Below are 51,233 nucleotides of genomic sequence, written 5' to 3' on the forward strand. Positions count from 1 at the left end.
ATGACCATATGCACGTAGGCGTCGTACTGATTAGTTGCTAAACTTTCATTTACTAAGTGAGAGCAACTTCATGGACAAGTCCGCCGCCATCCTCATCGTCGACGATTACCTCCTGATCCGCACCCACGTGCGCCAGGTGCTGGCCGAACTCGGCTTCCTGAACGTGTTCCAGGCAGATAACGGCAAGACCGCCCAGGACCTGATGCGCAGGCAGCAGATCGACGTCGTCGTGGGGGACTGGGGCATGCCGGTGATGAGCGGCATCGACCTGCTCAAGTGGATGCGCAGCGACCACCGCTACGCGGGCACGCCGTTCATGATGCTGACCGCCGAGGCCAACCCGGCTTCGGTGCGCACCGCGCTGCAGGCCGGCGTGAACGCCTACATGATCAAGCCGTTCACGGTGCACAGCTTCGCCTGCAAGTTCATGAGCATGCTCGGGGTCCGGCCCGACACCGCCGCCGGCCGGCCGCTCGCGCGCGCGGCCGCGCCGGCGCCCACGCTTGCGCCTGCGGCGCTGCCGGAATCGAACGTCATCGGCCTCACGCCACCGATCGGCGAACGGGTGAAGAAATCCACGGTGCTCATCGTGGACGACATCCCGACCAATATCGATGTACTGGCGGGGGTGCTGAAGGACGATTACGCGATCAAGGTCGCGATCAGCGGCAGGAAGGCGCTGGAGATCGCGGATGCCTTCCATGTCGACCTCATCCTGCTCGACATCATGATGCCGGCCATGGACGGCTTCGAGACCTGCCGCCAGCTCAAGGCCAACCCGAAGACCGCCCACATCCCGATCATCTTCCTGTCGGCGCGCGACGGCACCGAAGACGTGGTGGCCGGCCTGCGGCTGGGCGCGGTGGACTACGTGTCCAAGCCGGCCGACCCGACCATCCTCAAGGCGCGCCTGTCGGCGCACCTGCTGCTGGCCACCGCGATGCAGGACATCAAGCACCAGAACGAACTGCTGATCGACAATGCGCGCCTGCGCGAGGACGTCGAGCGCATCACCCGCCACGACCTGAAAAGCCCGATCACGGTGGCGCTGCACGGCAGCCAGGCGCTGCTCGCCAGCCCGCTCACCCAGGCCCAGCGCGAGCACGCGCACATGATCGAGACCGCGGCCGGTAACGCGCTCGAGATGGTCAACCGCACCCTCGACGTCTACAAGATGGAGCAGGGCACCTACCAGCCGGCGCTGCAGGCCCTCGACCTGGACGAGATGCTGGCCCGGATCTGCCGGCAGGCCGAATTCGCTTTCGACCGCAATGACGTCGCGGTGAAGTTCGACCGGCCGGAGGACGTGATGTGCCTGGGCGAGCCGCTGCTGTGCTACTCGATGTTCGGCAACGTGCTGAAGAACGCGGTCGAGGCCTCGCCACCCGGCAGCCACGTGAGCGTGGGCATCGCGCCGGGCGACGGCAAGCTGCACGTCACGATCGACAACGCCGGCGACGTGCCGCTGCAGGCGCGCGCGCACTTCTTCCAGAAGTACGCGCCGTCGAGCAAGCTCGGCGGCCACGGACTCGGCACCTATTCGATCCGCCTGATGGCCGAGGTGCAGGGCGGCAGCGCAGACATGGACACGGGCCACGGCCGCACGCGGTTGACGATCACCCTGCCCTGCGCGTAACCCGTGCAGCGGCGCCACCCATCCTCATTCCGGAATCGAGGCCCAGCTCGACCCGGCGCGTTTTGTCCGCCTCCGCCGCTCGGCGCTGGTCAACCTGATTTCGTGGAGTCGATGCGCGCCGACGAGCAGTCGCAGCTGCAGATCCACATGCGCGACGGGACGGTGCTGGGGGCGAACCGGGATGCGTCGCGCATCCTGCGCGAGATGGCGTTCTGACCGGGGGTTGATGCATGTCCTCGATGCGCTTTTGGGTCTTCGTCTGCGTCTCGCTGATCGTCTTCGTCGGCATCCTGCGCCATGTGTGCGTGCTCGCGCGACCGCGCCCTCATCCGGCATCATTGCCGCCCTCGCGTTCGTTGTCGTCGTGATCCGAAGCGCCGTCCTGAATGACGGCGTCCCGCAGGATATGCGCATCAAATCCGGATCCAGGTCGTCTTCAGTTCCGTGTACTTGTCGAACGCATGCAGCGACTTGTCGCGCCCATTGCCCGACTGTTTATAACCGCCGAAGGGCACCGTGATGTCGTCGTTGTCGTACTGGTTGACATGCACCGTACCGGCGCGCAGGGCGCGGGCGGTGCGGATTGCCTTGCTCATGTCCGCCGTCCACACGGCCGCGGCCAACCCGTAAGGGGTGGCGTTCGCCTGGCGTACCGCTTCGTCCAGGTCGGTAAAGGACAGCACCGACAGCACCGGCCCGAAGATTTCCTCGCGCGCGATGCGCATCCCGGGATCGACGCCGTCGAACAGCGTCGGCTCGACGTACAGGCCGCCGCTGTCGCGGCGCGCCGCGTTGCCGCCGGCGAGCAGGCGCGCACCCTCGCGCTTGCCGTCTTCGATATAGCCGAGCACCGTCTTCATCTGGACCGGGTCGACGATGGCGCCCATGATCGTTTCTTCGTCGAGCGGGTCGCCGGGCGCATAACGTGCTACCTGTGCCATCGCTTTTTCCAGAAACGCATCCTTGATCGAAGCTTCGACGAACAGGCGCGAGGGCGCGTTGCAGCTTTCGCCCTGGTTGAAATAGATCGAACCGATCGCACTGTCCACCGCCGCGTCCAGGTCCGGGCAGTCGGCGCAGACGATGTTGGCCGATTTGCCGCCCAGTTCCGTCCAGGCGCGCTTCAGGTTCGACTGGCCGGCCATCTGCAGGATCTGCTTGCCGACCCGGGTCGAGCCGGTGAAGGCGATGCAATCGACATCCATGTGCAGGCCCAGCGCGCTGCCGGCCTCGTTGCCGTAACCGGGCAGCACGTTGAACACGCCGGGCGGCACGCCCGCCTCCAGTGCCAGCTCGGCCAGGCGCAGCGAGCTCAAGGGCGCCTTCTCGGACGGCTTGAGGATGAGGCTGTTGCCGCTTGCTAAGGCCGGGCCGATCTTCCAGGCCGCCATCAGCATCGGGTAGTTCCACGGGATGACGGCCGCGACCACGCCGACCGGCTCGCGCGTAACCAGGGCCAGGCTGTCCTCGCCGGTCGGCGCCACCTGGTCGTAGATCTTGTCGATCGCCTCGCCGTACCAGCGGATGCAATTTTGCGCCAGCTGCACGTCCACGCTCTGGCTGTAGCGGATCGGCTTGCCCATGTCGAGCGTTTCCAGCAGCGCCAGCTCGTCGCGGTGCGCCAGCATCAGGTCGGCGAAGCGGATCAGGATGCGCTTGCGCTCGGCCGGCGCCATCCCGGCCCAGCGCCGGTCCTCGAAGGCGGCGCGGGCGGCAACGACGGCCGCGTCGGCGTCGGCCGCGTCGCAGCGCGCGACCTCGGCCAGCTTGCGGCCGTCGACCGGGGAAATGCAGTCGAACCGGGCGCCGGACCGCGCCTCGACGCGCAATCCGCCAATGAAAGCACGGCCGTCGATGGCGAGTCTCGACGCCCGTTCGTGCCAAGATGTGGTGGTGCCGGTAGCGGACATGTCGGTTTCCTTCCCTGTTGAGCAACACTCGATGCCAAATACTAGCAAAGTTGATCCAACGGCCGAATTCTGCCTTTATAATCGCGGATTTTCCGCCCGTTAATTTCGCCTTCTAACTTTCTGCTGCCCGGAGCACTACCGCATGAACTCCACGTTGATCATTTTTGTCGTGCTCTACCTGCTCGGCACGCTCGCGCTCGGGATGTGGGCGGGCACGCGGATCAAGAATACCAGCGACTTCGCCGTGGCCGGCCGCAGCCTGCCCTTGATCATGGTGATCACGACGACGTTTGCGACCTGGTTCGGCGCCGAGACCGTGATGGGCGTGCCGGCCAAGTTCGTGCAGGGCGGCCTGAACGCCATCATCGAGGACCCGTTCGGCGCCGGCATGTGCCTGATCCTGGTCGGCCTGTTCTTCGCCTCGAAGCTGTATAAGCTCAACCTGCTCACCATCGGCGACTATTACCGCCAGCGCTACGGCAAGGGCATCGAGATCTTCTGCTCGGTGGCGATCATCCTGAGCTACCTGGGCTGGGTGGCGGCGCAGATCACGGCGCTGGGCCTGGTGTTCACGGTGCTGACCGGCGGCGCGATCACGCCGGCCACGGGCATGATCATCGGCACGCTCACCGTGCTGATCTACGTGGTGGTGGGCGGCTTCCTGGCCGTGGCCATTACCGACTTCGTCCAGATGATCGTGCTGGTGGTCGGCATGGCCATCATTGCCGTCTTCGCCGCCGACCTGGCCGGCGGCGCCGACAAGGTGCTGGCGATGGCGCAGCAGGCCGACCTGTGGCGCGTGCTGCCGGAGCCGAGCTTTACCGACATCGCCTTCTTCATCGGCGCGGCCGTCACCATGATGTTCGGCTCCATCCCGCAGCAGGACGTGTTCCAGCGCGTGATGTCGGCCAAGGACGCCCCGACCGCGCGCACCGGCGCGGTGATCGGCGGCGCCAGCTACATCTTGTTCGCCTTCGTGCCGATGTTCATCGTCGCCGCGGCCGTCGTCGTGATGGGCAATTCCGCCATGGAACTCGCCCAGAACGACTACCAGCGCCTGCTGCCGACCTTCATCATGACCAAGATGCCCCTGGTCATGCAGATCCTGTTCTTCGGCGCCCTGCTGTCGGCGATCAAGAGCACCTCGTCGGCGACCCTGCTGGCGCCGTCGACCAGCTTCGTGGAGAACATCCTGCAGAACCTGAAACCCGGCATGGGCGACCGGCAGAAGCTGGCCGCGATGCGCCTGACCATCGTGATCTTCGCGGCCCTGGTGCTGACGTATGCGATCCTGATGGAAGGCACCTCGATCTACGAACTGGTGTCGGGTGCCTACCAGGTGACCCTGGTCGGCGCCTTCGTGCCGCTGCTGATGGGCCTGTACTGGAAGCGCGCCACGACGCAGGGCGCGATCGTGTCGATCGCAATGGGCGTCGCCACCTGGGTGCTGTTCTTCGAAGGCGTGACGACCTGGGGCGAGCACTTCCCGGGCCAGCTCGCCGGGCTGCTGGCGGCCTTCGCGGGCATGTTCGTGGGCTCGCTGGCGCCGCAGCTTATCAAGGATGGCGGCGAGCCGGTGAAGCATATCGTGGCAAGCGCCTGAGCTGACACTGAGCTACTAAATTGGGGGAACAATGCCAGTGGCATCGTTCCCCCCAATTTTGCCGGCGCATCACCAGCGCTTACGCCATCCACCCCTTCCCCACCACCTCTTCCAGCGTCAAATCCAGGCAGTACTGAATACGCTCCACCATCTCGTCGATCTGCGTGGTCGTGATCGACAGCGGCGGGGCCACGATCATGCGGTCGCCCACGGCGCGCATGATGACGCCGTTGTCGAACATGTGCTTCCGGCACAGCATCCCCACCGCATGCGCCGAGTCGAACGGCTCGCAGTCATGCACGGTCGCGCCCTTGCGCCGCACCAGGTTCAGCCCGGCCGCCAGGCCGCAGGTTTCGGCATGCCCGACCAGCGGATGCGCCACCAGCGAGGCGAAGCGCGCCTTCAGGTGCGGCCCGGTCTCCAGCGCCACCCGTTCCACCAGGCGTTCTGCTTGCAGGATGCGGATGTTCTCCAGCGCCGCCGCACAGGCCGACGGGTGGCCGGAGTACGTGAAACCGTGGTTGAAGTCGCCGCCCTTCTCGATGAGCTGGTGCGCCACGCGTCCGCCCACCAGCACCCCGCCCAGCGGCACGTAGCCGGAGGTGACGCCTTTTGCGAAAGCGATCAGGTCGGGGGTAAAACCCATCAGCTCGCAGCCGAACCAAGTGCCCAGCCGCCCGAAGCCGCAGATGACTTCGTCCGACACGAGCAGGATGTCGTACTTGTCGCAGATGCGCTGGACCTCGGGCCAGTAGGTCGAGGGCGGGATGATGACGCCGCCCGCGCCCTGTACCGGTTCGCCGATGAAGGCCGCCACGTTTTCCGGCCCCAGTTCCAGGATTTTCGCTTCCAGCCAGCCGGCAGCAAGCAGCCCGAATTGCGCTTCGCTCATGCCGCGGCCGCCTTCGGCGTAGTTCGGCTGGCCGATGTGATCGATGCCGGGAATCGGCAGCCCGCCCTGCGCATGCATGCCGGGCATGCCGCCCAGCGAGGCTCCGGCGAGGGTAGAGCCGTGGTAGGCGTTGCGGCGGCTGATGATCACCTGGCGCTCCGGCTGCCCGGCCAGTTGCCAGTAGCGCCGCACCATGCGCACGATGGTGTCGTTCGCCTCCGAGCCGCTGCCGGTAAAGAACACGTGCTGGAACGCGTTCGGCCCGTTCTGCGGGGCGAGGCCCGCCAGCAGCGCGGCCAGCTTCACCGCCGGCACATTGGTGGTATTGAAGAAGCTGTTATAGAACGGCAGTTGCAGCATCTGGGCGTGCACTGCGTCGGCGATGCTGGCGCGGCCGTAGCCGGCGTTCACGCACCACAGGCCGGCCATGCCGTCGATGATTTTTTTGCCTTCCGAATCCCACAGGTAGATGCCGTCGCCGCGCACGATCACCCGCGCGCCGCGCTCCCTCAGCGCGGCGTGGTCGGTGAACGGGTGCAGGAAGTGTGCCGAATCCAGCTGCTGCAGGGCCTGGGTATCAAAGCTTTCCGGCGCCTCGGGCGCGCTGATGCGCAGCGAAGCGATCTTCGTATTGGTGGTCATGGCTGGCTCCCATTGTGTGTGGACCCAACCGATCAGACGTGCAGGAGCAGGTGCTCGCGCTCCCACGGGCTGATGACGCGCATGAATTCCTGATGCTCGAGGTCCTTCACCGCAGAGTACACGTCGATGAAGCGCTCGCCCAGGATGTCGCGCAAGCGCTCTTCGCGCCGCAACAGCGTGATGGCCTCGGACAGGCCCTGCGGCAGCTCGACCGGCATGTCGTAGGCGCTGCCTTCGACCATCGCGCTCGGCTCGATCGCATCGAGCATGCCCAGGTAGCCGCAGGCCAGCGTGACGGCCAGCGCCAGGTAGGGGTTGGCGTCGGCGCCGATCACGCGGTTCTCGACGCGCCGGTCCTGCGAGCCCGACACCGGCACCCGGAAGCCCACCGTGCGGTTGTCCTGGCCCCACTGCAGGTTGATCGGCGCCGCCGTGTGGCGCACGATGCGGCGGTAGGAGTTCACGTAGGGTGCGACGATGGCCATCGCCGACGGCATGTAGCGCTGCAGGCCGCCGATGTAGTGGCGGAAGATCGGCGCCGGGGTGCCGTCCGGGTTGCTGAAGATGTTGCGGCCGGTCTCGGCGTCCACCACGCTCTGGTGCACGTGCATGGCCGAACCCGGCTCGTCCGCCATCGGCTTGGCCATGAAGGTGGCATACATCTCGTGCTTGAGCGCGGCCTCGCGCAGGGTGCGCTTGAAGTAGAAGACCTTGTCGGCCAGCCCGAGCGGGTCGCCGTGCTGGAAGTTGATCTCCATCTGGCCGGCGCCGATCTCGTGGATGAGCGTATCCACGTCGAGGTTCATCAGCTCGCAGTAGTCGTAGATGTCCTCGAACAGCGGGTCGAATTCGTTCACCGCGTCGATGCTGTACACCTGGCGGCTGGTCTCGGCGCGGCCGCTGCGCCCGACCGGCGAGGACAGCGGCAGGTTGGGGTCGATGTTCTTGGCGGTGAGGTAGAACTCCAGTTCGGGCGCCACCAGCGGCTTCCAGCCCTGCTTCGCATACAGCTTGAGCACGCGGCGCAGCACGCTGCGCGGCGCATAGTCGACCAGGGCGCCGTCGGCGAAGTAGCAGTCGTGGATCACCTGCGCGGTCGGGTCCACCGCCCACGGCACCATGGTGATGGTGGTCGGGTCGGCCCTCAGGATCATGTCGCGGTCGGTGACCGCGATGGCGCGGTTGTACGATTCGTCGCGCTCGGGGGTGTTGCCGGTGACGGTCATGCCCAGCACCACTTCGGGAATGCGCATGCCGCGGTCGTCGGCGAATTTTACGCGCGGGAGGATCTTTCCACGGGCGACGCCGGTCAGGTCGGGGACCAGGCACTCGATCTCGGTGACCCGTTTCGCGTCGAGCCACTCCTCCATGTCGGTGTAAGAAAAATTTTCGCGGATTGCCATGTTTGCCTCACTGTCTGGATTCGGAAATGCACTGCGTACGCGCACGGCACGGCCGGCGCGCTGGATGCATCAGGCAGGGAAGCTATGGGACAGCGCCGGTTGCCCACCGACGGGACGCCCATTCGGTGGATGCGCTCATGCGGTGCTCCGTCGTTTCTGGGCTTGGTAGTCGCGGCAGGCCTGGCCGAAGGCGCCGAACATCTTCATCGAATACGGATTGTGCTGGATGCGCCACTCCGGGTGCCACTGCACCGCCAGCGTGAAGCCGGGCGCGGTGGAGACCGAGAAGGCTTCGACCAGGCCATCTTCCGCTACCGCTTCGACCGTCAGGCCCGGGGCAAGTTCGTTGACACCCTGGCCGTGCAGCGAGTTCACCGGGATGGTCGGCACGCCCAGCATGCGCTCGAGGCAGCCGCCCGGCGTGAGCGTGACGTTGTGGGCGTCGCCGTACTGCTCGTCCAGGCCGAGCTCGGGATTCTCGCGGTGGTCGAACTTGCCGGCCACGGCCTGCACCGCCTGGTGCAGGCTGCCGCCGAGCGCCACATTCATCTCCTGGAAGCCGCGGCAGATCGCGATGATCGGGATGCCGCGCTTGACCGCCTCGCGGATCAGGGGCAGCGTGGTCTGGTCGCGCGCCGGGTCCTGCGGCAGCGACGGGTCGAGCACTTCCTCGGAATAGTAGCTGGGGTGGACGTTCGAGGCCGAGCCGGTCAGCATGATGCCGTCGCACAGGGCGAGCATGGTTTCAAGATCGAGCGCTTCGCCGAGCGAAGGCAGGATCATGGGCGCGCAGTCGGCCCCGAGGACGACGGCGTCGACATATTTGTGCTGCGCTGCGTGATATGGGTGTTCGCCGAAATCACGCGTGCATGCGGGGACGATGACGATGGGGCGCATGGTCTCTACCTTGTCGTGAAGCGCACGAAACCATGATACGAGCATTCTGGTCCGGGCGCGAGTGGCCAATGATTCAGATCAAACGTGGCGCGGGAAGAGCGCGCCGCTTGCCGCCAATGCGGCTGATCTGCCAAGGAACGAGGGTTCCATAGCAAAAGCTTAACGGTAACTCGAGCACCATGCCAACACGGTAAGCCCGCGCGCAAGCGAAATATTCTTTCAAGAAAGCAACATTGATGAAATATTATTTCACCATAGAAATTTATTCTCCCTGCGTCCCCGGGTGAGGCACGGCATGCCGCCGCGCCTTCCGCATTATTTGCGTGCTTGCTTGCCCGATGCCGGTTTCAAGGCAGGCTTCAGTTCGGCCAGCGCCGCTTCCAGCACCGTATCGCGGCCGCGCCGCACATCGAGCACGGTCGGCACGACCTTCACGGTCGGCTGGATGCCATGGCCGACCCAGGCGCGTCCGTCCGGATAGGTGTCGGCCTTGGTGCAGATGCGTGCCATGCCGCCGCCTGGCAGCTGCACGAACAGCGGCTGGCCGGTACTGCCGCCGGTGGCTTCGCCGATGATGGGGCCTCGCTTCATCCCCTCATAGGCCACCATGAAATCTTCCGCGGCCGAATAGGTGCCGCCGGACGTCAGGACCGCGACCGGACCGCCGAAATGGCGCTTGCCATCGGGCTGCCAGTTCTCGGGCTTTCCTTCGAAATCCGGCATCGGGCGCTTCCATGCGCGGTAGGACGGCAAGTACTGGCGCGTCGACCAGGTGCTGGTCGCGAAGGGTGCGTCGGTGAGCGTGGCCAGCACGCGGTAGCCTTCGTGCGAATTGCCGCCGCCGTTGTTGCGCACGTCGATGATGAGCGCCGCGCTGGAGGCGATCTGGTCGAAGGCGGCGAGGAAGGCGTCGGCAGCCTTGCTGTCGCCGAAACCGTTCAGCGCCACATACGTCACGTTCCCCGGCAGCTTGCGCAATTCGAACGGCGGCTTGTTACCCGCCGCCTTGCCGAAGGACTCCCAGTCGACGCGGCGCGCAGGCAGCGTGAAGGTCTTGCCGCCGGCATTGCGGAACGTGACCCGCGGCGCCTTGTCGCCCGGGCCCATCAGGAACTGGTAGCCGTACACGCGGCGCTCCAGGTCCTGCGGCGTGGACGCGCTCACGTAAGGCGCGATCTCGCGCTGCGCATAGGCCGCGACCGGCTCGCCGTCGACCTCGACGATCTCGGCGCCGGCAACGACGCCGCCGGCTTTCAACGCGGGATCGAACACCTCACGCACCAGCACCCTGCCCTCGACCAGGTGCGTGGTCAGGAGGGGACGTGTCATGGCATTGCCCAGCTCGGGGCCCGGATAGACGTTGGTATGCCCGTCCTGAAGCTTTGCGCACAGCTCCATCAGCACGAGGTAGTACTCGGCGGTGGAGGTGGTGGCGCGCACCTTCGGGATGTATTCGAGATAAAGCCTGTCCCAGTCGAGTTCCTTGAGCTTGTCGACATACACGAAGTTGTACTTCACCTCGGACCAGAACTTCGACAGCCCTGCCACCTTCTCATCCTCGCTGATGTTTTCGCGGTAGGGCGTGGCGAGCGCGGGCGAGTCGAACAGCCGGGCCTCGAAGGCTGCCTTGTCCGGGGTGGCGTCCTGCGCGAAACCTGCGCCGGACAGGGCCGCAAAGGCTGCGGCGGCGATGATGCGAAGTACCATGGAATCTCCTTGTTGTGCTTGATGGCCGGGATTCTACGGACGAGGTCTTGCCACCGGGAGCGACGTGCGACAGCCGGCAGGAAATGCGGAACAGGCTGCACGATCGGGTGTCCGCCGGCTGCCGGCGAGCTGCTCGGCAGCGTGTGGCGCGTGGCGGAGCAGATCGAGACCGGCATGGTGGGCGTAATACCGGCCTGATCCCGAACGAGATCGCGCCGTTCGGCGGCGTGAAGCAGTCGGGAATGGGGAGAGAGGGGTCGAAGTACGGGATGGACGATTATCTCGTCATGAAGTACATCTGCCTGGGTGGGATGTGAACCAAACCGGGGTGGTTCGATGCTTACTTCTTGTACTCGTAGTACTTGCGCGCATCCCCGCGCACCTGCTCCGCCGGATATTTTTCCCGGTTGAGCACCATCTTTTCCTGCACTGCCGCGAACAGGTCGACATCGAGCTTGTCGGCTAGCCGCACCAGGTAGACCAGCACGTCGGCCATTTCGTGGCGCACCTGCACCAGTTTATCCGGGCCCAGTTCCTCCGGCCGGCCGTGCTGCAGCCACTGGAAGTGTTCCAATAGCTCGGCCGCCTCGACGCTCAAGGCCGAGGCAAGGTTTTTAGGCGTGTGGAACTGGTCCCAGTCGCGCTCGTCCACGAAGGCGCGGACGATGTCGCGCAACTGCGCCAGATCACTGTCCGCGGCGCTCGTCACGTACCTGTTCCCCGTCCATGTAGCCCTGCAGCACACGCTCCAGCTTGGGCGCGATCTCTTCAAAACTGCTGACGGTGATGCCGAGGTCGCGCAGCAGGCCGTCGTGCACGCCGTACACCCAGCTGTGGATGGTCAGCGGCTGGCCGCGTTCCCAGGCGTCGCGCACGATGGTCGTCTGCGCCACGTTGATCACCTGCTCGGCCACGTTCAGTTCCACCAGGCGGTTGACCGCCGCACGGCCGGCCACGTTGCCGAGGTACTTGCCGTGCTTGTCGCGCACGTCGCGCACGTGGCCCAGCCAGTTGTCGGCCAGGCCCACGCGCGCGCCGGTCAGGGCCGCGCCCACACCGGAGCAGCCGTAGTGGCCGCAGAGGATGATGTGCTTCACCTTGAGCACGTCGATCGCGAACTGCAGCACGCTCAGGCAGTTCAGGTCGGAGTGGGCGACCACGTTGGCGATGTTCCGGTGCACGAACAGCTCGCCCGGCAGCATGCCCAGCAGTTCGTTGGCGGGCACGCGGCTGTCGGAGCAGCCGATCCACAGGTACTCCGGCGCCTGCTGGTCGGACAGCGCCTTGAAGAAGTTCGGGTCTTCGGCCACCATCGATGCGGCCCATTTGCGGTTGCGTGCGAAGAGGTCTTCGGCGGTGACGCCCGTCGTCTTGTTATCCATTGTTCTCCCTGGTTTGATGCGTGCTGAATGGGCGAAAGTATAACGTAGGGTGGTCGGCTCCGCCGACCACCCTACGCAGGGCGAAAAAAAACCGCCAACGGTTCGCACCGTCAGCGGTTTCTCGAGTGGCCTTCGTTATTCGAAGAAGTCCTTGACCTTGTCCATCCAGCCCTTGCTCTGCGGGCTGTGCTTGGAACCACCCTCGTTGGTCGAGCGTTCGAACTCGCGCAGCAGGTCTTTCTGCTTCTCGGTCAGCTTGACCGGGGTCTCGACGACCACGTGGCAGAACAGGTCGCCGGTGTAGCCCGAGCGCACGCCCTTGATGCCCTTGCCCTTGAGACGGAAGGTCTTGCCGGTCTGGGTGCCTTCCGGCACCGTGAACGACACCTTGCCGGTCAGCGTCGGCACCTCGATCTCGCCACCCAGCGCGGCCTTGGCGAACGAGATCGGCATTTCGCAATGCAGGTCGTCACCTTCGCGCTGGAACACCGGATGCGGCTTGATATGGATCTCCACATACAGGTCGCCCGCCGGTCCGCCGTTGGTGCCCGGCTCGCCGTTGCCGGTCGAGCGGATGCGCATACCGTTGTCGATGCCGGCCGGGATCTTGACTTCCAGCGTCTTGTTGCGCTTGATACGTCCGGCGCCGCCGCAGGCCGCGCACGGTTCCGGGATGACCTTGCCGCTGCCGTGGCACTTCGGGCAGGTCTGCTGGATGCTGAAGAAGCCCTGCTGCATGCGCACCTGGCCATGGCCGGCACAGGTGGTGCAGGTGACCGGCTGGGTGCCCGGCTTGGCGCCGCTGCCGTGGCAGGTGTCGCACTTGTCCCAGCTCGGCACGCGGATCGTGGTCTCGTAGCCGTGGGCCGCCTGCTCCAGCGTGATTTCGAGGTTGTAGCGCAAATCGGCGCCACGGTAGACCTGCGGGCCCGAGCTGCGGCCGCGGCCGCCGCCGCCGAAGATATCGCCGAAGATGTCGCCAAACGCGTCGCCGAAACCGCCGGCACCGAAGCCGCCCGCGCCGCCGCCCATGTTCGGGTCCACGCCGGCATGACCGTAGCGGTCGTAGGCCTCGCGCTTCTCCGGATTGGTCAGCATCTCGTAGGCTTCCTTGACCTCCTTGAACTTCTCCTCCGCTTCCTTGTTGTCGGGGTTGCGGTCCGGGTGGTATTTCATCGCAAGCTTGCGATAGGCCTTCTTGATGTCGTCTTCCGACGCATTCTTCGCGACCCCGAGGATCTCGTAAAAATCACGCTTTGCCATTGGCGGCACCTTGCTTGTTATGTCTGGTAAAACGGGTTATGCAGAAAAAGCGGCAAAAAAACCGAGCCGGGGAACCAATCGGTCGCAGCGGCTCGGCGGGTTCCGTGCTGGGGAACGGACGAGTGTAACCCAGCTCGCCCGTCCCCGGTGGGGATTACTTCGCGTCCTTCACTTCCTTGAAGTCCGCATCCACGACGTCGTCCTGCTGTGCCGAGGATTCGCCGCCGGCAGCCTGGCCGCCGGCCGCGCCGCCTGCCGCACCTGCCTGCTGTGCCTGCATGTCGGCGTACATCTTCTCGCCCAGCTTCTGTGCCGCGCTCGACAGGGCCGCAGACTTGGCGTCGATGTCCGACTTGTCGCCCGACTTCAGCGCGCCTTCCAGGTCGGTGATTGCCGCTTCGATCTTCTCCTTCTCGCCGGCGTCCAGCTTGTCGCCGTATTCGGTCAGGGACTTGCGGGTCGAGTGCACCAGCGCGTCGCCCTGGTTGCGGGCTTCGGCCAGTTCCTTGACCTTCTTGTCCTCTTCCGCGTTCAGCTCGGCATCCTTCACCATCTTCTGGATTTCTTCTTCCGACAGGCCCGAGTTGGCCTTGATGGTGATCTTGTTTTCCTTGCCGGTGGCCTTGTCCTTCGCGCCCACGTGCAGGATGCCGTTGGCGTCGATGTCGAAGGTCACTTCGATCTGCGGGGTGCCGCGCGGTGCCGGCGGGATGCCTTCGAGGTTGAACTCGCCCAGGCTCTTGTTGCCCGCTGCGATTTCACGCTCGCCCTGGTAGACCTTGATGGTCACGGCCGGCTGGTTGTCGTCGGCGGTCGAGAACACCTGCGAGAACTTGGTCGGGATCGTGGTGTTCTTGTGGATCATCTTGGTCATCACGCCGCCCAGGGTTTCGATACCCAGCGACAGCGGGGTCACGTCCAGCAGCAGCAGGTCCTTGCGGTCGCCCGACAGCACCGAACCCTGGATCGCGGCGCCGACAGCGACGGCCTCGTCCGGGTTGACGTCCTTGCGCGGATCCTTGCCGAAGAACTCCCTCACCTTTTCCTGCACCTTCGGCATGCGGGTCATGCCGCCGACCAGGATGATGTCGTCGATGTCCGACACCTTCACGCCGGCGTCCTTGATCGCCACACGGCACGGCTCGATGGTGCGGTCGACCAGTTCCTCGACCAGCGCTTCCAGCTTGGCGCGGGTGATCTTCAGGTTCAGGTGGACCGGCGCGCCGTTCGCCATCGCGATGTACGGCTCGTTGATCTCGGTCTGCTGTGCCGACGACAGTTCGATCTTCGCGCGCTCGGCCGATGCCTTGATGCGCTGCAGGGCGATCGGGTCCTTCGACAGGTCGAGGCCGTTGATCTTCTTGAACTCGTCGATGATGTAGTCGATCACGCGCTGGTCGAAGTCTTCGCCGCCCAGGAAGGTGTCGCCGTTGGTCGACAGCACTTCGAACTGCTTCTCGCCATCCACGTCGGCAATCTCGATGATCGACACGTCGAAGGTGCCGCCGCCGAGGTCATACACGGCGATCTTGCGGTCGCCCTTGTCGGTCTTGTCCAGGCCGAATGCCAGCGCAGCCGCGGTCGGCTCGTTGATGATGCGCTTGACGTCCAGGCCCGCGATGCGGCCGGCGTCCTTGGTCGCCTGGCGCTGCGAGTCGTTGAAGTAGGCCGGCACGGTGATGACCGCTTCGGTCACTTCTTCGCCGAGGTAGTCTTCGGCGGTCTTCTTCATCTTGCGCAGCACTTCCGCCGAGATCTGCGGCGGCGCCAGCTTCTTGTCGCGCACGCCGACCCATGCGTCGCCGTTGTCGGCCTGCATGATCTGGTACGGCATCAACGAGATGTCTTTCTGGACTTCCTTCTCCGCGAATTTGCGGCCGATCAGGCGCTTCACGGCGAACAGCGTGTTCTTCGGGTTGGTCACGGCCTGGCGCTTGGCCGGCGCGCCGACGAGGATCTCGCCGTCTTCCTGGTAAGCGATGATCGACGGCGTGGTGCGCGCGCCTTCAGCGTTTTCGATGACCTTCGGCTGGCCATTTTCCATGATCGCGACGCAGGAGTTGGTGGTCCCCAGGTCGATACCGATGATCTTGCCCATGTTGTTTTCCTTTGAAATAAATACTGTAGTTTCGGATGGATTCGAATATTGGGAAAAACTGCGTGCTTTCAAGGGGATACTGATCCACGCGCCGCAGCGTCCTGCTTTTTTGCTTATTTCGGCGCTGCTGCCGTCACGATGGCCGGACGCAGCAGGCGGTCGGCGATCATGTAGCCCTTTTGCAGCACGGTGACCACGGTATTGGCCTCCTGCTCCGACGGCACCACGGCCACGGCCTGGTGCTTGTTCGGGTCCAGCTTCTCGCCCGGCTGAGGCATCACCTCGACCAGTCGGTTCTTCTCGAATGCGGCGGTCAGCTGCTTGAGCGTCATCTCGACGCCTTCGCGGATCGCTTCGACCGTCTGCGTTTCCACTTTCAAGGCCATTTCCAGGCTGTCGCGCACCGGCACCATGGCCTCGGCGAAGCTTTCGATGGCGAACTTGTGGGCCTTGGTGACGTCTTCCTGGGCACGCCGGCGGATGTTTTCCGCGTCGGCCTTGGCGCGCATGAAAGCGTCATGCATTTCGGCCAGCTTGGCCTCGGTCGCGCTCAGTTGCGCTTCCAGGTCCGACTCGGCGGCCGGTGCTCCGTTTGGCGGCACGCCAGCTTGGCCAGCACTTGCCTGCGCAGCCTCGGCTGCGGCGGTGGCGTCGGCTTGCGCCTGCTGGGACACCTCTTGGTTTTCTTGGTCTTGCATCGAAAAAACTCCTAGAATCAAGGACTTGGCTGAATTGGCAACGTGTCCTGCCTGACACACAGCCCCCCAGATGGGGCGATCTCCTACATTTTCAAGGGGAATTAGTGAAGTGCCATCGAGAAAATTGGTAGGAAATCATTTGTTACAAGTCTTACTGTTTCCCTGAATCATTTCCCGCCGAAAAGTTTTAACCTTCTCGACAAGATTGCGGTAAATACCGCGCCACACGGGAACAGACATCATGAGACTACAACTGATCAGCGGCGCAGTCGTGCTCTACACCCTCGCGGTGATGGCGTGGCTGTGCTACGCGGGAATCGGCGCAACGCCCTGACGAACCGTTCATTTTAACAGGTCGGCAAGACGCCGGCCGCAGCCGGGCCTTGCGGGCGCTCAGCACGCTCGGTGTGCTCAGTGTGCTCAGTGCGCTTCGGCCCCTAGCTGCGCCGCATGCTGGGCGCCGACCTGGATGTCGCGCCGCTGCGCGGCCTTCTGGGCCGGCGTGAGGATGGTCGGCCAGCCGATCAGGTGCTGCTCGGCGATCTCGGCCAGGCCCGTGATCCAGGCCGGCGACTCGTTCAGGCAGGGGATGTAATGGTATTCCTTGCCGCCGGCCGCCTCGAAGTCATGCCGCACTTCCATGTTGATCTCTTCCAGGGTTTCCAGGCAGTCGCTGGTGAAACCGGGGCAGATCACGTCGATGCGCTGCAATCCTTCGCGTGCCAGGGCCTGCACGGTCGGGGCGGTGTAGGGCTGCAGCCACTCGGCCTTGCCGAAGCGCGACTGGAAGGTGACGATGTACTCGTCGGCGCCCATGCCCAGCGCGGCCGCCAGCAGGCGCGCCGTCTTGTGGCATTCGCAGAAATACGGGTCGCCCAGCAGCAGGGTACGCTTGGGCACGCCGTGGAAGCTCATCACCAGCTTCTGGCCGCGGCCATGGGCTTCCCAGTAGCTTTCGACCTGCTCGCGCAGCGCATTGATGTAGCCTTCATGGTCGTGATAATGCTTCACTAGGCGCAGCTCGGGGACGTTGCGCACGCGCGCGAAATGCTGGTAGACGGCGTCCCAGACCGAGGCCGTGGTGGTGCCCGAGTATTGCGGATAGGCCGGCAGCACCACGATGCGTTCGACGTGCGCTTCCTTGAGGCGGTCGAGCACCTCGGGCAGCGAGGGCGAGCCGTAGCGCATCGCCATCACCACCTTCACGCCTTCGTGGCCGCGCTCGAGCAAGGTCTTGTCGAGCAGCGCGGCCTGCTTTGCGGTATGCACCTTCAGCGGCGAGCCCTCCTTCGTCCAGATGGTGCGGTACTTCGCGGCCGACTGGCCGGAACGGAACGGCAGGATGAACAGGTGCAGGATGAACCACCAGACCCTGGCCGGGATCTCCACCACGCGCGGATCGGAAAGGAACTGCTTCAGGTAGCGGCGGACGGCCTTGCGGGTCGGCTCGTCGGGCGTGCCGAGGTTGACCAGGACGATGGCGCTGCCGGGCACGGTGCCGTGGGTGAAAGGCGGTTCTTTTCTGAATGGCATGGGCAAGGAAGGTGGAAGGGACGCCCGTATTATAGATTGGCGTCCCGGCGCCGCGCACCTGCGCGGCGTACGACAGCGGGTCAGGCGACGGGTCAGGCCGCCCCAGGTGGCCGCTCAGGTCGTCGTGTTGAGGCGCACGTCGATGTTGTTGCGGGTGGCGTTCGAGTAGGGGCAGACGATGTGGGCCTTGTCCACCAGCTCCTTCAGCTGGGCCGGGTCCATGCCGGGACCGTGGATGGTGAGGTCGACTTCGATGCCGAAGCCGGTCGGAATCGGGCCGATGCCGACGTCGCCGCTGACGGTGAGATCTTGCGGCAGCGTCACGTTCTCCTTGCTGGCCACGAACTTGAGGGCGCCGAGGAAGCAGGCCGAGTAGCCTGCTGCGAACAGCTGCTCGGGATTGGTACCGGGACCGCCGCCGCCGCCGAGTTCCTTCGGGGTGCTCAGCTGGACATTCAGCACGCCGTCGGAGCTTTTCGAGCTCCCTTCGCGGCCGCCCTGCGATGTGGCCTGGGCGCGGTACAGTACTTTGTCGATGCTCATGCGATCCTCCGTGTGATGGTTGGGCAGAGATTGTGGCAGATAGGTGGCCCTTTCAGCGCCCGGTAGGAGCGTCCAGGCACCTGGCGCCGGCCTGCCACGCAGTCTGCGTCAATCCTTCTGGAAAACCGAAGTAAGTCATCGAAAAAGTCTGGATTTACCTAAAGGAATCTCCCGGTAGAATCTTGTTCACTATCACTTTGTCAACGAGAGAAGGACATGAACGACTTCCTGGCGTCTGCCATGACACAGCTTGCAACCCTGTTCGGCGGAAACATGGGCTGGACCATCCTGGCCCTGGCCCTCATGGTACGCCTGGCCCTGTTCCCGCTCACCCTGCACCTGGCGCGCCGGATGCTGTCGAACCAGAAAAAGATCAAAGCCCTGCAGCCGCAGGTCGACGCGATCAGGGCGCGTCATGCGGCGGACCCGAAGGCGATGTTTGCGGCGATCTCGGCACTGTACAAGGAAAACGGTGCGCGCATGTTCGACCGCTCCAGCCTGCTGGGCGCGCTGGTCCAGTTACCGGTATTCGGCCTGCTGTACCGGGCCATCACGACCGCCAGCACGGGCGCCTTCCTGTGGATGAGGAACCTGGCCTCGCCCGACGTCGTGCTGACCGGCATCGTGCTGCTGCTGACCGCCATTGCGACCTATTACTCGCCGTCGATGGCGGCCGACATGGCGATGGTCATGATGATCGTGCAGGTCGCGGTGACCGCCTTCATCCTGTGGAAGGTGGCGGCAGGCGTCGGCCTGTATTGGGCGGTGTCGGCGTGTGCAAGTATCGTGCAGAACGTCGTGCTGCATGTCGAGGAACGTCGCCTCGCACGCATCACGCCCGCCTGAACCGCAGCATGGGCCGGCGGGGGCGGAACCATGGGCCGGTATCGCCGGCGTCGCTGCCGGCCGCGAACCAGGCTACTCGAGCGTCCACCTGTACGTCAGTTCAGCCCAGCCGCGAACCGGGCTACCGTTCTGCGTTGCAGCCTTGAACCGGCATTTGGCAAGTCCAACGCGGGCGGCTTCGTCCAGGTCGGGGTGTCCGCTGCTGCGCTTGACCTTCGCCTCCAGCACGCTGCTGTCGGCATCGACCTCGAAAGCGAGAACTACCGCACCCTGGCGCTTTTCCTGCAGGGCCGCTTCGGGCCAGGCCGGTTTCTGGGGGCAGCTGCCGAACACGATGGCCGCTGGCGTGGCGGCGTTGTCGGCGAGCGCCACGGATGGGGCCATGCAACCGGCAAAGGTTGCCAGGATCGTCGGCATCAGGGACAAGCTTGAAAGACGGCGCATCATCGCATTTCCTGTTTTAAAAGTGGAAATGCATTATCGAGACTATTAGACAAAATTGTCTAACCGCACGGCATGATGTGGGCCGGTTCGTAAGGGCCGAAAGGCGACATGACTGGCATTGCGCCGCGGCCTGCCCTTACGACGCCAGCAACTCCCGTGCATGCTTGCGCGTCGTCTCGGTAATCTCGATCCCGCCCAGCATGCGCGCCACCTCTTCCACGCGCGCCCGGTTGTCGAGCACGTCGATGCGCGAGACCGTGCGGCCCTCGCCGGTCGTGCCCTTGGCCACCTGGAAGTGCTGGTTGGCCTGGCTCGCCACCTGCGGCAGGTGGGTCACGCACAGCACCTGGCGCTGCTGCCCGAGGCGCCTCAGGAGGCGCCCCACCACCTCGGCCACGCCGCCGCCGATGCCGGTGTCGACTTCGTCGAAGATCAGGGTCGGCGTGGTGGTGGCGTGGGCGGTGATGACGGCGATCGCCAGCGAGATGCGCGCCAGTTCGCCGCCCGAGGCCACCTTGGCCAGCGGCCGCGGCGCCACGCCAGCGTGGCCGGCCACCAGGAACTCGACCTGCTCCAGCCCGTGCGCGCCCGGCTCGCCTTCGTTCAGGGCCACGGCGAAGCTGCCGCCGCTCATGCTCAGTTCCTGCATCGCGCTCGTGACGCCCTTGCCCAGCTCGACGGCTGCCGCGGCGCGCCGCCTCGAGAGCTTCCTGGCCACGTCCAGGTAGGCCGCCTTCGCCTTTTCTTCCTGCTTGCGCAGGCCTTCGATGTCGCTGGCATCGCTCAGCTGCTTCAGCCGGGCCGCCAGCGTGGCGTGCTCCTCGTGCAGCTCCTCGGGCGTGACGTGGTACTTGCGCGCGGCGCTGTGCAGCGCTTCCATGCGCGCGTCGACTTCGCGCAGGCGGGCCGGGTCGAGCTCGACCTTGTCGATGTAGTTGTTCAGGGCGTACACCGCTTCCTGCAGCTGGATGCGGGCCGGCTCCATGCAGTCGAGCACCGCCTGCAGTTCCGCGTCCACGCTCACCAGCTTGCCCAGCTTCGTGTTCAGCGAAGACAGCTGCGACAGGATCGGCTGGTCGGCCTCGGAAATGGCCTGCAGCGCTTCCTGGGCGCCTTCGAGCAGGCTGGCCGCGTGCGACAGGCGGCTGTGCTCGTTGCTGATCTCGGTCCATTCGCCGGCCTTCGGCGCCAGCTTGTCGAGCTCGCTCACCTGCCACTCCAGGCGTTCGCGCTCGAGCAGCACGTTGCGCGCGTCGTTCTCGAATTCCTCGCGCTGGCGCACCAGTGCCTTCCAGGCCTTGTAGGCAAGCGCCACGGCCTGCACTTCCTCGAGGGCGGCAGGATCGCGCACGGCGATCTGGTTGTCGAGCAGCGCGCGCTGGGCGTCGAGCTTGAGCAGCGACTGGTGCGCGTGCTGGCCGTGGATGTCCACCAGCATGTCGCCCAGCTCGCGCAGCTGGGCGGCGGTGGCGCTGATGCCGTTGATGTAGGCTTTCGAACGGCCGGCATTGTCGATCACGCGGCGCAGCAGCGCGCCGCCTTCGTCGCTGCTGAACTCGTTCTGCGCGAGCCAGGCGCCGGCTGCCTCGGTCACCGCGAAATCGGCGGTGATGTCGGCCTTGGCCGCGCCTTCGCGCACCATGCTCGCGTCGCCGCGCCCGCCCAGCGCCAGTTGCAGCGCATCGATCAGGATCGACTTGCCGGCGCCGGTCTCGCCGGTGAACACCGTGAAGCCGTTCGAGAACTCGAGCTCGATGGCGTCGACAATGACGAAATCACGGATGGTAAGTGTGCGCAGCATGAAAAATCGGGTCTCCTGTCGTGGCTGTTGTTTGCTTGCCTTGGCTGACGTTGCCTAGGTAAGCTTGCCTTCGTTGGTCGGGTATTCGTTCCAGTGCAGCTTTTCGCGCAGCGTATGGTAATAGCTCCAGCCGCGCGGATGCAGGAAGGTGATCGTGTGCGGCGAACGCGAGATGACGATGCAGTCGCCCAGCTGCAGGCTGGTGAAGGTCTGCATGTCGAAATTGACGCTGATGTCGCGCCCGGCCACCAGTTCGACGACGATCTCGCTCGATTCCGGCACCACGATCGGCCGGTTCGACAGCGCGTGCGGCGCGATCGGCACCAGCACGATGCCCTGCAGGCGCGGGTGCAGCAGCGGGCCGCCGGCCGACAGCGCATAGGCGGTCGAGCCGGTGGGCGTCGAGACGATCAGGCCGTCGGCGCGCTGGTTGTACATGAATTCGCCGTCCACGTTAAGCTTGAGCTCGACCATGCCGGCGCCGGTGCCGCGCGCCACCACCACGTCGTTGAAGGCGACGCTGCAGAAGATCTCGACGCCGTCGCGCATCACGCGCGCCGCCAGCAGCGTGCGCTCCTCGGCTTGCGCCTTGCCCTGCAGGATTTCGTCCAGCGCCGGAACCATGCTGTCGAGCGGAATGTCGGTAATGAAACCGAGGCGGCCCGAGTTGATGCCGATGAGCGGAATATCGTATTTGGCGAGCTGGCGCGCGATGCCGAGCATGGTGCCGTCGCCGCCCATGACGACGGCGTAGCTGGCGCGTTCGCCGATCTCGGCCACGCTCAATGCCTCGATGCCGCCGACGCCCACCTCGCCCAGGTAAGCGGCGGTGTCGGCTTCGAACACGACGCGGTAGCCGGCCCCGGACAGGAAATCGACGAGGCGCCGGACGGGCTCCTCGATGCCGGCGGTGTTCTGCCGCACCACGAGCGCGATGATGGGTTGCGTTTGGGGCGTCACAGGCATGGTATCGGACGTATGGGTGAGGAGGATGGAGATTAACCGATTATCCCTGCGGTTGCTACAGATGGGCCCTGCGCGCGCTCAGCAATTACTGTACAAATAAACAGTATAACGGCGAGGCGCACCGGGCCGCAAGGTTCAGCTCACCCGCACCAGGCTGCTTGCCATGATCTGCCGCGTTCAGGCGCATCGGGTGCGGTGCTCACTGAGGTTCCAATAGTTAACCCAACCGCAATGTTAATAGTTTAATTGCAAAAAAGCATTAACTATGACGGGGGAGCCAATTGCGCGACTGCTTCGGCGAGGCACGGTTAGGATTCCATCAACAGCTTCATGCGAGGAGAACGAGATGGTTACCGAAACCAAAGACCGCTTCGTGAACACGAAGGCACCGATCGAAGAAGGCGACAACGTCAAGCGCCAGCCGCACGAGCGCGACGAGAGCCCGGATGCGCAGGACCAGGAACCGCGTGGCGTCATCGCGCAAGCCGCCGAAGACCTGGCCCAGGGCCTGGTCAACACCGACATGTACGGCACCAATGGCGAAGGCGACATCGACCGGGCGGTCGAGCCGGCGCCGGACGCGACCGGGCAAGCCAATCCCCAGCCCGACGCCCACCGTTCCATGCGCCGGCACGACACGACCAATGACGAGTCGGACAAAAACAACCTGTAAGGAAAGACCATGACCATCAAACGCAACGGCAGCGCCGTCTGGAGCGGCGGCCTGAAGGACGGCAAGGGTGCGGTCTCGACCGCCAGCGGCGTGCTCAAGGAAGCGCAGTACGGTTTCAATACCCGCTTCGAGGACGGCCCCGGCACCAACCCGGAAGAGCTGATCGGCGCGGCCCATGCCGGCTGCTTCACGATGGCCCTGTCCGGCCAGCTGGGCCAGGCCGGCCTGACGGCACAGGAGCTGCGCACCACGGCAACCGTCTCGATGGAAAAGGTCGAGGGCGGCTTCTCGATCACCGCCGTGCACCTCGACCTGGTGGCGAAGATCCCGGGCGCCAGCCAGGAAGCCTTCGACAAGGCGGCCAACACCGCCAAGGAAAACTGCCCGGTCTCGAAGCTGCTCAACGCCGACATCACGATGAGCTCGCGCCTGGAGAACTGAGGCGCTTTTCGTAGGGTGGGCGGCTCCAACGCCGCCCACCAGTTCACTATGCGGATGCACAGCCGCTTCGCGTTGGGTACTGCCCTGCAAGATCAGGCGCCAGCGCATAGAATGACCGCTTTCCGTTTCACCAGAAGGACACTCAATGCGCATCCTGCACACCATGCTCCGGGTCGGCGACCTGCAGCGCTCCATCGATTTCTACACCAACGTGCTCGGCATGAAACTGCTGCGCACCAGCGACAACCCCGAATACAAGTACAAGCTGGCCTTCCTCGGCTATGGCAGCAACCCGGACCACGCCGAACTCGAGCTGACCTACAACTACGGCGTCGACAGCTACGACATGGGCACGGCCTACGGCCACATCGCCCTCTCCACCGAAGACATCTACGCGACCTGCGACCAGGTGCGCACCCTTGGGGGCAACATCACCCGCGAGCCGGGCCCGGTCAAGGGCGGCAGCACCGTGATCGCCTTCATCACCGACCCGGACGGCTACAAGGTCGAGCTCATCGAGCGCAAGGACGATGCGGCCGGCGCCGGGCTGAGCAGCTGATCCCCTCCCCTCCGGCAGACTTCGCCAGGCGCTGCTAGAATCGATGCGCCTGGATTGCCAGGCAACAATCAATACGTCTTCGGGGCGGGGTGCAATTCCCCACCGGCGGTATGACCCTGCAAGGGGTCGAGCCCGCGAGCGCCTGCGTGAGCAGGGTCAGCAGACCTGGTGAGAAGCCAGGGCCGACGGTATAGTCCGGATGAAAGAAGATGTGCGCTGCCACGCGCTTTTCCTGCCATTGCTCCCGCAATAGCAGGGAGGGCGTGCGTATCCGCTTTGCCCTGATGCGTTTTTCGCCAACTTTTGCGAGGAGCGTCTCACATGTTCGTCACCACACCTTATTCCCTCCACAGCACCGACCTGGAAGGCCGCATCGCCGCCGCCCTGGATGCCATGCGTCTTGGCCTTCCCGTCATCCTGCTCGACGATTTCGACCGCGAGAACGAGGCCGACCTGATCGTCGCTGCCGAAAAACTCAGCGTCGAGACGATGGCCCTGTTGATTCGCGAGTGCAGCGGCATCGTGTGCCTGTGCCTATCCGCCGACAAGGTGCGCGCGCTCGAGCTGCCGCCGATGGCGGCCGACAACGGCAGCCGCTACGGCACGCCGTTCACGGTCTCGATCGAGGCGCGCCATGGCGTCACCACCGGCGTCTCGGCGGCCGACCGCGTCACCACGATCCGCGCGGCGATCGCGCCGGATGCCAAACCGGAAGACCTGGTGCGGCCGGGCCACGTGTTCCCGCTGCGCGCCACGCCGGGCGGCGTGCTGGCGCGCGCCGGTCATACCGAAGGTTCGGTCGACCTGGCGATCATGGCCGGGCTGCAGCCGGCTGCGGTGTTGTGCGAGCTGATGAACCCCGACGGGACGATGATGCGCGGGGAGCAGATCGAGCAGTTCGCCGCCTTGCACGGCTTCCCGATCCTGACGATTGCGGAGATGATTGCGTGGCGTCGCCGCTAACGCAGGAGAGTGGGGTGCGCAGGGTGGCCGGCGGAGCCCGCCACCCTGCGAAAAACATGGCGACCAGCCGCCAGCGGCAGTGTTTGCTTACGCCATCGGGTCGATCACGAACGCCGGCATGCGCTCGTTGCCCTTGGCACATTCGAGGAATTTATCCGCGGTCATCAAGGCTTCGTTGATGGTCACGTCCATGTCGAGGTAGCGGTAGGTGCCGAGACGGCCGACAAAGGTCACGTTCGGCTCCTCGCGCGCCACGTTCACGTAGCGCTCGAGCTGCTGCTTGTCGCGCGCCTGGCGGATCGGGTAGTACGGGATGTCCTTCTCTTCGCACTGGCGGCTGTATTCCTTGTACATCAGGGTCTTCTCGTGCTTTTCCCACGGCGAGAAATGCTTGTGCTCGGTGATGCGGGTGTAGGGCTGGCTGTCGTCGCAGTAATTGATGACGGCATTGCCCTGGTAGTCGCCGGTGTCGCGGAAGACTTCGAAATCGAGCGTGCGGTACGGCAGGCGGCCTTCGGCATGGTTGAACCAGGCGTCGATCGGGCCGCTGTAGAACACGTGGGCATAGTCGCCCTTCTGGGCCGGGTCGAACCGGGTGTTCAGGTGCACGGTGATGCCCGGCACGTCGATGATCTTCTCGACCAGCGCCGTGTAGCCGTCTTCCGGCATGCCCTGGTACTTGTGGGCGAAATAATTGTCGTCGTAGTTGAAGCGCACCGGCAGGCGCTTGAGGATGCTCGCCGGCAGCTCGGTCGGCTGCATGCCCCACTGCTTGACGGTGTAGGTCTTGAAGAAGGCTTCGTACAGCTCGCGGCCGACGAAACGCAGCGCCTGGTCCTCGAACGTCACCGGGTTCTCGATCGACTTGTCGCCCAGCGAAGCCAGGAACGCCTGGGCTTCGGCCGGACGGAAGGTCTTGCCGAAGAACTGGTTGATGGTGAGCAGGTTGATCGGCAGCGTGTAGACGCTGTTGTTGGTGATGGCCTTGACCCGGTTCACGTAGGGCATGAAGCGGCTGTAGCGGTTCACGTATTCCCAGACGCGCTCGATGTCGGTGTGGAAGATGTGCGGACCATAGATGTGCACCATGACGCCGGTCTCGGCATCGCGCTCCGAGTGGCAATTGCCCGCAATGTGCGGGCGCGATTCGAAGATCTCGACGGTGTAGCCCGCCTTTGCAAGCTGATTGGCAATGACGGCTCCGGAGAAGCCGGCACCGACAATCGCGATATTCTTTTGCATGTTGTTTATCCTTGGATAAGAAAACCTGACTTCGGGGCGCCAGCGGCAGGCGGACTCTTCCGCCCTACCTGTATTGGGAGCGCAAACGTTATCAGTTTATCAGTTTTGCAAAAAAATCCGCCCTGGCGCGACTTGTCGTGCGTCAACTATTCGGTCCAAGAATCAACGACTTAGCAATGTTCTCAAAAACAAAAAGCCCGAACCAACTAGTTCGGGCTTTTCACATTCTTTAGCGCAGTGTCCTGCGCTTTCCGGTTACGGCTGCAGCAGGTTGTTCACCGCCGCCAGGTCCGACTCGCGCAGCGAGCCCGAGGCCGCCTTCAGGCGCAGGCCGTTCAGGATGGTGTCGTAACGGGCCCGCGACAGGTCCGTGCGGGTCTGGTACAGCTGGCGCTGCGCGTTCAGCACGTCGATGTTGATGCGCACGCCGACCTGGTAGCCCAGCTTGTTCGATTCCAGCGCTGACTGGCTCGAGATTTCCGCCGCCTCCAGCGCCTTGACCTGGGCCATGCCGCTGTTCACGCCAAGATAGGCCTGGCGCGCCTGCAGGGCGGCCTGGCGGCGGGTCGCCTCCAGGTCGTTCCTGGCCTTGTCTTCCAGGGCGATCGTTTCGCGCACGCGGCTGGTGATGGCAAAGCCGTTGAAGATCGGCACGGCGAACTGTACGCCGATGCCGTTGTTCTTCTGCACGCCCGAATTGGTCAGCTGGCCGCCGATGTCGCGGCGGGTGTGGTTCGCCACCAGGTCGAGCGTCGGATAATGGCCGGCGCGGTTGCGCGAGATCTCGCGCTTGGCGATCTCTACCTGCAACTGCGAGACGGTCACGCCGTAGTTCTGGTTCTCGGCCGACGAGACCCACGGGTCCACGTTCGCCGGCGAAGGTGCGGCCAGCGTGATGCCCGACTTGAGCGGCGCCAGCGTGGCCGGGGCAGTGCCGATGATGGCCTGCAGCGCATTGCGCTTGTTGTCCAGGTCGTTCACCGCCGCGAATTCCTGGGCCAGCACCAGGTCGTACGCCGCCTGCGCTTCATGGGTGTCGGTGATGGTCTGGGTGCCGACCTCGAAGTTGCGCTTGGCCGATGCCAGCTGTTCGGTCACCGCGCTCTTCTGCGCGCGGGTCGATTCCAGCTTGTCCTGGGCTGCCAGCACATCGAAGTAGGCCTGCGCCACGCGGGTGATCAGGTCCTGCTGGGCCTGGGCGAACTGCGCTTCGGCGATGGCCTGCTGCAGCTTGCTCTGCTGATAGGTTTCCCAACGGTCCCAACGGAACAACGGTTGCGTCAGCCCGATCGTGTATTCGGTAGTGCGCACGTTCGAGCCGCCGCCGGCAACCGTCCTCGTGAGGCCGGTGGTCGGATCGGTCACGCTCACGCCTTCGTTCCACGGCGAATTCTCGCTGTCGTTCTTGATACTGCTGCCGGTGATGCCCACCGTCGGAAGCAGCCCTGCACGCCCCTGCGTGATCCGCTCGCGGCCAGCCGCTGCCGACGCGCGCGCGCTCGCATAGGCCGCGTCGTTGGCCAGGGCCTGCTGGTACACCTGGATCAAGTCGGCCGCGCTTGCATTGAGCGAAAAGAGCGCGCTGGCAACCAGCACGGCAAGAAGGGGTTTCTGCATTGCATTCTCCACAGGAGTCATCAAAAGTTAGGATTCAGGTCAATACTTCGGCATCGATGGCTCGACCTGTACGGCCCAGGCGTGTACCCCGCCCGTCAAATTCGTTACGTTGCTAAAACCGTTCCGCTCCAGGAAGGCAGCAACACTCATGCTGCGCGCCCCGTGGTGGCAAATGCAGACGATGTCGCGGTCATCGTCCAGCTCGCCGACCCGGATCGGGATCAGGTGCATCGGTATCTGGGTCGAACCTGCGATGTGGCAGGTCTCGAATTCCCAGTTTTCGCGCACGTCCAGCAGCAGCGGCTGCGGACGTGCCGGGTCGGCCAGCCAGGCGGCCAACTCAGGGGCGGTCACGTGTTGCATCGCATCCTCAGAACTGGAAGCGCGACGGCGCCTTGGCGCCCGTCAGCGGCTTGGCGATGGTCTCGAAGAGCCTCACCGTGTCATACGCCGTTTCCGACACGCGGGTAACGATGTTGAAGCTCATCGCCGGCGCTTCGCCCAGGATCACTGCCAGGCGGCCGCCCACTTTCACCTGCTGCACCAGCGCTTCCGGCAGCACCGGCAGCCCACCCGACACCACGATCACGTCGTAGGGCGCGCCCTTCGGCCAGCCCTCGGCGCCATTGCCCTGCTCGACGGTCACGTTGGTGATGCCGGCCTTGGCCAGGTTTTCCCTGGCCATTGCTGCGGATTCCGGCAGGATTTCAACGGTGGTCACGTGGCGCGCCTTGTGCGCCAGCAGTGCCGCCATGTAGCCCGAACCGGTACCGATCTCAAGGACGTTCTCGTGCTTCTTTACCGCGATTTCCTGCACGATGCGTGCTTCGACCTTCGGGTTGAACATCGCTTCGCCGCCCGGCAGCGGGATTTCGACGTCCGCAAACGCCAGGTTCTGGTATGCCGCCGGCACGAATTGTTCGCGCTTGACGACGTGCAGCAGGGCGAGCACATCCTCGTCAAGCACGTTCCACGGGCGGATCTGCTGTTCAATCATGTTGAAGCGGGCTTGTTCGATATTCATCTGAGTTCTCGGTGGAAAAATAAATAATCCGATATTTTATCGTTGAACGGCCTCAGGACGCACATCTTAGCGATGGGGCCCTGAATACCAGTGGAAATTGCGACAGTCTGCAGTTTGGAGGGGTTGAACGCCAAAAAACGCGATGTTGGCGCATCCGGCAATTTATTTGGCCGGCGGGAGCAGGCCTTGCAGGGCCAGGTCGAGGAAGGCGTCGAAGAATGCCTGGGGTTCCAGTGCGCAGGGCGCAACCGAATGCTTCCAGGTATTGAGCATCACCATCGGCGCCATCAACACCGGCGTCATTTGTTGGCAATTGATATTGCGGAACTCGCCACGGGCCACGCCACGCTCGAGCACGCTGGAAATCATGCGGAAGGCCCGGCTGGTGACCTCTTCCTGGTAAAACTTGGCCAGCTCGGGAAAATTGCTTGCCTCTGCAGTGATCAGCTTGCTGATACCGGACACCTTGCTCTGCCCGATGCGCTCCCACCAGTTCAGGATCATGTTACGCAACAGGTCGGCACTGTGGCCATCGAATCCGGCGACCGACAGTTCGGCGTCGCCAATGACCGGCACGATGCTCTCGCGCACTACCGCCTTGAACAGTTCTTCCTTGTTGGCGTAGTACAGGTAGAGCGTACCCTTGGATACCCCGGCGCGGCGCGCCACGTCTTCCAGGCGGGTAGCGGCAAAACCACGCTCGACGAACAGGTCAATGGCAGCGGCAAGAAGCTCCTGCGGACGTGCTTCCTTGCGGCGTTCCCAGCGTGGCTTGCTGTCAAGTGAGCATTGCATGTTTCTGCCTAGAAACTAACTGAACAGCCATCGAATATAGACCGGACTTGTAAGGCAGTCAAGCATTCCGGGCGAAAAGCCCAATACAAACAAGTATTTACACTACTCGCTCAGCTTTTGCCGGGGCCGTAGATACGTCCGCTCGCCCGCGAGGCATACAATGCCCCGTCCGGGTTACGCGGCGGGATGTCCTGCTGCTGGCGCGGCACCTGGAGCACCGACAGGCGGTCCACCAGGCGCGGCGCGATTTTTTCCATCAGGATGTCGAGTTCGGCAATGACACCGACGCGCACGGTGCGCATCGGCACCACGGCGGCATGCAGGATGGCGGCAGCCACTTCGTGCGGGTCGACCTGCGGCGAGGGCAGCTTCGGTTCGCGGTCCATGTAGTTGCGCGCATGCTGGGGCAAGGGCGTGTCGACGGCAGTCGGTTCGATCAGGGTGATCGACACGGGCGATTCGTCCATTTGCTCGACTTCGATGCGCAGTGCATCGGTGAAGCCCTTGACGGCGTGCTTGCTGGCCGAATACATGCCCTGCATCGGGATCGCCACTTCGGAGGCCTCGCTGCCCAGGTTGACGAGGGCGCCGCCCTGCTTGCGCAGGTGCGGCAGCGCCACCAGCGAGCCGTGCACCATGCCCCAGAAATTGATGTCGAACAGGCGCCTGCCGTCTTCCTCGGACACCTGGTCGATCCGGCCATAGATGGTTCCGCCCGCGTTGTTGACCCAGGTGTCGATGCGGCCGAAACGGTCGATGGCGGCCTCGGCGATGCGCTGCACCTGGGCGCGCTCGGCGACGTCGGCCACGACCCCGACGGCCTCGAAACCGTTCTCGACGAGCCCATCGACGACGGCTTCGAGCACATCGGCTCCGCGCGCGGCCAGCACCAGTTTCGCCCCCTGCCTGGCCGCCTCCTGCGCGGTTGCCAGGCCGATGCCGCTGGTGGCGCCGGTGATCACCATCACCTGGCGGTTCAGGGGTTTGAGGGGACTGGACATGCGGATCTCCTGCCGGCGTGGACGATGGACACAACGTAGCAGGAAAATGCCAGATGCCGCGCCCGCATCGCGCGGCGCGACGGGTATATACTGCGCTCCTCGTCGACACCGCTCTTCCCGCTTCCCTCACCATGCAATGCCGCGACCACTGCGGCGCCTGCTGCACGGCGCCATCCATCACCAGTCCCATCCCTGGCATGCCTGACGGCAAGCCTGCCGGCGTACGCTGCGTGCAACTGGGCGACGACAACCGCTGCCGCATCTTTGGGCGGCCGGAACGGCCTGCGTTCTGCGGCGGGCTGCAGCCCTCGCTGGAAATGTGCGGGACCAGCCGTGAGCAGGCGATCCGCTGGCTGGACGAGCTGGAGCGCGCGACCGCACCCTGCGCCTGATGGCGGCGCCTACGCGTCCTCCTTGCCATCATCCCGGGGCATGAGCAAGCCCAGGCGTTTTTTCTTCTTCTTGATGACGACGGCATGCTCGACCGCCGGCTTGGTGGCCGGCGGGGGTGCGACGGGGAGGGGAAAGCCGAGGAAGGCCATCACGAAGAAGATCGGCAGCAACAAATAGAACAGGGGCCGCTTCCAGTTCAGTTTCTGTTTTAGCATGACCAGCAGGTAGTGCCGAGCTGGTCGAATGCAAGCACCGCCGGTTACCCATCGAGGGTAACTTTCCGTTCTCCCTGCCTGCGCTCAGCGCGCGACCGGTTTGCCGCGCGCCTGTTGCACCCGCTGGAACAGCGCGCCCAGCGTCAAGCCCTCGTGCCAGACCTCGTCGAGCTTCACGCCGTATTTGTCGCGCAGCGCCTTCGCCAGCATGTCGAGTTCCCTGGCACTGGGCTCGGACCGGGTCGGATTGACCGCGCGGTAGATGCCGAGCACTTCGTCGTCCGGACGGATATGCAGTTTTTCGCTTTCGCGCAAGGCAAAGGCGGACACGAGGACGGAGAGAAAGTCGCGGATGTCCTTCCGCGAAGCGGTAGGGAATGTGCTGCGCCAGGCCCGGCCCTGGCAGGGACGGTAACGCAAGGTGTTGGGCAGTTGCCAACCATGAAATGCTGCCCATGCAAGCGCAGTAAGGATGAGGACCACGAAAATACTCATGCGGACGAGTGTAGCACGAGCCCGGGGGGACGGCGCACGACATAATTTCTTGCTGTGATACATGACGTAACCCTTAGGAAACGTGTGCACGGTACAATCTGTCTCTTGCATCCGGTACGGCCGGCGCAACGACCTCAGGCGTGCTCATGTTAAGCTTCGCCCCCGCGCTGCCCTCCCGGCCATTCGACACCCATCCCGAAACTACTGTTACGCATTCATGGACATTCTTCTCGCCATCAAGGCGATCATCATGGGCCTGGTCGAGGGCTTTACCGAATTTCTTCCGATCTCCTCGACCGGCCACTTGATCCTTGCGGGCAGCCTGCTCGACTTCACTGACGAAAAATCCGTTGTCTTCAAGATCGTGATCCAGGCCGGCGCCATGCTGGCGGTGGTCTGGGAATACCGCGAGCGCATTGCCCGCGTGTTCAAGGGACTGGGGGCGGACCCGGTCCAGCAGCGTTTCGCGCGCAATGTCGTGATCGCCTTCATGCCGGCCGCCTTCGCCGGCGTACTGTTCAGCTCGACGATCACCGCGCTGCTGTTCCATCCGGTGCCGGTGGCGATCGCCCTGGTCGTCGGCGGCATGCTGATCCTGTGGGTGGAGCGCCGCAACCGCCTGCGCGCAGCGCCGGCGCGGGTGGAGACGGTCGACGACATGACCGCGCTCGACGCGCTGAAGGTGGGCCTGGCCCAGTCGTTTGCCCTGATTCCCGGCACCAGCCGTTCCGGCTCGACCATTATCGGCGGCATGCTGTTCGGCCTGTCGCGCAAGGCGGCCACCGAATTCTCGTTCTTCCTTGCAATGCCGACCATGCTCGGCGCCACGGTGTACTCTGTGGTCAAGGAGCGCGAACTGCTGTCGGCGGCGGACCTGCCCCTGTTCGGCCTGGGCTTCTTCGCCGCCTTCCTCTCGGCCTTCCTGTGCGTACGCTGGCTGCTGCGTTACATCAGCACGCACGACTTCACGATCTTCGCCTGGTACCGTATCGTGTTCGGCATTCTGGTACTCGTGACCGCACACTTCGGCCTCGTGACTTGGGCTGAATAAACAGACTAAAAGCATGACTTCGGAAATTGGCGCACGCGCCCTTCACGTCCTCGAGACGGTCTTCGGCTATCCCGCCTTCCGCGGGCACCAGGGCGAGATCGTCGAGCACGTGGCCGGCGGCGGCGACGCACTGGTCCTGATGCCCACCGGCGGCGGCAAGTCGCTGTGCTACCAGATCCCGGCGCTGCTGCGCGAGGGGGTGGGCGTGGTGGTCTCGCCGCTCATCGCGCTGATGCAGGACCAGGTCGACGCGCTGGAAGAAGTCGGCGTGCGCGCCGCCTTCCTGAATTCCACCCAGAACTTCGAGGAAACCCTGCGCATCGAACGGCTGGTGCGCAGCGGCGAGATCGACCTCGTCTACGTCGCCCCCGAGCGCCTGCTGACGCAACGCTGCCTCGAGCTGTTCGACGTCTCGCCTATCTCCCTGTTCGCCATCGACGAGGCGCACTGCGTGTCGCAATGGGGGCACGACTTCCGGCCGGAATACATCCGCCTGTCGGTCCTGCACGAGCGTTATCCGAACGTACCGCGCATCGCCCTCACCGCCACTGCCGACCAGCAGACCCGCGCCGAGATCGCGCACCGCCTGCAGCTCGAAGACGCGCGCCAGTTCGTGTCGTCTTTCGATCGCCCGAACATCCGCTATTCCATCGTCGAGAAGACCAACGGCCGCAAGCAGCTGATCGATTTCATCGGTAGCGAGCATCCGCAGGATTCCGGCATCGTGTATTGCCTGTCGCGCAAAAAAGTCGAGGAGACCGCCGACTTCCTGTGCGAGCACGGCATTCGCGCCCTGCCCTACCACGCCGGCATGGAGCACACGGTACGCGCGGCGAACCAGGCGCGTTTCCTGCGCGAAGACAACATCGTGATGGTGGCGACCATCGCCTTCGGCATGGGCATCGACAAGCCCGACGTGCGCTACGTGTGCCACCTGGATCTGCCCAAGAGCATCGAGGGCTATTACCAGGAGACCGGCCGCGCCGGCCGCGACGGCGCGCCCGCCAGCGCCTGGATGGCCTACGGCCTGCAGGACGTGGTGCTGCAGCGCCGGATGATCGACGAATCCGAAGCCGACGAGACCTTCAAGCGCGTGCTGTCGATGAAGCTCGACGCCATGCTCGGCCTGTGCGAGACGCTGTCCTGCCGGCGCATGCGCCTGCTCGACTACTTCGGCGAGCGCTCCGGCCCCTGCGGGAACTGCGACACCTGCCTGATTCCGCCGGTGAGCTTCGACGGCACGGTGCCGATGCAAAAGCTGCTGTCGGCCATCTACCGGGTCGACCAGCGGTTTGCGGCCGGCCACGTGATCGACGTGCTGCGCGGCGCGCAGACGGAGCGCATCACCCAGTGGCACCACGACAAGCTCACCGTCTATGGCGTGGGCGCCGACCGCTCCGAGCAGGAGTGGCGCGCCATCCTGCGCCAGGCGATCGCGCTCGGTTTCGTCACCGTGGACCACGACGCCTTCAGTTCCCTGAAACTGCTTGATGCCGCGCGCCCGGTGCTCAAGGGCGAGCAGAAGGTGCAGCTGCGCCAGTACCAGAAACCGGTCAAGGCCAAGCGGCCGTCGTCGCGCGCCGCAGGCAGTTACGAGGAACTGGAACTGTCGCGCTCCGAGCAGCAGATCTTCGAGCGTTTGCGCTCCTGGCGCATGGGCACCGCGCGCGAGCACGGCGTGCCGGCCTACGTCGTGTTCCAGGACGCCACCCTGCGCGAGATCGCCAAGGTCAAGCCGGCCTCGCTCGACGAGCTGCGCGGCGTGTCCGGCGTCGGCGAGAAGAAACTGGTGTCTTACGGCGACGAAATCGTCGCCATCATCAACGAGATGATGTAGTGTCCTGGCTGGAGCGCCTGAAGAAACCTCTCACCGGAGGTTTGCCAGGCGCTCAAGTTCATTCAACCCTGAGACACCCCATGGCAATCCCCACCCCTACCAGCACCACCGCCTCACCGGGCAAGGATGGCGCCGACGCGCACGTCCCTGCCAACGCAGCCAGCCTGCAGACCTTCGTCTTCGCCCTGTTCTTCGTCTTCGGCGGCATCACCAGCCTGAACGACATCATCATTCCCAAGCTGAAGGACCTGTTCACGCTCGGCTACGCGCAGGCGATGCTGGTGCAGTCGGCCTTCTTCGCCGCCTACTTCTTCATCTCGATCCCGGCAGCAAGCATCGTGCAGCGCATCGGCTACATGCGCACCGCCGTCACCGGCCTGGTCACGATGGCGCTTGGCTGCCTGCTGTTCATCCCGGCCTCGTACTCGGGCATGTTCGGCACCTTCCTGCTGGCGCTGTTCGTGCTGGCTTCGGGCATCACCATCGTGCAGGTGGTGGCCAATCCGCTCATCTCGATGCTGGGCAAGCCGTCCACGGCGCACAGCCGCCTGACCTTCGCCCAGGCCTTCAATTCGCTGGGCACCACGGTGTTTCCCTACGTGGGCGCGATCCTGATCCTCGGTTCGCTGGCCACCGTCGACCCGGGCACCCTGAGCGGCGCCGCGCTCACCGCCTTCCGCCAGGAAGAGACCCGCGTCGTGGTGCACACCTACATCGGCCTGGCGATCGCGCTGGCGGTGCTGGCCGGCGCGGTCTGGCTCAACCGCGGCAAGCTGGTGGAAACGGCGGCGCCGTCGGAAAACATCCTGCAGGCCTTCGACCTGCTCAAGCAGCCGCGCTTCGCGCTCGGCGCCCTGTGCATCTTCCTGTACGTGGGTGCAGAGGTGGCGATCGGCTCGATCGTCGTCGACTACCTGATGGAAGCGGATGTGCTCGGCCTGGGTGCGGAAGCGGCCGGCAAGCACGTGCCGCTGTACTGGGGCGGCGCCATGGTCGGCCGCTTCATCGGCGCGGCGCTGCTGCGCATGTTCTCGCCGGGGAAAGTGCTGGCCTGCGCGGCGACCGTCGCCATCGTCCTGCTGCTGGTGTCGGCGAATACCACCGGCGAAGTCTCCGGCTGGTCGCTGCTGGCCGTCGGCCTGTTCAACTCGATCATGTTCCCGACCATCTTCTCGCTGGCCTGCGAAGGGCTGGGCAAGCGCGCGGCGGAAGGCTCGGGGCTGATCTGCATGGCGATCGTGGGCGGCGCCATCGTGCCGCTGATCCTGGGTGTCGCGGCCGACGCGGCCGGGCTGAAGATGGCGCTGGCGGTGCCGGCGCTGTGCTATGCGGTGATCCTGTACTTCGGCTTGTACGCGCGGCGCCCGCACGCGGCGGTTTGATGCTTGGCAGGGTGGACGGCAAAGCCGCTCACCCTACCAAACCCGGCGGCGAGCCGGGTTATTTTTTGGTGAACACCAGGTCCCACACCCCGTGCCCGAGTTTCAGGCCGCGGTTCTCGAACTTGGTCAGCGGACGGTATGCCGGCTGCGGCGCGTAGCCTTCGGCCGTGTTCTGCAGCGCCGGCTCGTTGCCCAGCACTTCCAGCATCTGCACCGCGTAGTCTTCCCAGTCGGTGGCGAGGTGGAGGTAGCCGCCCGGCGCCAGCTTGTCGCACAGGACCTTCACGAACGGCGGCTGGATCAGGCGGCGCTTGTTGTGGCGCGCCTTGTGCCACGGGTCCGGGAAGAACACGTGCACGCCGGCCAGCGAGCCGTCGGCGATCATGTGGGCCAGCACCTCGACCACGTCGTGCTGGATCAGGCGCAGGTTCTCGATGCCCTGCTCGCCGATCTGCTTGAGCAGGCTGCCCACGCCCGGCGTGTGCACCTCGACCCCGATGAAATCCTTCTCGGGCATCAGGCGCGCGATGTGCGCGGTGGTGTCGCCCATGCCGAAGCCGATTTCCAGGACCACCGGCGCCTTGCGGCCGAAGGCCGCTTCCAGGTCCAGCGTTTCCTTCTTGTACTCGATCAGGAACCTGGGGCCGAGATCCTCCAGCGCGCGCGCCTGCGCGGTCGACAGCCGCCCTGCCCGCGTGACGAAGCTGCGGATGCGGTGTTCGGTCGGATCGTAAAGCATGGGCCGCGCCGGGCCGTTGGTGGGCGTATCGGAAGACATGGGGGAATGTGAGTGAGGAAAAACGGCTGTCATTATAGCTTAGCCGGCGCTGCCTTCCAGCACCGGGCGGCGTGCGGGGCCTTGCGGCGGAATCGCGCATAATCGTGCCTTACCCATTGCCGAGCGCCGGAGTCCCTGTCCATGCAATCCATGAAACACCCCATCGCCGTCGACGAGAATGTCGCCACCGCCCACCTGACCTCGTTCCATTATGGCACGCCCGGCAGTGGCAAGAAGGTCTACATCCAGGCTGCCGTCCACGCCGACGAAGTGCCGGCCATGCTGGTGGCGCACGTGCTGCGCCAGGAACTGGGACGCCTCGACGCCGAAGGACGGATCAAGGGCGAGATCATCCTGGTGCCCGCGGCCAATCCGCTGGGCCTGTCGCAGGTCATCCACGGCGCCCCCTTCGGGCGCTACCACCTGGCCACCGGCATCAATTTCAACCGCATGTACCGGCATGTCGCGGACGAACTGAAAAAGTCGCTCGAGGGGAAACTCGGCAGCGACGTGGACGCCAACGTCGCCCTCATCCGCGAGCAGGCGCGGCATCAGGTGGGCCTGTGGGAACCGAAGGACGACGCCGAAACGCTCAAGAAGACCTTGCTGTCGATGGCGATCGACGCCGACATCGTGTTCGACCTGCACTGCGATAACGAAGCGCTGATGCACATGTACACCGGCACGCCGCTGGTGGAAGCGGTGGAACCGCTGATGGCGCTGTTAGGCGCGCGCGTGCTGCTGGTGGCCAAGGCCTCGGGCGGCGAAGCCTTCGACGAAGCGTGCAGCCGCCTGTGGTGGGACCTGGCCGACCATTTCGAAGGCACGGCGATTCCGCCCTCGTGCATCGCGGTCACCGTCGAGCTGCGCGGCGAGAACGACGTGCGCTGGGACTACGCACGCCAGGATGCCGAGGCCATGCTGCAGTACCTCGGCCATGCCGGCGTGCTCGACATCCCGCTGGCCCCGCTGCCGGAAACGCCGTGCCGGGCAACGCCGCTCAACGCCGTCGAGCCGCTGCACGCGCCGCATGCGGGCGTGCTCGTGTTCCACAAGCGGCTGGGCGACCTGGTCGAGCCGGGCGAGCCGGTGGCCGACATCGTCAACCCGGTCAGCGGCCAAGTGACGACCCTGTCGGCCGAACACGCCGGCCTGCTGTTTGCGAGCACGGCGCACCGCCACCTGCTGCGCGGCATGCATGTGTGCAAGATCGCCGGCACCGAATCGTTCCGCACCGGCGACCTGCTGTCCGCCTGATCACGCAACTTCACTACGCAACTTCGCCACGCAACTTCGCGCGCGCCGCCAGCACAATCGCCAGCACTGCCAGGCCCGGCAGCAGCCAGGCGAACGGCGCGCGCAACTCCATCAGCGTCGCAGCGCTTGCCGCACTCCACAGCAGCGGGATCACCCACAGCGGCCACGGCGCACGCCAGCCGAGCAGCGCGGCGAACGTGACGGCGACCGTGGGGTCCGGCGCCATGCCGAAGACTTCGGCCTGCCACCCGCTGCGCCCGCCCAGCGGGGCAAGCAGCGGGTATGCCGCCAGCGCCAGCGCCACGATGGCCGGCGCCAGCCTGCTCATGCCGCCGTCGCCGGCACGGCGCGTCGCCATCCACAACAGCAAGGCGCCCTGCACGCCGAACCCGGCTGCGAAGTACGGCGCACCGGTGTTGATGTCCGCGTAGCGCTGGGCGTGGTACGCCCATCCGACCCACAGCCAGGCAAGGCCGAGCAGCACGAAGGCGATCTTCGGGCTGGCCGGGCGTGGGCGCAGCATGCAGGCAATGAGGACGATCCCGGCCCCCAGCGCCGGCAGGTGCAGCGGCCACAGCGCGCGGTTCATCAGTTCGAACTGGCGGAAATAGGTGCGCGCCGAGAACATCAGCAGATCGGACAGCGAGTACGTCCACCACTCGCTCATGCCAGCCTTTCGACGTCCTGCACGATGCGGCGGCGCAGCGCCTCGTCCGGCAGCGGCCCGGTCGCGGCCAGCATGTTCTCGCGCACGTGGGCGACATTCGAGGTGGCGGGTATCGCGCAGGTCACCGCCGGGTGAGAAACGATGAACTTCAGCAGCGCCTGCGCCCAGCTGGTGCAGCCGATCTCCGCGGCCCAGCCGGGCAGGCGCTTGCCGGCCAGCGCTTGTGTCAGGTCGCCCTGCCGGAACGGCCGGTTGACGATGACCCCGATGCGGCGCTCGCGCGCCAGCGGCAGGATGCGCTGCTCCACTTCGCGGTCGAGCGCGTTGTACGAGACCTGCACGAAATCGATGGGCTGGCTCGCCATGATTTTGACGATTTCGCCATGCCGGCGGCCTTCCGAGGTCGTAATGCCGACGTAGCGCAGCCGCCCTTCCCGCTTCATCCGAAGCAGCATCGGCAAGTGCGCCTCCCACGCCAGCAGGTTGTGCACCTGCAGCAGGTCGAAACGGGGAATCCGCCACAGCCGGCGCGATGCTTCGACCTGGCCCGGTCCCTGCGCGCCCGACCCGATCCACACCTTGTCGGCGGAGAACAGCTGCGCCGGCTTGAGCCCGGCCAGCGCTTCGCCGATCACGTCCTGGGCCGAGCCGTACATCGGCGAGGAATCGATGAGCCGCCCGCCGCTGGCGAAGAACTGGCGCATGACCTGCGCGCACTCGGCACGGGCGCTTGGGTCGCGCCCGACATTGAAGGTGATCCAGCTGCCCAGGCCCACGACCGGCAACTGCTCGCCCGAAGACGGAATGGCGCGCGTCAAGAGGGCGGGCCGGGTCTGTGCGCGGAGGGACACAGGCAGCGCGGCGGCCGGCAAGGCCAGCAGCGACGCCAGCAGGCGGCGGCGGGATCGGGAACAGGTGGGCATGCGGGCGCTCCTTGCGTGACATGGAGAGTAGGATGCCAGCATACCTTGCCGCCGCCGGCGGCGGCGCCCGCTGCCGGGCGGAACCGCCCGCATGCCGGCGCCGGCGCCAGGAGGTCCCATGCGTTTTCCTGCCCGTTTCCTCGCCCGCGTTCTGGTCGGTCTTTCCCTGCTGTTGACGGCGTGCTGGCCGGTCCGGTCCGCGCCCGGCAACGGCATGGCCTGGCTTCCCGTCGTCGACATCGCCGGCGGCGGCGGCCACAAGGGGCCGTGGCAGCAGAACGAGTCGGCCTACGACTACGTGGACGACGGCACGGTCGCGTTCACGCCGGGCGGCCTGCTGGCCGTGGCCTGGGTCGACCAGCGCGCCAAGGACGTCCGGTTCAGGCTCCTCGGCCCTGACGGCAGCCCGCAAGGCCCGGTGCGTGACGTCTCACGCAGTCCCGCCACGTTTTCCTGGCATCCGCGCCTGGCAACGAGCGGGCCGGACCGGCTCTACGTCCTGTGGCAGGAGATCATCTTTTCCGGCGGATCGCACGGCGGCGACATCCTGTTCGCCCGTTCGCTCGACGGCGGCAAGCGCTTCTCGCGGCCGCTGAACCTGTCGGCCTCGATCGGCGGCGACGGCAAGGGGCGCCTCGACCGGGATACCTGGTCGAACGGCAGCCTCGACCTCGTCACCAGCCCGAACGGCGACATCTATGCGGCCTGGACGGAGTACGACGGCGCACTCTGGCTGGTCCGTTCCCGCGATGACGGACAATCCTTTTCGCGGCCGCGGCAGGTCGCCGGCGACACGCAGCGCCCGGCGCGCGGCCCCGCGCTGGCCGTCGACAGGCAGGGCCGGCTCTACCTTGCCTGGGCGGTCGGGGAAGAGTCCGACGCAGACATCCACGTGGCCGTATCCGGTGATGGCGGCGCCAGCTTCGGGGATCCGGTACGCATCGGCAGCCCCGGCGCGCGTGCCGACGCGCCGCGGCTGGCGCTCGACGGCGCAGGCCGCCTGCACCTGGTGTTCGCGGACTATCCGCAGTCGCGCGGCGCGCCGGCCATCCGGCATGTGCGGGCCGATTCCGGCACGCTGCGGTTCGGCCCACCGCGCACGCTGTCGGAAGCGGGCCAGCCCGGCAGCTACCCGCACCTGGCCACCGATGGACAGGGCAAGGTGCATGTGGCCTGGGAAGCCGTGGATGCCGGCGACCGCCCGCACGGCCTGGTGCATGCGCCCGTCCCGGAAAATGGCGAGATCCGGCCAGCCCCGGTGCCGCACAGCGCCGATCCGGCCGGCGGGCGCAACGGCAGCCAGCAGGGTTTATTGGGAAAGAAGCTGGCGGCGGGACCGGATGGCCTGATCGTGCTCGTCAACAGCAGCCTGGCGCCCGGCAAGGGCAGCCGGGTGTGGCTCATGCCGGGGACGGCGCGGGTTGCCCGGGAAGCCGGGCAAGCCGTTTCCGGCGGCGAGGGGACACGCCAGGCGCGGTAGCAACGGCGGTGTCGGCAATGCGGGGCACCCGAGCTTGATCTGATGCCGGCGTGCCGTTGACGGTCGCCAAGTTGCAGTAACCCGGCTCTGCGACGATGCCTCACCACTACAAGGAGGCATCATGGCAGCGGACTTCTATCTGCAACTGGACGGCGTCAAAGGCGAATCGAACGATTCCAAGCACCAGGGCTGGATCGAGTGCACTTCGATCAACTGGTCCATTACTCAACCGAAGAGCGCAACAGCATCTACCGCCGGCGGCCACACGGCCGAACGTGCCGAGCTCAGCGAGATCAGCATCAGCAAGCTGGTCGACGTAGCCTCGCCGATCCTCGCCCAACTGTGCGCCTGCGGGAAGACCATCCCGAAAGCGAAGCTCGAGATGCAGCGCGCGGACGGCAACGGGGAGCCGGTGAAATATTTCGAGGTCGAGCTTGAGAACGTCCTGGTCGCGCACGTGGCGCCCAGCTTTGGTGGCGGAGACTTCCCGGCCGAGAGCCTGGGCCTGAAATTCTCGAAGGCCCGCTGGAAGTATACCCAGCAGAAGATCGGCGGCGGCGGTAGCGGCAACACCACCGGCGGCTGGGACCTCTCGGCCAACAGGGTGGCGTGATGCGCAAGCTGACCCTGCTCTGCCTCGTCATTGCATATCCTTGCCTCGCGCAGCCGACCACGAAGACGCCGTGGATGACGGGCGAGCGCTTGGTGAAGCTGCTTGGGAACATGGATCCGGCGCGGGTGAGCTGGACACCCGACAGCCCGTTTCGCACCCGGGCGATCGCGGCCGAATACCTGGACATGTCGAACGGCGAATTCGTCCACGGGTACATCCAGGCCGTACACGACGCGACCGAGGGCCGAGACTGGTGCGAGGACCAGCGGTACAAACCCAAGCCCCACGAACTGGAAGACGACGCCCGGCGCGCGCTGCAGAAGATGCCCGATGCCCAGCTGAGGCGCAATGCCGCTGAACTCATCGTCGAGGTCTGGAGGCAGAAGTGGCCATGCCCGGCCGGGCAGCGGAGGAGCAAATGAAGGTACCGTACGCAAACCTCAGGATGCACTTCCCGGATACCGATACCGTTGGCCGGGAAGAGCTGTACCACTGGATCGGGTACCCGGAGAACATCCACGACCCGAACTTCTACAACACATGCGCGATCCGCATGAGCCTGGCCCTGCTGGGCGCCGGCTACCCGAGCCCCGGCGACTGGCCCATCAAGGCCGGCAAGTACAAAGGGAAATCGATCGAGACCCGGCAGCGCAGGCTGAGCACCTGGCTGGTCCGCCAAGTCGGCAAGCCCGAGAAATTCAAGAGCGGCCTGGAGGCTGAGCAAAAGATCGGAGACCGGCGCGGCATCGTTTCGTTCTTCAGCATCTATGGTGACACCACCCCAAGGGCACATTGCGATCGTGTCCAGGGATCGCTGGGGGAGGTATCTTCGGTGCGGGAATGAGATCGACGGGACAGCAACCGGTTGCTACTGGACGTCCCGCGAGGTGTGGTTCTGGAAGATGAAGTAGGCAGCCAGCCCACTTATGGAGCGGGTGAAGGGAATCGAACCCTCGTCGTAAGCTTGGGAAGCTTCAGCTCTACCATTGAGTTATTAATCATGGTATTTGTTCATCTTCTTTCTACATCGATGCGCAGTTTACGAAATCAAATTTCAGAATTACCATAGAAAACAACAACTTACCCGAAATGTGATTGTGAATCCCGTTCATTTATATTCACAAATCCCAAATTCGGTTACACAACAATTCGTTCGATAACACCTCGCAAGTTGCCTTTTTGTAAACCGAGCTACGAGTAAAGCTTATCTAGGATAAACCATCAAAAGTGATGTGACCTCTAGAAAGCCGGTGTCATTACTAGTCAGTATCGCAGTACTAAGCAAGCAAACCGCCAAGTTGACGTGTCAAAGTGTGCGATTAAGTGGTCTTCTGCTTAAGATTGGCTGCCAAAAAAGATGCTCCAGGGGACGTCCCTCATCGTGCAACTGTCATACATTGACGCTTGCACTACGACAGAGAGGTCTGCTTGATTTCATTTGGGTCTACCCAAGCAAGCTCAACGAGCGCGATGAATCTGCTTGTACGTATGTCCAATGCTTTTGACAACGCAAACAATGTAGAGAGGGAAGGCTGTTTTTGCGCTAGTTCTAGCGCAGAGATATGTTTCCGTTGGAGGCCAGCCCGGAAACCCAGCTCTTCTTGGGTGAGTTGACGCTCAGACCGCAGTTGCCGCAGCACTGCAGCAAACGCCAGAACAGGTGATTTTTCCAAAAATTGTCCTCATGATCATGACGCAATTTTGGTCATCATGTATCATTCGGTCTTCCCCCTACAGGGGGCACGGACTAAGTTCGTGGCCTTGGCATGCACACACTGCCTACAAAATCAGCAATTTTACGGGGTAAGAACGTATGTTTCATGTGAATGCATCGTGGGAAAATCATTCTGATCGGGATGCAATACGAGCACTAATGAAACAACCTGGACTATTGCGATTTCCGATAGTCGAGCTTCCATTAAATATACAGCTGTTTCATGTAGCTCTTCCCTTCCAAAGACACGAACAGCCGGGATACTGGCGCCGCTATATATGCTGGAATCTGTCGAATGCAGTGCAGTTATTGAAAGGCGATGAGAGCGGAAACGCGAAATTAACTTGCCAATCACCGCGAAAGGATTCGGGATACGATTTGCGAGAAGTGAGTGAAGTTGGCTTAGTTATTGATGCTGAAGGCTTAGAAGTTTATTTTTGCAGATTTTCCGATGGTAGTGCAGTCATCGATAACCTCCAAGTTGCTTCCCTTAGGATTCCGGCCAAGGCTCAAATTATTTGGAGCACGACTTTGCCACCACCAGACGAACTAAAGACTAGCCCGTGATGACCCACTAAATTTTCAGAATCTCCCCAAAATTGTATCCTAATTTATATCCTTATTAGATTCACAACATATTTTAGGGGCTAAGGTTGCGCCGTACTAATTCCTGGAGGTTCCTTATTGATCCATAAAATATGAGCGATAAGCTTACGGTCAATACCAATTCGAGCCAAAGTTGACTTGATGACGAGACCAAGGATAATCTTTTATTAACTAGCACACATTGCCGTAAAAGTATGTGGAATTTTCTTGCGACTTCGACTCTGAGAACATTATTGAGCTGTTAGCTAGGCGCTTAATAGCTCAGCGCGCAAAGGACGGCTTGATTGACAGGACGGCAGGCCATCCATGCATCTTCGTTGGCAATCAACATTAAAATAGGCTGTTGAAATTAACAACAGAAAAGGAAAGGAGTTCGCATGCCGGACCGCAGAAAAGCAAGATTCGACGTGGATCACATTACAGCTCCAGCATTAAAGCTCATGAAGGCGGCAGTACTACATGCAAATGAACATAGGGAGGTTCAACGCCATACTATGTCAACTGAAAAATTATGCCAACTTGCTGGACTGCCCACTTTAAACAATCTTGAGCTACGCCTGCTTTTGAACGAGGCCCGGAAAGTTTTAGGTGATACGGAAGATGCAAGTTGGCCAGTGTTCCGGGATATTTGGATGCATACGCAGCATGTATCCTTCGAGATTTGCGACCTTACATTTAATGAGTCGTTGCTAAAGAAACTCTCAATGCAACCAAACTGATCTTCTCAGCCCTAACAAATCTTGTTTAGAGCGGAAGCAATGCAGCAATTAGCTCAGGATTCTTTAGACGGAAGCGTCCAAGCTTTATCCCGAGGACGCCCCTAATTATTTCCGGTAGTAGGTCAAACGCATTATTGGCCGTTTAGCCCTTCAAATTGCTGCCGCCTGCAAGCTTAATGCGACGCATATAACTCTAACCTGAGGCTCGATGAAAACTCAATGATGCCATCTAAGGATTGAGTTTGGTAGGCGACTTAGAGCTCCTAACAAAACTTTCGACATACTGCCAACAGATGAGCGAGCAGGCAAGCGACAAGAACGCTTGGTGTATGTCTGCTCGCCGCTCATGCCGGATGCGTAATCTGCGGAAGCGGTGTAGCCAACCCAAGATTCGCTCAACGACCCAACGCCACCGTCCAAGCCTTTCGCGCGGCTCGACGCCGGAGCGCGTGATACGAGCCGCGATGCCCCGACTTCGCAGCTAAGCCCGATGGGCTCTCGAAGCGTACGCTTGACCGGCATGCAGCTTTACGTGGACGTTTGCGGGCACGGCCTGCCAGCCCCTTAACTGCCGGGATTAGCTCTACCAACCGGATGAGGAAACGAGAGTGCTGCACCTGCGCGCCCGAGATCTGGGCCACTTGGGAAGCCCATGCTCATCCACCAGCAAATGGTGTTTGCAGCCGAGTTTGCCGCGATCGGTTGGGTTTCGGCCCGTGTCCTCGCTTCCAGCAAGTGCCGGTACGCTTACAGCGTCAACGCAAACTCGATCCCACATGATCTTGTCGTGCTCTCGGAGCCGTCGAAGAATCGCCTCGTGGATACGCTGCCAAACGCCGGCTAGCATCTATTCGTGAGGGCGACGCCAGCATGTCATGCCGCTGCCGCAGCCGAGTTCGCGCGCAGGTACTCCCACGGTATTCCAATCAAGGCCACGCGATCATCGATCCGCGGGCGGCTGCCTTCGGCGATGGGCGATGGGTTGGAAGATGAGCTGCTATAAAGGACCGCAGGTCTTCGGGAAGAAGTGCGCGGGCCATGGTGTCAGTCCATCTATGAACACGGACGCCATGTTAGTGCTCTGACTGAGCCTGCGTACGTCCGCTATCGACCCAAAGAGGACATTGCAGTTCCCTCAGTCAACCCTGCGGCTGTCGAATAGGTGTAAATGCAACCTCCGCCTTCGAGGTCGTATAGCCTTCGATAAACCCGCTTGAAATTTCTTCCATTGCGCCGGGTGCAAGCCATATAAAGGCCGCTATCGCAAGCAAGTCTCGGTTATTTTTTTTGAAGCCGTACACTAGAACGGCGGCCCCCGCCACGAAGTAAAACAGAGAAACTAAAAACATCCTGCCCCCTTCGATTTCAAAGTTAATTTTAGTTGGAGGCCACGCACCAGAGCCTCCGCTTCCGACTGCAAGTGGGCGAGCGACGACTAGGCGTTAGGAACTGATAGAGCGCAGCTTGCATATGCGCAGCAGCATGCGCCCAGTTGCAAACAGGGCAACGGCGATCAATACGACGTTGCGAACCATCAGCAGAGGCGTATCCCACGCACGTGCACCTTGGTCGATCAGCCCGAAGTAAAAGATTGACTGGCCGATAATGAGCACCCACAGCAGACGCTTATACTGAATCGCCCCGGCTTTCGTGGAGGCCGGTTAGTGTGAGTCAGGCCGGGATGGCTTGACCGCTCAGTTGCTTGTAATAGTTTGCCTCAGCTTCCGCCGGCGGTATATAGCCGAGTGGTTCGAGCAAGCGGTGGTGGTTAAACCAGGACACCCATTCCAGGGTAGCCAGTTCAACGGCCTCACGCGTCTTCCAGGGAGCGCGGCGGTGGATCAACTCAGCCTTGTAGAGCCCGTTGATGGTCTCGGCCAGGGCGTTGTCGTAGCTGTCGCCCTTGCTGCCCACAGATGGCTCAATGCCGGCTGCTGCCAATCGCTCACTGTACTTGATCGACACGTATTGCGAGCCCCTATCGCTGTGATGGACCAATGCGTTTCGTTCCGGCTGGCGGGCGTACAGTGCTTGCTCCAGGGCGTCGAGCACGAAGTCGGTCCGCATCGAGCTGCTGACACGCCAGCCGACGATTCGGCGAGCAAAAACATCGATGACGAAAGCCACGTAGACGAAGCCCTGCCAAGTCGAGACGTAAGTGAAATCGCTGACCCACAGCTGGTTTGGCCGCTGCGCCTTGAACTGTCGGTTGACCCGATCAAGAGGGCATGGCGCCTTCGCATCGGCAACCGTGGTGCGCACGACTTTGCCGCGCATGACGCCTCGCAGGCCGGCCTTGCGCATCAGGCGCTCCACGGTACAGCGGGCTACGTCGGTCCCCTCACGGCGCAGCTGGCGCCACACTTTGTCAGCCCCATAGACCTGCATGTTCGCTTGCCAGACCCGTTCGATGTCGACGCTCAGCACGTCGTCGCGCTGGACACGTGCGCATCGCAACGCTGGGTTACGCTGTTGCGCCGCGTAACGCCAGTAGCCCGACGGCGCGACCTGCATCACCTTGCAGATCGGCTCGACACCGTAGGCATGGCGGTGCTGGTCGATGAATGCCCTCACGGCTTGAAGTGGCGGCCGAGCTCCGCCTGGGCGAAAAACGCACTCGCCAGACGCAAGATCTCATTTGCCTTGCGCAGCTCGCGCACTTCTCGCTCCAGCGCCTTGATGCGCTCCTCTTCGGCAGTGGTCGTCCCTGGGCGCTGGCCGGTATCACGCTCTTGCTGTCGTACCCAGCGGCGCAGCGTTTCAGGTGTGCAGCCGATCTTGGCAGCGATCGACGTGATCGCTGCCCACTGCGATTCGTACTCGCTGGCTGCTTCGCTGACCATGCGCACAGCGCGCTCAATGACTTCGGGGGAATACTTGGGTTGCTTCTTCATAGCTCCATTTTCTCAAAGAATGGAGCCTCTACAAAACCCGGGGCGATTCATTGAGCTACCGGTCGCAGCTTACGCCGATCGCCCAGTCAATGACGATATGTAAAGCTGACTTGCAGTGATGCGGCGCGAATGTCCGCTTTTGGCCCAGGCTGTGTAAAAACGCCACCCTAGGCGAAATCGCTGTGCGTCTTCGATTGTTTGCGCCACGGCTTTCAGAACCTCATCGCCAACCTCGTGACCATGCGTATCGTTAACGCGCTTGAAAAAATCAATTTCGAGCACGGCAAAGACGAGGTCGTGCGATAGCGCCGGACTGCAGAGAATGCCTGCGCGGCCTGCTGGGCCAGCCAGCTGCGGTTGTGGATGCCGGTCAGCGGGTCATACGTGGCGTCCTGGAGCAGCTTCGTTTCAACCGACAAGGCATGACTGCGAATGGCGACTGAAATGCGCATCTGCATGAAAGCCACCGCGATTGCGGAGCCGTGCAGGAGCAGGCCCCTCGCCAGCTCAGGCAAGGTGCATTGCACGACGCTGCACAGGATAAATAGTACACCCGGCGGTGCGATGACCATTGCAAAACGGCCGGACCCGTTGGCAATAAATGGAATCAGGAAAAGGTCGATGACGATACCCCCCACTCCCTCGACGAGACCGCCGTCGAGCTGGGCGGTTGCAAGGATGACGCCACTGGAGAACATCTAGTGTATCCACGCTGCTCGAAACTGCGCGGACCAGCTGGAAATGAGCGGCCAAAATCCTATTGCAGCCAATCCGGCAAACAGCACGCGGGTCATGCCCGATTGCAGTGAGTTTGCGGGATCGCGCAAGAGGTCCCACACCGAATAGACGATGAGCAGCGCGGCCAGTGCCGGTCCCAGGGCTGCGGAGTTGGCCAAGCGAAAAGAAGCTGTAGCCACGGCGGCTGCCAGCATACGCCTTCAAGGGTTCCATCCGGATTCCTGAAGCGGAAGTCATCAACGCCCTGCACGTGAATGGGGAGATTGATGCAGCGGTGCAGGAGCGTCGAATTTTGGAGTCGGTGGGCCGGAAGGCAAAGTAGGTGTCTCCCGAAAATCTCGTACTCTTCTAGCCCTTCTTGGGACACGCTGCCACGCCGTTGTTGCTGAGCTCACACATATATGTCTAAGGCAAAATTTATGCAGTCATTTTTATTGCCTGTAGGAATGTTCTTACGTAGACTCATGGTCTTGCCTTTAACGTTGGCGGTCGTCGACGTCCAACCCATTTCTGAGCAGCCTTCCACGAAAGTACTTGTATGAAACTCAGCCGTAAACTTCCTCTCTGCTTCGCAGCCGTCGCCTTGGTGGTGGCGTGCGCCGGTTTCTTCGGCCTGGCAGAGCTGAACCGTTCCATCAGTACCTACGAGGGGGCAGTGACCAGCTACAGCCACGCCCAAGGAGTCGAGACCCTGCAATCGAGCTTCAAGACCCAGATTCAGGAATGGAAGAATACGCTCCTGCGTGGCAAGGATGATGCCCAGCGCGCCAGGTTCTGGAAATCGTTCCAGGACGGCGAACGCAAGGTGGCCGACGAAGTGGCAAGCCTGGTCAAGGCGCTGCCGTCTGGCCAGGAGCGCGAGGTCCTCGAACAGTTCGCACAGGCGCACGCGCAGATGGGCCAGGACTACCGCAAAGGTTTCGAGCAATTCGAGGCCGCCGGCTTCGATTCGGCAGCAGGTGACAATGCCGTCAAGGGCAAGGACCGCGCGCCGTCCGAATTACTGGTGAAGGTACGCAAGCAGATCGTGGCCAAAACAGAAAACAATGTTGCGCAAGCTGCCGCGAGCAGCGAGCGCGCGACATCGCTGAGCCTGCTGGCCATGGTGCTGGGTGCCGGTGCCGCGATCCTCGCCGGGGTCGTTGTGTCGCGCTCGATCGTGCGGCCGATCGACCACGCAGTCAAGGTGGCACAGGCGGTCGCCGGGGGCGACCTGCGGGCCCGCATTGACGTGACATCGAACGACGAAACAGGCCAGATGCTCGACGCGCTCAAGACGATGAATGCCAGCCTGACGGGCATCGTGGCGAAAGTGCGCAGCGGCGCCGAGACGATCTCGGTGGCGTCGAGCGAAATCGCGCAGGGCAACCTCGACCTCTCGAGCCGTACCGAACAGCAAGCCAGCGCGCTGGAAGAAACCGCGGCATCGATGGAAGAACTGACCTCGACGGTGAAACAGAACGCGGAAAATACGCGCCAGGCAAACCAGCTGGCCGCCAGTGCCTGCGACATTGCGGTCAAGGGCGGCGACGTCGTCGAGCGCGCGGTGGGCACGATGGCATCGATCACGGAATCGTCGAAACAGATCGCGGACATCATCGGCGTCATCGAAGGCATCGCGTTCCAGACGAATATCCTGGCGCTCAACGCGGCAGTGGAAGCGGCCCGTGCCGGTGAACAGGGACGCGGCTTTGCCGTCGTCGCCTCCGAAGTGCGCAACCTGGCCCAGCGTTCGGCAACGGCGGCCAAGGAAATCAAGACCCTGATCGGCGCTTCGAGCGAGCGCGTCGAGGCCGGCAGCGTCCTCGTCAATGAGGCGGGCGCGACCATGAAGGAAATCGTCGCCAGCGTCCAGCGGGTCATGCAGGTCATGACCGAAATTAACGCCTCGACTTCGGAGCAGGGTGCGGGCATCGATCAGGTCAACCGTGCGGTTGCGGAAATGGACAGTGCAGTCCAGCAGAACGCCGCCCTGGTCGAGGAAGCGGCGGCAGCTGCCCAGGCGCTGAGCGAACAGACAATCGCCCTGAACCAGGTCGTGAGCGTGTTCAAGCTCGATGGCGATGCGCATGCGGCCAACGATCACCTGCCGGCACGAAGCCGCCAACCGGCGCGCGCCGCTGGTGCGGCCGGTGGCGGTTTGGTCCGGATCGCCTGAACGAAGCACCGCAGCCGGGGAAGCCCGGACCGGCTGCGTGCACAATCCGTCGCGCCCCGGGGCCCGGCGAATTTTTATCGTCAGCGCCGGCGCCGGAGAAGCATCCTGCGGTTCCGGCGCAATCAGCTGCTTGGCGCCAGCGTCTTTTCGCGGAACTCGCACAGGTCGTTAGTGATGCCGTTCCGGCAGTGCTGGACGGCCACCAAGCGGCCCAACCCATGGCTCGCCCGTCAACGGGACCATGCTAATGCAGTCGGCGGGTACGGCGCCAGGCACAGGTCGCACCCCGTGCACGGGCTCGGCACTATGGTATGCATCTGCTTGGCTGGCCGATAATCGCATCCACCGGATAGGCCTGGATGCACAAAGTGCAGCCGATACAGAGCGATTCGTCGAGACGCTTTATATCGCACATTACCGGCAAAACCTTGCACGATCGTACAGGCAGAATGCCCGGTACCGGGCAAAATCTCGCACGATCCGTGCAAGGCAGTGCACCTCCTATTCGTGAAGTCTAGTCAGAAGTGCTCGGCCATGGCATTCAATCCATCTGCGAACACGGTCGCAATCTTAACACCCGCACTCTGCCCGCGTACGTCCGCTAACGACCCAGACTGTGTAAAAACTCATCAGCTGGATCCGTAAGCCGAATTGTACGGCTCACGGTCTATTTAGAAGCCTATAAAAGCGCCATAGTCGTGGCCGACCTGTTTTTCAGTCCTCGACAAGACCAG

Annotated in this window: 51 protein-coding genes, 3 pseudogenes, 1 riboswitch and 1 other annotated feature; of the genes and pseudogenes, 20 read left to right on the plus strand and 34 right to left on the minus strand. The window is 63.6% G+C overall.

Annotated features, from left to right (window positions below; all coding sequences use genetic code 11):
* The first annotated feature begins 70 nt into the window (after window positions 1–70).
* Window positions 71–1,636 (plus strand): response regulator, encoded by a 1,566-nt coding sequence (locus tag ACFFJK_RS18190; protein ID WP_379680997.1) that lies wholly within the window; start codon window positions 71–73, stop codon window positions 1,634–1,636.
* A gap of 413 nt (window positions 1,637–2,049) precedes the next feature.
* On the opposite strand, the gene ACFFJK_RS18195 is transcribed toward ACFFJK_RS18190, so the two are convergent.
* Window positions 2,050–3,546, minus strand: a complete 1,497-nt coding sequence (locus ACFFJK_RS18195) for an aldehyde dehydrogenase (protein ID WP_379680999.1) — start codon at window positions 3,544–3,546, stop codon at window positions 2,050–2,052.
* A 142-nt stretch (window positions 3,547–3,688) separates the two neighbouring features.
* Between ACFFJK_RS18195 and ACFFJK_RS18200 the strand changes: the two genes are divergently transcribed.
* Window positions 3,689–5,149 (plus strand): high affinity choline transporter 1, encoded by a 1,461-nt coding sequence (locus tag ACFFJK_RS18200; protein ID WP_379681001.1) that lies wholly within the window; start codon window positions 3,689–3,691, stop codon window positions 5,147–5,149.
* 79 nt (window positions 5,150–5,228) lie between these two features.
* Here ACFFJK_RS18200 and ACFFJK_RS18205 read toward each other — a convergent pair whose 3' ends face one another.
* The 4 genes from ACFFJK_RS18205 to ACFFJK_RS18220 form a co-directional block, all read right to left on the minus strand.
* A complete protein-coding gene (locus ACFFJK_RS18205; RefSeq protein ID WP_379681002.1) occupies window positions 5,229–6,683 on the minus strand; it encodes an aspartate aminotransferase family protein in 1,455 nt (484 codons plus the stop codon).
* Between the two features lie 32 nt (window positions 6,684–6,715).
* Window positions 6,716–8,086, minus strand: a complete 1,371-nt coding sequence (locus ACFFJK_RS18210) for a glutamine synthetase family protein (protein WP_379681003.1) — start codon at window positions 8,084–8,086, stop codon at window positions 6,716–6,718.
* Window positions 8,087–8,221: 135 nt separating this feature from the next.
* Window positions 8,222–8,983 (minus strand): gamma-glutamyl-gamma-aminobutyrate hydrolase family protein, encoded by a 762-nt coding sequence (locus ACFFJK_RS18215; protein ID WP_379681004.1) that lies wholly within the window; start codon window positions 8,981–8,983, stop codon window positions 8,222–8,224.
* A gap of 315 nt (window positions 8,984–9,298) precedes the next feature.
* Complete coding sequence (locus ACFFJK_RS18220; protein WP_379681005.1) at window positions 9,299–10,690, minus strand: S41 family peptidase; 1,392 nt, start codon at window positions 10,688–10,690, stop codon at window positions 9,299–9,301.
* Window positions 10,691–10,822: 132 nt separating this feature from the next.
* Between ACFFJK_RS18220 and ACFFJK_RS18225 the strand changes: the two are divergent.
* Window positions 10,823–11,007 (plus strand): annotated as a pseudogene (locus ACFFJK_RS18225) (aldehyde dehydrogenase family protein); the annotation flags it as partial.
* A 23-nt stretch (window positions 11,008–11,030) separates the two neighbouring features.
* On the opposite strand, the gene ACFFJK_RS18230 reads toward ACFFJK_RS18225, so the two are convergent.
* The 7 genes from ACFFJK_RS18230 to ACFFJK_RS18260 all read right to left on the minus strand — a co-directional run bounded on the left by ACFFJK_RS18230 (window position 11,031) and on the right by ACFFJK_RS18260 (window position 18,207).
* Window positions 11,031–11,399, minus strand: coding sequence for a nucleotide pyrophosphohydrolase (locus ACFFJK_RS18230; RefSeq protein ID WP_379681006.1), 369 nt, complete (start codon window positions 11,397–11,399; stop codon window positions 11,031–11,033).
* Entirely contained in the window at window positions 11,377–12,072 is a 696-nt protein-coding gene (gene can, locus ACFFJK_RS18235; RefSeq protein ID WP_379681007.1) for a carbonate dehydratase, read from the minus strand. Before can ends, ACFFJK_RS18230 begins: the two co-directional genes overlap by 23 nt.
* A 135-nt stretch (window positions 12,073–12,207) precedes the next feature.
* Window positions 12,208–13,335 (minus strand): molecular chaperone DnaJ, encoded by a 1,128-nt coding sequence (gene dnaJ / locus ACFFJK_RS18240; RefSeq protein ID WP_379681009.1) that lies wholly within the window; start codon window positions 13,333–13,335, stop codon window positions 12,208–12,210.
* A gap of 154 nt (window positions 13,336–13,489) precedes the next feature.
* Window positions 13,490–15,433: a molecular chaperone DnaK gene (gene dnaK, locus ACFFJK_RS18245; RefSeq protein WP_379681011.1), complete on the minus strand. Its 1,944-nt coding sequence runs from the start codon at window positions 15,431–15,433 to the stop codon at window positions 13,490–13,492.
* A 113-nt stretch (window positions 15,434–15,546) separates the two neighbouring features.
* On the minus strand, window positions 15,547–16,131 hold the full coding sequence (gene grpE / locus ACFFJK_RS18250; protein ID WP_379681013.1) for a nucleotide exchange factor GrpE: 585 nt from the start codon (window positions 16,129–16,131) through the stop codon (window positions 15,547–15,549).
* A 420-nt stretch (window positions 16,132–16,551) separates the two neighbouring features.
* Window positions 16,552–17,664, minus strand: a complete 1,113-nt coding sequence (gene hemH, locus ACFFJK_RS18255; RefSeq protein ID WP_379681014.1) for a ferrochelatase — start codon at window positions 17,662–17,664, stop codon at window positions 16,552–16,554.
* A 114-nt stretch (window positions 17,665–17,778) separates the two neighbouring features.
* On the minus strand, window positions 17,779–18,207 hold the full coding sequence (locus ACFFJK_RS18260; RefSeq protein WP_379681016.1) for an organic hydroperoxide resistance protein: 429 nt from the start codon (window positions 18,205–18,207) through the stop codon (window positions 17,779–17,781).
* 240 nt (window positions 18,208–18,447) lie between these two features.
* Between ACFFJK_RS18260 and ACFFJK_RS18265 the strand changes: the two genes are divergently transcribed.
* Complete coding sequence (locus ACFFJK_RS18265) at window positions 18,448–19,053, plus strand: YidC/Oxa1 family membrane protein insertase (protein WP_379681018.1); 606 nt, start codon at window positions 18,448–18,450, stop codon at window positions 19,051–19,053.
* Window positions 19,054–19,125: 72 nt separating this feature from the next.
* On the opposite strand, the gene ACFFJK_RS18270 is transcribed toward ACFFJK_RS18265, so the two are convergent.
* The 3 genes from ACFFJK_RS18270 to ACFFJK_RS18280 all read right to left on the minus strand — a co-directional run bounded on the left by ACFFJK_RS18270 (window position 19,126) and on the right by ACFFJK_RS18280 (window position 22,264).
* On the minus strand, window positions 19,126–19,500 hold the full coding sequence (locus tag ACFFJK_RS18270) for an energy transducer TonB (protein ID WP_379681019.1): 375 nt from the start codon (window positions 19,498–19,500) through the stop codon (window positions 19,126–19,128).
* Between the two features lie 133 nt (window positions 19,501–19,633).
* Window positions 19,634–21,298, minus strand: coding sequence for a DNA repair protein RecN (gene recN, locus ACFFJK_RS18275; RefSeq protein ID WP_379681020.1), 1,665 nt, complete (start codon window positions 21,296–21,298; stop codon window positions 19,634–19,636).
* A 54-nt stretch (window positions 21,299–21,352) separates the two neighbouring features.
* Entirely contained in the window at window positions 21,353–22,264 is a 912-nt protein-coding gene (locus ACFFJK_RS18280; protein WP_379681022.1) for an NAD kinase, read from the minus strand.
* A 346-nt stretch (window positions 22,265–22,610) separates the two neighbouring features.
* Between ACFFJK_RS18280 and ACFFJK_RS18285 the strand changes: the two genes are divergently transcribed.
* From ACFFJK_RS18285 to ribB, 4 genes are all read left to right on the plus strand, one after another.
* A complete protein-coding gene (locus tag ACFFJK_RS18285; protein ID WP_379681023.1) occupies window positions 22,611–22,937 on the plus strand; it encodes a hypothetical protein in 327 nt (108 codons plus the stop codon).
* A gap of 9 nt (window positions 22,938–22,946) precedes the next feature.
* Window positions 22,947–23,378 carry an OsmC family protein gene (locus ACFFJK_RS18290; RefSeq protein ID WP_379681024.1) on the plus strand — a complete coding sequence of 144 codons (432 nt, stop codon included), beginning with the start codon at window positions 22,947–22,949 and terminating at the stop codon, window positions 23,376–23,378.
* Between the two features lie 145 nt (window positions 23,379–23,523).
* Window positions 23,524–23,937, plus strand: coding sequence for a lactoylglutathione lyase (gene gloA / locus ACFFJK_RS18295; protein WP_379681025.1), 414 nt, complete (start codon window positions 23,524–23,526; stop codon window positions 23,935–23,937).
* Between the two features lie 71 nt (window positions 23,938–24,008).
* Window positions 24,009–24,152: riboswitch (FMN riboswitch) on the plus strand.
* A gap of 106 nt (window positions 24,153–24,258) precedes the next feature.
* The gene (ribB, locus tag ACFFJK_RS18300; RefSeq protein WP_379681026.1) at window positions 24,259–24,900 is read left to right on the plus strand and encodes a 3,4-dihydroxy-2-butanone-4-phosphate synthase; all 642 of its coding nucleotides are present in this window, start codon (window positions 24,259–24,261) and stop codon (window positions 24,898–24,900) included.
* 87 nt (window positions 24,901–24,987) lie between these two features.
* Here ribB and glf read toward each other — a convergent pair whose 3' ends face one another.
* The 6 genes from glf to ACFFJK_RS18330 form a co-directional block, all read right to left on the minus strand.
* Window positions 24,988–26,142 (minus strand): UDP-galactopyranose mutase, encoded by a 1,155-nt coding sequence (gene glf, locus ACFFJK_RS18305; protein ID WP_379681027.1) that lies wholly within the window; start codon window positions 26,140–26,142, stop codon window positions 24,988–24,990.
* 255 nt (window positions 26,143–26,397) lie between these two features.
* Window positions 26,398–27,759: a TolC family outer membrane protein gene (locus ACFFJK_RS18310; RefSeq protein WP_379681028.1), complete on the minus strand. Its 1,362-nt coding sequence runs from the start codon at window positions 27,757–27,759 to the stop codon at window positions 26,398–26,400.
* Window positions 27,760–27,798: 39 nt separating this feature from the next.
* Complete coding sequence (locus tag ACFFJK_RS18315) at window positions 27,799–28,122, minus strand: rhodanese-like domain-containing protein (RefSeq protein ID WP_379681030.1); 324 nt, start codon at window positions 28,120–28,122, stop codon at window positions 27,799–27,801.
* Window positions 28,123–28,129: 7 nt separating this feature from the next.
* Window positions 28,130–28,783 (minus strand): protein-L-isoaspartate O-methyltransferase family protein, encoded by a 654-nt coding sequence (locus tag ACFFJK_RS18320; protein WP_379681031.1) that lies wholly within the window; start codon window positions 28,781–28,783, stop codon window positions 28,130–28,132.
* Between the two features lie 162 nt (window positions 28,784–28,945).
* Window positions 28,946–29,578 carry a TetR/AcrR family transcriptional regulator gene (locus ACFFJK_RS18325; protein WP_379681032.1) on the minus strand — a complete coding sequence of 211 codons (633 nt, stop codon included), beginning with the start codon at window positions 29,576–29,578 and terminating at the stop codon, window positions 28,946–28,948.
* Between the two features lie 110 nt (window positions 29,579–29,688).
* A complete protein-coding gene (locus ACFFJK_RS18330) occupies window positions 29,689–30,579 on the minus strand; it encodes an SDR family oxidoreductase (protein ID WP_379681033.1) in 891 nt (296 codons plus the stop codon).
* A gap of 131 nt (window positions 30,580–30,710) precedes the next feature.
* Between ACFFJK_RS18330 and ACFFJK_RS18335 the strand changes: the two genes are divergently transcribed.
* Window positions 30,711–30,971: a YkgJ family cysteine cluster protein gene (locus ACFFJK_RS18335; protein ID WP_379681060.1), complete on the plus strand. Its 261-nt coding sequence runs from the start codon at window positions 30,711–30,713 to the stop codon at window positions 30,969–30,971.
* A gap of 9 nt (window positions 30,972–30,980) precedes the next feature.
* Here the strand turns inward: ACFFJK_RS18335 and ACFFJK_RS18340 are convergent, their stop codons facing one another.
* Both ACFFJK_RS18340 and ACFFJK_RS18345 read right to left on the minus strand, forming a co-directional pair.
* Window positions 30,981–31,187, minus strand: coding sequence for a hypothetical protein (locus ACFFJK_RS18340; RefSeq protein ID WP_379681035.1), 207 nt, complete (start codon window positions 31,185–31,187; stop codon window positions 30,981–30,983).
* Between the two features lie 84 nt (window positions 31,188–31,271).
* Window positions 31,272–31,682, minus strand: a complete 411-nt coding sequence (locus ACFFJK_RS18345; protein WP_379681036.1) for a hypothetical protein — start codon at window positions 31,680–31,682, stop codon at window positions 31,272–31,274.
* Window positions 31,683–31,899: 217 nt separating this feature from the next.
* Here ACFFJK_RS18345 and ACFFJK_RS18350 point away from each other — a divergent pair, with 217 nt between their 5' ends.
* The 3 genes from ACFFJK_RS18350 to ACFFJK_RS18360 all read left to right on the plus strand — a co-directional run bounded on the left by ACFFJK_RS18350 (window position 31,900) and on the right by ACFFJK_RS18360 (window position 35,952).
* Window positions 31,900–32,733, plus strand: coding sequence for an undecaprenyl-diphosphate phosphatase (locus tag ACFFJK_RS18350; RefSeq protein ID WP_379681038.1), 834 nt, complete (start codon window positions 31,900–31,902; stop codon window positions 32,731–32,733).
* A 13-nt stretch (window positions 32,734–32,746) separates the two neighbouring features.
* The gene (gene recQ, locus ACFFJK_RS18355; RefSeq protein WP_379681039.1) at window positions 32,747–34,570 is read left to right on the plus strand and encodes a DNA helicase RecQ; all 1,824 of its coding nucleotides are present in this window, start codon (window positions 32,747–32,749) and stop codon (window positions 34,568–34,570) included.
* 80 nt (window positions 34,571–34,650) lie between these two features.
* On the plus strand, window positions 34,651–35,952 hold the full coding sequence (locus ACFFJK_RS18360; protein WP_379681040.1) for a sugar MFS transporter: 1,302 nt from the start codon (window positions 34,651–34,653) through the stop codon (window positions 35,950–35,952).
* Window positions 35,953–36,010: 58 nt separating this feature from the next.
* Here the strand turns inward: ACFFJK_RS18360 and trmB are convergent, their stop codons facing one another.
* Window positions 36,011–36,691 carry a tRNA (guanosine(46)-N7)-methyltransferase TrmB gene (gene trmB, locus ACFFJK_RS18365; RefSeq protein ID WP_379681061.1) on the minus strand — a complete coding sequence of 227 codons (681 nt, stop codon included), beginning with the start codon at window positions 36,689–36,691 and terminating at the stop codon, window positions 36,011–36,013.
* Between the two features lie 180 nt (window positions 36,692–36,871).
* Between trmB and ACFFJK_RS18370 the strand changes: the two genes are divergently transcribed.
* A complete protein-coding gene (locus ACFFJK_RS18370) occupies window positions 36,872–37,987 on the plus strand; it encodes a succinylglutamate desuccinylase/aspartoacylase family protein (RefSeq protein ID WP_379681042.1) in 1,116 nt (371 codons plus the stop codon).
* Window positions 37,988–38,000: 13 nt separating this feature from the next.
* On the opposite strand, the gene ACFFJK_RS18375 is transcribed toward ACFFJK_RS18370, so the two are convergent.
* Both ACFFJK_RS18375 and ACFFJK_RS18380 read right to left on the minus strand, forming a co-directional pair.
* Complete coding sequence (locus tag ACFFJK_RS18375; RefSeq protein WP_379681043.1) at window positions 38,001–38,654, minus strand: DUF6064 family protein; 654 nt, start codon at window positions 38,652–38,654, stop codon at window positions 38,001–38,003.
* Window positions 38,651–39,577 (minus strand): aldo/keto reductase, encoded by a 927-nt coding sequence (locus ACFFJK_RS18380; RefSeq protein ID WP_379681045.1) that lies wholly within the window; start codon window positions 39,575–39,577, stop codon window positions 38,651–38,653. The genes ACFFJK_RS18375 and ACFFJK_RS18380 overlap by 4 nt, the downstream gene beginning before the upstream one ends.
* Window positions 39,578–39,695: 118 nt before the next feature.
* On the opposite strand from ACFFJK_RS18380, the gene ACFFJK_RS18385 reads away from it, so the two are divergent.
* The 4 genes from ACFFJK_RS18385 to ACFFJK_RS18400 all read left to right on the plus strand — a co-directional run bounded on the left by ACFFJK_RS18385 (window position 39,696) and on the right by ACFFJK_RS18400 (window position 42,514).
* Window positions 39,696–41,057, plus strand: coding sequence for a sialidase family protein (locus ACFFJK_RS18385; RefSeq protein WP_379681046.1), 1,362 nt, complete (start codon window positions 39,696–39,698; stop codon window positions 41,055–41,057).
* 121 nt (window positions 41,058–41,178) lie between these two features.
* On the plus strand, window positions 41,179–41,670 hold the full coding sequence (locus ACFFJK_RS18390) for an Hcp family type VI secretion system effector (RefSeq protein WP_379681047.1): 492 nt from the start codon (window positions 41,179–41,181) through the stop codon (window positions 41,668–41,670).
* The gene (locus tag ACFFJK_RS18395) at window positions 41,670–42,092 is read left to right on the plus strand and encodes a Rap1a/Tai family immunity protein (protein ID WP_379681048.1); all 423 of its coding nucleotides are present in this window, start codon (window positions 41,670–41,672) and stop codon (window positions 42,090–42,092) included. The genes ACFFJK_RS18390 and ACFFJK_RS18395 overlap by 1 nt, the downstream gene beginning before the upstream one ends.
* Complete coding sequence (locus ACFFJK_RS18400; protein WP_379681049.1) at window positions 42,089–42,514, plus strand: T6SS effector amidase Tae4 family protein; 426 nt, start codon at window positions 42,089–42,091, stop codon at window positions 42,512–42,514. The genes ACFFJK_RS18395 and ACFFJK_RS18400 overlap by 4 nt, the downstream gene beginning before the upstream one ends.
* 565 nt (window positions 42,515–43,079) lie before the next feature.
* Here ACFFJK_RS18400 and ACFFJK_RS18405 read toward each other — a convergent pair.
* A complete protein-coding gene (locus tag ACFFJK_RS18405) occupies window positions 43,080–43,310 on the minus strand; it encodes a helix-turn-helix domain-containing protein (RefSeq protein WP_281914590.1) in 231 nt (76 codons plus the stop codon).
* A 233-nt stretch (window positions 43,311–43,543) separates the two neighbouring features.
* On the opposite strand from ACFFJK_RS18405, the gene ACFFJK_RS18410 reads away from it, so the two are divergent.
* The gene (locus ACFFJK_RS18410; protein ID WP_281910891.1) at window positions 43,544–43,951 is read left to right on the plus strand and encodes a hypothetical protein; all 408 of its coding nucleotides are present in this window, start codon (window positions 43,544–43,546) and stop codon (window positions 43,949–43,951) included.
* Window positions 43,952–44,367: 416 nt separating this feature from the next.
* A complete protein-coding gene (locus ACFFJK_RS18415) occupies window positions 44,368–44,709 on the plus strand; it encodes a hypothetical protein (protein ID WP_281910892.1) in 342 nt (113 codons plus the stop codon).
* A gap of 229 nt (window positions 44,710–44,938) precedes the next feature.
* On the opposite strand, the pseudogene ACFFJK_RS18420 reads toward ACFFJK_RS18415, so the two are convergent.
* The 6 genes and pseudogenes from ACFFJK_RS18420 to ACFFJK_RS18445 all read right to left on the minus strand — a co-directional run bounded on the left by ACFFJK_RS18420 (window position 44,939) and on the right by ACFFJK_RS18445 (window position 48,535).
* Window positions 44,939–45,749, minus strand: a pseudogene (locus ACFFJK_RS18420) (IS5 family transposase).
* 99 nt (window positions 45,750–45,848) lie between these two features.
* A complete protein-coding gene (locus ACFFJK_RS18425; protein ID WP_379681050.1) occupies window positions 45,849–46,058 on the minus strand; it encodes a hypothetical protein in 210 nt (69 codons plus the stop codon).
* Window positions 46,059–46,380: 322 nt separating this feature from the next.
* A protein-coding gene (locus ACFFJK_RS18430; protein ID WP_147937492.1) for an IS3 family transposase occupies window positions 46,381–47,603 on the minus strand; the annotation gives its coding sequence in 2 pieces (ribosomal slippage) (window positions 46,381–47,315 and window positions 47,315–47,603; 1,224 coding nt in all).
* Window positions 47,209–47,325 (minus strand) — a sequence feature (AL1L pseudoknot). (Overlaps the previous gene by 117 nt.)
* Window positions 47,604–47,672: 69 nt before the next feature.
* The gene (locus tag ACFFJK_RS18435) at window positions 47,673–47,885 is read right to left on the minus strand and encodes a diguanylate cyclase (protein ID WP_370662476.1); all 213 of its coding nucleotides are present in this window, start codon (window positions 47,883–47,885) and stop codon (window positions 47,673–47,675) included.
* Window positions 47,816–48,301: a hypothetical protein gene (locus ACFFJK_RS18440; RefSeq protein WP_312487922.1), complete on the minus strand. Its 486-nt coding sequence runs from the start codon at window positions 48,299–48,301 to the stop codon at window positions 47,816–47,818. Before ACFFJK_RS18440 ends, ACFFJK_RS18435 begins: the two co-directional genes overlap by 70 nt.
* Window positions 48,302–48,535, minus strand: a complete 234-nt coding sequence (locus ACFFJK_RS18445; protein ID WP_312487924.1) for a hypothetical protein — start codon at window positions 48,533–48,535, stop codon at window positions 48,302–48,304.
* A gap of 344 nt (window positions 48,536–48,879) precedes the next feature.
* Here ACFFJK_RS18445 and ACFFJK_RS18450 point away from each other — a divergent pair, with 344 nt between their 5' ends.
* A complete protein-coding gene (locus ACFFJK_RS18450; protein WP_312487926.1) occupies window positions 48,880–50,499 on the plus strand; it encodes a methyl-accepting chemotaxis protein in 1,620 nt (539 codons plus the stop codon).
* Between the two features lie 202 nt (window positions 50,500–50,701).
* Here ACFFJK_RS18450 and ACFFJK_RS18455 read toward each other — a convergent pair.
* Window positions 50,702–50,905, minus strand: a pseudogene (locus tag ACFFJK_RS18455) (RnfABCDGE type electron transport complex subunit B); the annotation flags it as partial.
* Window positions 50,906–51,233 lie beyond the last annotated feature (328 nt).

The organism is Massilia consociata (assembly GCF_042432755.1).
In the GTDB taxonomy this organism is placed as follows: Bacteria; Pseudomonadota; Gammaproteobacteria; order Burkholderiales; family Burkholderiaceae_D; genus Telluria; species Telluria consociata.

What these genes read in the sequence shown, in the direction of transcription:
- ACFFJK_RS18190 (WP_379680997.1), top strand. Translation starts at nt 71, where the DNA reads ATGGACAAGTCCGCCGCCATCCTCATCGTCGACGATTACCTCCTGATC.
- ACFFJK_RS18195 (WP_379680999.1), bottom strand. Translation starts at nt 3,546, where the DNA reads ATGTCCGCTACCGGCACCACCACATCTTGGCACGAACGGGCGTCGAGA.
- ACFFJK_RS18200 (WP_379681001.1), top strand. Translation starts at nt 3,689, where the DNA reads ATGAACTCCACGTTGATCATTTTTGTCGTGCTCTACCTGCTCGGCACG.
- ACFFJK_RS18205 (WP_379681002.1), bottom strand. Translation starts at nt 6,683, where the DNA reads ATGACCACCAATACGAAGATCGCTTCGCTGCGCATCAGCGCGCCCGAG.
- ACFFJK_RS18210 (WP_379681003.1), bottom strand. Translation starts at nt 8,086, where the DNA reads ATGGCAATCCGCGAAAATTTTTCTTACACCGACATGGAGGAGTGGCTC.
- ACFFJK_RS18215 (WP_379681004.1), bottom strand. Translation starts at nt 8,983, where the DNA reads ATGCGCCCCATCGTCATCGTCCCCGCATGCACGCGTGATTTCGGCGAA.
- ACFFJK_RS18220 (WP_379681005.1), bottom strand. Translation starts at nt 10,690, where the DNA reads ATGGTACTTCGCATCATCGCCGCCGCAGCCTTTGCGGCCCTGTCCGGC.
- can (WP_379681007.1), bottom strand. Translation starts at nt 12,072, where the DNA reads ATGGATAACAAGACGACGGGCGTCACCGCCGAAGACCTCTTCGCACGC.
- dnaJ (WP_379681009.1), bottom strand. Translation starts at nt 13,335, where the DNA reads ATGGCAAAGCGTGATTTTTACGAGATCCTCGGGGTCGCGAAGAATGCG.
- dnaK (WP_379681011.1), bottom strand. Translation starts at nt 15,433, where the DNA reads ATGGGCAAGATCATCGGTATCGACCTGGGGACCACCAACTCCTGCGTC.
- grpE (WP_379681013.1), bottom strand. Translation starts at nt 16,131, where the DNA reads ATGCAAGACCAAGAAAACCAAGAGGTGTCCCAGCAGGCGCAAGCCGAC.
- hemH (WP_379681014.1), bottom strand. Translation starts at nt 17,664, where the DNA reads ATGCCATTCAGAAAAGAACCGCCTTTCACCCACGGCACCGTGCCCGGC.
- ACFFJK_RS18260 (WP_379681016.1), bottom strand. Translation starts at nt 18,207, where the DNA reads ATGAGCATCGACAAAGTACTGTACCGCGCCCAGGCCACATCGCAGGGC.
- ACFFJK_RS18265 (WP_379681018.1), top strand. Translation starts at nt 18,448, where the DNA reads ATGACACAGCTTGCAACCCTGTTCGGCGGAAACATGGGCTGGACCATC.
- ACFFJK_RS18270 (WP_379681019.1), bottom strand. Translation starts at nt 19,500, where the DNA reads ATGATGCGCCGTCTTTCAAGCTTGTCCCTGATGCCGACGATCCTGGCA.
- recN (WP_379681020.1), bottom strand. Translation starts at nt 21,298, where the DNA reads ATGCTGCGCACACTTACCATCCGTGATTTCGTCATTGTCGACGCCATC.
- ACFFJK_RS18280 (WP_379681022.1), bottom strand. Translation starts at nt 22,264, where the DNA reads ATGCCTGTGACGCCCCAAACGCAACCCATCATCGCGCTCGTGGTGCGG.
- ACFFJK_RS18285 (WP_379681023.1), top strand. Translation starts at nt 22,611, where the DNA reads ATGGTTACCGAAACCAAAGACCGCTTCGTGAACACGAAGGCACCGATC.
- ACFFJK_RS18290 (WP_379681024.1), top strand. Translation starts at nt 22,947, where the DNA reads ATGACCATCAAACGCAACGGCAGCGCCGTCTGGAGCGGCGGCCTGAAG.
- gloA (WP_379681025.1), top strand. Translation starts at nt 23,524, where the DNA reads ATGCGCATCCTGCACACCATGCTCCGGGTCGGCGACCTGCAGCGCTCC.
- ribB (WP_379681026.1), top strand. Translation starts at nt 24,259, where the DNA reads ATGTTCGTCACCACACCTTATTCCCTCCACAGCACCGACCTGGAAGGC.
- glf (WP_379681027.1), bottom strand. Translation starts at nt 26,142, where the DNA reads ATGCAAAAGAATATCGCGATTGTCGGTGCCGGCTTCTCCGGAGCCGTC.
- ACFFJK_RS18310 (WP_379681028.1), bottom strand. Translation starts at nt 27,759, where the DNA reads ATGCAGAAACCCCTTCTTGCCGTGCTGGTTGCCAGCGCGCTCTTTTCG.
- ACFFJK_RS18315 (WP_379681030.1), bottom strand. Translation starts at nt 28,122, where the DNA reads ATGCAACACGTGACCGCCCCTGAGTTGGCCGCCTGGCTGGCCGACCCG.
- ACFFJK_RS18320 (WP_379681031.1), bottom strand. Translation starts at nt 28,783, where the DNA reads ATGAATATCGAACAAGCCCGCTTCAACATGATTGAACAGCAGATCCGC.
- ACFFJK_RS18325 (WP_379681032.1), bottom strand. Translation starts at nt 29,578, where the DNA reads ATGCAATGCTCACTTGACAGCAAGCCACGCTGGGAACGCCGCAAGGAA.
- ACFFJK_RS18330 (WP_379681033.1), bottom strand. Translation starts at nt 30,579, where the DNA reads ATGTCCAGTCCCCTCAAACCCCTGAACCGCCAGGTGATGGTGATCACC.
- ACFFJK_RS18335 (WP_379681060.1), top strand. Translation starts at nt 30,711, where the DNA reads ATGCAATGCCGCGACCACTGCGGCGCCTGCTGCACGGCGCCATCCATC.
- ACFFJK_RS18340 (WP_379681035.1), bottom strand. Translation starts at nt 31,187, where the DNA reads ATGCTAAAACAGAAACTGAACTGGAAGCGGCCCCTGTTCTATTTGTTG.
- ACFFJK_RS18345 (WP_379681036.1), bottom strand. Translation starts at nt 31,682, where the DNA reads ATGAGTATTTTCGTGGTCCTCATCCTTACTGCGCTTGCATGGGCAGCA.
- ACFFJK_RS18350 (WP_379681038.1), top strand. Translation starts at nt 31,900, where the DNA reads ATGGACATTCTTCTCGCCATCAAGGCGATCATCATGGGCCTGGTCGAG.
- recQ (WP_379681039.1), top strand. Translation starts at nt 32,747, where the DNA reads ATGACTTCGGAAATTGGCGCACGCGCCCTTCACGTCCTCGAGACGGTC.
- ACFFJK_RS18360 (WP_379681040.1), top strand. Translation starts at nt 34,651, where the DNA reads ATGGCAATCCCCACCCCTACCAGCACCACCGCCTCACCGGGCAAGGAT.
- trmB (WP_379681061.1), bottom strand. Translation starts at nt 36,691, where the DNA reads ATGCTTTACGATCCGACCGAACACCGCATCCGCAGCTTCGTCACGCGG.
- ACFFJK_RS18370 (WP_379681042.1), top strand. Translation starts at nt 36,872, where the DNA reads ATGCAATCCATGAAACACCCCATCGCCGTCGACGAGAATGTCGCCACC.
- ACFFJK_RS18375 (WP_379681043.1), bottom strand. Translation starts at nt 38,654, where the DNA reads ATGAGCGAGTGGTGGACGTACTCGCTGTCCGATCTGCTGATGTTCTCG.
- ACFFJK_RS18380 (WP_379681045.1), bottom strand. Translation starts at nt 39,577, where the DNA reads ATGCCCACCTGTTCCCGATCCCGCCGCCGCCTGCTGGCGTCGCTGCTG.
- ACFFJK_RS18385 (WP_379681046.1), top strand. Translation starts at nt 39,696, where the DNA reads ATGCGTTTTCCTGCCCGTTTCCTCGCCCGCGTTCTGGTCGGTCTTTCC.
- ACFFJK_RS18390 (WP_379681047.1), top strand. Translation starts at nt 41,179, where the DNA reads ATGGCAGCGGACTTCTATCTGCAACTGGACGGCGTCAAAGGCGAATCG.
- ACFFJK_RS18395 (WP_379681048.1), top strand. Translation starts at nt 41,670, where the DNA reads ATGCGCAAGCTGACCCTGCTCTGCCTCGTCATTGCATATCCTTGCCTC.
- ACFFJK_RS18400 (WP_379681049.1), top strand. Translation starts at nt 42,089, where the DNA reads ATGAAGGTACCGTACGCAAACCTCAGGATGCACTTCCCGGATACCGAT.
- ACFFJK_RS18410 (WP_281910891.1), top strand. Translation starts at nt 43,544, where the DNA reads ATGAAACAACCTGGACTATTGCGATTTCCGATAGTCGAGCTTCCATTA.
- ACFFJK_RS18415 (WP_281910892.1), top strand. Translation starts at nt 44,368, where the DNA reads ATGCCGGACCGCAGAAAAGCAAGATTCGACGTGGATCACATTACAGCT.
- ACFFJK_RS18425 (WP_379681050.1), bottom strand. Translation starts at nt 46,058, where the DNA reads ATGTTTTTAGTTTCTCTGTTTTACTTCGTGGCGGGGGCCGCCGTTCTA.
- ACFFJK_RS18440 (WP_312487922.1), bottom strand. Translation starts at nt 48,301, where the DNA reads ATGTTCTCCAGTGGCGTCATCCTTGCAACCGCCCAGCTCGACGGCGGT.
- ACFFJK_RS18445 (WP_312487924.1), bottom strand. Translation starts at nt 48,535, where the DNA reads ATGCTGGCAGCCGCCGTGGCTACAGCTTCTTTTCGCTTGGCCAACTCC.
- ACFFJK_RS18450 (WP_312487926.1), top strand. Translation starts at nt 48,880, where the DNA reads ATGAAACTCAGCCGTAAACTTCCTCTCTGCTTCGCAGCCGTCGCCTTG.